The sequence below is a fragment of the Streptomyces sp. NPDC006798 genome, assembly GCF_040635975.1.
Lineage (GTDB): Bacteria > Actinomycetota > Actinomycetes > Streptomycetales > Streptomycetaceae > Streptomyces.
On the sequence record NZ_JBEYIS010000019.1, the window covers coordinates 1 to 56,461 of the forward strand.

Below are 56,461 nucleotides of genomic sequence, written 5' to 3' on the forward strand. Positions count from 1 at the left end.
GCCCCCGCCACCCCCCCCCCGCGCCCCGCGGCCCCCCCCCCCGCCTCGCGCGCTCGCGGGGAGGCGGCGCGAGGCCGCCCCCGGGACGGCGTCATACGTCGGCGGGTGCCCGTACCCCCAGTTCGGCGCCTTGCGGCAGCTGTCGCTGCAACCGGTCGAGCGCGTCCTCGAAGTCGCCCCCGGCGACTCCGGCCTCGAAGGCCGCCCCGCCGTAGAGGAGCGTCAGATTCAGATCGGCCCGGTCGAGCGCCCCGTCCGGCCGGGGCTCGCCGAGCGTCAGCAGACAGCTCAGCGTGGCCCGGTGGACCACTCCGTCCGCGTGGACGGGAAGCGGCATGTCCCATTCCAGTACACAGGACGAGAGCAATCCCCCGGTCCCCGCGGCCTCCAGGGCGGCGAAGGCCGCCCCCTCGTACTCAACACCCCTGATGCGCGTACACAGTTGCCGTCCGCGCGCCGCGATCGTGACCGCTTCCGCGCCCCGCCGATCGCGGTACCAGCCCGCCCAGACCTCAGTCGACTCCGATGACATGGCGCGGACTGTAGCGCTACGCGGGCCGGGGGCGTACATCCGGGATACCTCTTCGGCCCCTTCGGACCGCTACGACCTGCGAAAGCGGGTCGTATCAGGGGGCGCGAACGACGCTCGCGCCCCCGCTGTCACAAGGGTTCAGCCGGTACCGACGGCCGGGGCGTCCGCGGGGCCGTCCGCGGCCGTCTCCTCGGGCCCGGCGTAGTCGGCGCACTCCCGGTTGTGGCACGGCCCGGGACCCCACAGGGGCACGAAAGTGCCCATGGTCTTGTGCCGTCGCATCTCCGTGGCCACCGGTTCACCGCAGGCCGGGCAGCGGAACTCCGCCTGCGGGCTGTGGACGGTGCCTCGTCCTGTAGTGCCCATGCGTCCAGCATAGGCCGGTGGCCCCGGGGCGGCACGGTTCGGCGGTACGAGGACGCGGCGGTACGGGGACCACGGCACGGCGGTACGGCACGTTCGGGCGCCGGGGCGCCGGTACCCAGCCGGTCCGTGCCGGTAGCCGGCGGGTACGAAGCCGGTACCGCCTCTCCGCCGGAGGCCCGGCCGCCCGCCGCCCTCTGCCCTCCGCTCACCGGGACCTTCGGGTCACGAACTCCGCCAGTGCCAGCAGATCCCCCGCCGCCGCCAGATCCGGTACGGCCCGCGACAGCTCGTGCACGGCCCGCGCCATCCGCTCCGACGCCTGGAGCTGCGCCCAGTCCCGGCCGCCCGCCCGGTCCACGGCGTCGGCGGCCAGCGCCACCGCCGACGGTGACATATGCCCCCGGTAGAGCCGGGCCAGCTCGGCCGCCGCCGGGGTCCCGGACGTCAGGGCCGCCACGACCGGCAGGCTCTTCTTGTGCGCGACGAGATCGGCGCCCGCGGGCTTCCCGGTCCGCCCCGGATCCCCCCAGATCCCGATCAGATCGTCGATCAGCTGGAACGCGAGACCGGCCTCCCGCCCGAAGGAGTCCAGGGCGTCGGTCTCCTCGGCCCCGGCGCCCGCGTACAGCGCCCCCACGGCGCAGGCGCAGCCCAGCAGCGCCCCGGTCTTGGCGGTCGCCATCGCGACGCACTCGTCCAGGGAGACATCCTCCGGCGCGCGCTCCTCGAAGGCGCAGTCGGCCTGCTGGCCGCCGCACAGCTCGATCACGCAGTTCGCGATCCGTTCGGCGGCGGCCCCGGCCGCCGGATGGCCGTCCTCGGCGAGGAGGCGGTAGGCGAGGGCCAGCATGGCGTCCCCGACGATGATCGCGTCGGGGGTGCCGAAGACGGTCCACGCGGTGGGGCGGTGTCTGCGGGTGGGATCCTCGTCGATCACGTCGTCGTGGAGCAGGGTGAAGTTGTGCACCAGCTCGATCGCGGCGGCGGCGGCGACCGCGCGCTCCGGGGCGGCGCCGAACGCCTCGGCGGCGGCCAGGACGAGCCCCGGCCGGATCGCCTTGCCCGGGGACCCGGCGGCCGGGCTGCCGTCGGCGTTCTCCCAGCCGAAGTGGTAGAGGGCGACCCGGCTCATGGGCCCCGGCAGCGACCCGAGGGCCGCGCGCAGCCGGGGGTCGACGACCGCCCGGGTCCGTTCGAGCAGGTCGAGGGCCTCACGGCCTTCGACGGTCTCGGAAATGCTCACGTACGGGGTCCTTTCCACGGGGACGGTGATCCGGCGGCGCCGGCCGGGTCTCGGGGGCACGTCCGGGACACGGGTCGTACCCGGTACGGCCCGGGGGCGGTATGCGGCGTTACGGCCCCGGAGGGGGCGTGCGGGGTGCGGGGTGACGGCGCGGGCGGGCCGCCGCCGAGGGGCGGCCGGAGTACGGCTCCGGGGGCGGCGTTACGGGGGTACGGCGCCGGGGCCGGGGCGGGCGCGCCGGGGGCGGCCGGCGGGCGGTCGGCGGCGGCCGGGGCGGCGTACGGCGTACCGGTTACCCCGGGGCGGCCGGGCCGACGGCGTCCCGCAGACCAACCGGACCAACCGGACCAACCGACATCGATGCTTCCTCTCGTCACCGCGTGCGGCCCTCGGACCGGCGCATGGCGATACCCGCCGGAACCGTCCGGTCCGCACGGCAAAAAGCTTCCAGCGGGTGAAGTCGCAACGCCATTACACGAATTGATGGGACTAATTCCACGGACCCTGGGCACACGCCGGGGAAAAGGGCAATCCGCCAGGTGGGGCGATCGTGGATGACCGATTCGGATCGCACACGATCCGAACGGCGGCGCCCTGTCCGGTGACCCGGTCAAGTAGGCTGATACGGAATTCGACGTACCCGATCTCCGTCCCGGCGGGCCGTTCCGGCGCATCTCTTCCGACGCGGCCCTTCCGGCGCGCCCCTTCCCCCGGACCCGCCGCGGGCTCCGGTCTCCGCGAGGGCCCGGGGGCGTTGTCCACAGGCCGGTGCCGGGGTCGCCGGCGCCGGTCACAATGGGGTCATGTCCCCGGAAGCGCTCGACCCCGCCGCCCTGCGGCCCCGGCTGCCCTCGCCGCTGGTGGCCGTCGAGGACGAGCGCTTCTCGCGGTACGGGGTCCGGCTGCTGCTCAAGCGGGACGATCTGATCCACCCCGACCTGCCGGGCAACAAATGGCGCAAGCTCGCACCGAACCTGCGGGCCGCCGCCGGACGCCCCCTGCTGACCTTCGGCGGGGCTTACTCCAACCATCTGCGGGCGACGGCCGCCGCCGGACGGCTGCTCGGGGTGGCGACGATCGGTGTGGTCCGGGGCGACGAGCTGGCCGACCGCCCGCTGAATCCGTCGCTCGCCCGGTGCGCCGCCGACGGGATGCGGCTGGTCTTCGCCGACCGGGGGACGTACCGCGCGAAGGACGATCCCGCCGTGCTCACCGGCATCGTCGCCGAAGCGACCCGGGACGCGCCGTCCGGCGCCGCTCCGGCCGGGGTCTGCGTCATACCGGAAGGCGGGAGCAACGCGCTCGCCGCCCGGGGCTGCGCGGAGCTGGGACGCGAACTACGGGGCGCGACCGACGTGGTCGCGGTCCCCTGCGGCACGGGCGGCACCCTCGCGGGCCTGGCGGCCGGGCTCGGCCCCGGCCAGCGGGCCCTGGGTATCCCGGTGCTCAAGGGCGGTTTCCTCGGGGCGGAGGTGGAGCGCCTCCAGCGCGCGGCGTTCGGCGGGCGGCGCGGCGAGTGGTCGCTGGACGACCGCTTCCACTGCGGCGGCTACGCCCGTACGCCACCCGAACTCCTCGCCTTCGCCACCGATTTCGAGGCCCGCCACGGCCTCCCCGTGGAGCGGCTGTACGTCGCGAAGGCGCTGCTGGCCCTGACGACCCTCACATCGGAGGGAGCGTTCCCCCGGGGCACGACCCTCACCGCGATCATCACAGGCCCCCCGGAGTAGCCTCCCCGCCCCGCACCGGGCCGCGCCCGGCGACCTGGCGTAGTCGGCGGCCCGCGGACCGCCCGTGGCTGATCGCGCAGTTCCCCGCGCCCCTAAAGACTCTCCCCGCACCGCCCCTGAAAAAAGGGGGCCCTCCCCTCGACGAGGCCGGTCAGGAGGGCAACCGGGGGCGCGGGGAACTGCGCGGCAAGCCACAGACCGCGCGCGGTCGCCCGACAAGCCAGCCCCGCTGGACGGACGGCGCGGGCCCCACCCGGAGGGCCAAGGCGCCGGGGCCGACGGGAACCCCCACGGCGCCCGCCCGCCAAAGATCAATCGTCGTCCTCGCGGTACGCGGCGGCCTCCTCCAGATCCAGGCGGAAGAGCAGCGTCCGCATCATCTCGTCGTCGATCCGGCGCTCGTCGCGGAGCCGGACGAAGACCGCGCGTTCGGCGCCGATCATCTCCCGGGCCAGCCGCCGGTACGTCTCGTCCGCGGACTCGCCGGTCCGTTCGTTGACCGAGCCGAGCCGTTCCCAGACGGAGTTGCGCCGCCGTTCCATCACCGTCCGCAGCCGGTCCTCCAGCGGGCCGGGGAGGGCGTTGCGTTCGTCGGTGAGCAGGACGTCGAGCCGCCGGTCCGCCGCCTCGGACGCCTGGTTCTGGGCCTCGGCCTCGGCGAGGGTCTGGGCGTAGGCGTCGGGGCGCGGCAGCCGGAGCGCCCGGATCAGGGCGGGCAGGGTGAGCCCCTGGACCACCAGTGTGCCGATCACGGTGGTGAAGGTCAGGAAGAGGACCAGGTTCCGGGACGGGAAGGGTTCCCCGGACGCGGTGGTCAGCGGGATGGAGAAGGCGATCGCCAGGGAGACCACGCCCCGCATTCCGGCCCAGCCGACGATCAGGGGCGCCTTCCAGGTCACCCCCGGTTCGCGGGCCCGGATCCGGGCCGAGAGCCGCCGGGGCAGGAAGGTCGCGGGGAAGACCCAGAGGAACCGTACGGCGACCACGAGGACGAAGATCCCGACCGCGTACGCGAGCGCCTGCGCCACTCCGTAGTCGCCGAGGCCCCGCAGGACGTAGGGGAGTTGCAGTCCGATCAGGGCGAAGACCACGGATTCCAGGAGGAAGGCGACCATCTTCCAGACGGCGGCCTCCTGGAGCCGGGTGGCGAAGTCGACCTGCCAGGCGCGGTGGCCGAGGTAGAGCGCGACCACGACGACGGCGAGCACCCCGGAGGCGTGGACCTGTTCGGCCGCCGCGTAGGCCGCGAACGGGATCAGCAGCGAGAGGGTGTTCTGGAGCAGGGGTTCCTTGAGCCGGGTCCGCAGCCAGTGGATGGGCACCATCAGCAGCAGCCCCACGGCGACCCCGCCGAGGGCCGCGACGGCGAACTCCCCGAGGCCGCCGAGCCAGCTGGCGCCCTCGCCGACGGCGGCCGCGACGGCGACCCGGTAGGCGGTGATCGCGGTGGCGTCGTTGATCAGGGATTCGCCCTGGAGGATGGTGGTGATCCGGTGCGGCAGCCCCAGCTTGCGGGCGATCGCGGTGGCGGCGACCGCGTCGGGGGGCGCGATCACGGCTCCCAGGACCAGGGCCGCCGTCAGCGGGATACCCGGGATCAGCAGATAGGCCAGCCAGCCCACGGCGAGAGTGGCGAAGAGGGTGTAGCCGAAGGAGAGCAGCGCGACCGGCCGGATGTTGGCCCGCAGATCGAGGTAGGAGCTTTCGAGGGCGGCCGTGTGCAGCAGTGGCGGCAGGATCAGCGGCAGCACGACATGCGGGTCGAGGGCGTACTCGGGCACTCCGGGGACGTAGGCGGCCAGGAGTCCGGCCGTGACCAGCAGCAGCGGCGCCGGTACGGGGGTACGGCGGGCCGCCCCGGCCACCGCAGCACTCGCCGCGACCAGCCCCACCAGGGACAATGCCTCCATGCCCGGTTCTCCGTCCGTCGTCCGTCCGGTCGGGACCGGCGGTCATCGGTCGGACCGCTCGACGGGAAACCCCGGCCCCGGCGCCGTAATCTGGCCATCATGAGTGAGTGTCCGCATACCGCGGCGCTGCCCCGCCCGGAGCCCGCCGCCCAGTCCGAAACGTGCCCGGAATGCGTGATCGCGGGCGTGCAGCCGGTCCATCTGCGGCTCTGTCTGGAGTGCGGCAGTGTCGGCTGCTGCGACTCCTCGCCGCTGCGGCACGCGACGGCCCACTTCCGGGAGACCGGTCATCCCGTGATGCGCAGTTTCGAGCCGGGCGAGGAGTGGCGCTGGTGCTTCGTGGACGGCGCCCTCGTCTGAGCGGGGCCCGTACCGCCCCGGTCCAGGGGATTCACCAGTTCGAACGGTGGGTACGTCAACCCTCCCCCCGGTACCTGGAATTGCGCACCGCAGACCTCTAGCCACTGTGCGTACTCATGTGCCTACCATGAGTGACAGTAACTCCGGGGGGCCCTGCGACAGGGCACCATGGATCGCGATAGCGTCGCCGGGCCGGTACCCGGCCGCGCGCTCGTCGCGTGAGCCCCCGTCGTACCGGAGCGCGTACCGACGGCCCCGGGATCCGCCCCGCGGGCCCCGATAGAGCATGTGTCACCTTGGAGGTGAGGGTGTCCCAGATCGCAGGCGAGCCCGGGACCCAGGACTTCGTCGAAGTCCGGCTGCCCGCTGCGGGTGCCTATCTGTCCGTGCTGCGTACGGCCACCGCCGGCCTCGCGGCGCGCTTGGACTTCACCCTCGACGAGATCGAGGATCTGCGGATCGCGGTCGACGAGGCGTGCGCGATCCTGTTGCAGCAGGCGGTCCCCGGTTCGGTCCTGAGCTGCGTGTTCCGGCTCATCGACGATTCACTGGAGGTCACGGTCTCCGCCCCGACCACCGACGGCCGGGCCCCCGAGCGCGACACCTTCGCCTGGACGGTGCTCTCAGCGCTGGCCGGAAAGGTGGAGTCGTCGGTCGCCGACGACCGCACGGTCTGTATCAGCCTGTACAAACAGCGCGGCGCGGGACCCGGGCCGGCGTGAGGAGCGGGAACGGTCCGGTACGGGACGGCGAGCGGGACGGGCAGCCCGCCGCGCCACCCGACATCCCGGAGCAGCAGGCCCACGGACTCGACGGATTCCACGGACTCGACGGCGACGTACTCGGCGGCCGACCGGCCGCGGCTGAGCAGGCGGGGGCTGCCACTGCGGCGGAGCCCGGGGCGAGGGCGGACCAGATGACCGAGAACGACCACGAGAACGCGAACGACCACGATCCCGTCGGCGCCCGGCCGGGCGCCGGAGCGGGCCATGGCACGGCGACCGCGACGGCACCGGCGCAAGCGGGCGCGGGCGCCCGGGGTGAGGGCCCCGGCAACCACCCCGCCCCCGCCCCGGCACCGGACGGCGGCACCGGTGGCGATCCGGCCGGGACCGGCTCGGCGGCCGGTCCGGAAGCCGCCTCGGAAGCCGGTCCGGAGGCCGGTTCCGAGGCCGGTGGGAACGGTGTCGCGGAGGGGCGGCAGGAATCCACCGACCGCAGCGGCGCCCGGGCCATGTTCGTGGAGCTGCGCAAGCTGCCGGACGGCTCTCCCGAGCGGGCGGAGCTGCGTAATCAGCTCGTCCGGATGCATCTGCCGCTGGTGGAGCATCTGGCCCGGCGGTTCCGCAACCGGGGCGAGCCGCTGGACGATCTCACCCAGGTCGCGACGATCGGTCTGATCAAGTCCGTGGACCGGTTCGACCCGGAGCGGGGGGTGGAGTTCTCGACCTACGCCACGCCGACCGTCGTGGGCGAGATCAAGCGCCACTTCCGGGACAAGGGCTGGGCGGTCCGCGTCCCCCGCAGACTCCAGGAGCTGCGGCTCTCCCTCACGACGGCGACAGCCGAGCTGTCGCAGCTGCACGGCCGCTCCCCCACGGTCCACGAGCTGGCCGAACGGCTCGGGATCTCGGAGGAGGAGGTCCTGGAGGGGCTGGAGTCGGCCAACGCGTACTCCACCCTCTCCCTCGACGTCCCCGACACCGACGACGAGTCGCCCGCGGTCGCCGACACCCTCGGCGCGGAGGACGAGGCCCTGGAGGGCGTGGAGTACCGCGAGTCCCTCAAGCCGCTGCTGGAGGATCTCCCGCCGCGCGAGAAGCGGATCCTGCTGCTGCGGTTCTTCGGCAATATGACCCAGTCGCAGATCGCGCAGGAGGTCGGCATCTCCCAGATGCATGTGTCCCGGCTGCTGGCCAGGACGCTGGCCCAGCTCCGCGACAAGCTCCTGGTCGAGGAGTAGGACGGGCACCGGCCCCCGTCCCGGCCCGGTCCGGGGCGCGGGCCGCCGGAAACACCGCGGGGGCGGCCGTACGAGACCAGGCCGTACGGATCTCGGCCGTACGGAACCACAGCGGTACGAGGCAACGGCGGTACGGAATCGCGGCGGCACGCGCCGCCGGAGCGGGCGACCCGGCGGATCGGCCGGGCCGGTCGCCGCTCGGATCAGTCGCCGCTCGGGGGCCGGATCCCCAGCGCCCGGGTGGTCTCCGAGCTGATCAGCAGGGTCAGACCGGTGACGGCGACCACGCCCACCACGATCCCCACCGGGATCAGCGCCGACGACGGCGACCGCAGCAGCGACCAGGCCGGGATCAGCGCCATCAGATGCGTGATCAGCGCCGGCCCCCGGGCCCAGGACCGGCAGAGCAGCAGTCCGCGCGCCGCGACCAGCGGGAACGCGCCGAGGGCGATCAGGGTCAGTCCGCCCATCTCGGCCTGGGTCGGGCTCTCCGGCCGTCCCAGCAGGCCCATCACCAGCAGATAGACGCCGTATCCGACCAGGGCGACGCCCTCCAGACCGGACACCGCGGCGGCGGCGGTCAGACGGCTGGGGCGGGGGGTCGGGTCAGCACTCACCCCAGCAGGGTAGTCCGTACGGGCCCGCCGCCGGACGCCGCCTCCCCGGCCCCTGCCCGGCCGCCGTCACCGGACCGCCGTCACCGGACGCGGACGGCCGCCACCGCCGGGCCGGGGGCGGTGCCGCCGCCCGGACGCCCGGACGGCCGTCGGTCCCGACCCCGCGCCCGCCCCCGCACCAGCCGCCGGGCCCGGCATTACCGCCCCCGGCGCGGGCTGGGTACGCTGCACCTCATGCGCGCACTTCTCGTGGTCAATCCGGCAGCAACCACCACCAGTGCCCGCACCCGGGACGTACTGATCCACGCCCTCGCCAGTGAGATGAAACTGGAGGCCGTGACGACCGAGTACCGCGGCCACGGCCGCGACCTGGCCCGCCGGGCGGCCGACTCGGGCGAGATCGATCTGGTCGTGGCCCTCGGCGGCGACGGCACCGTCAACGAGGTCGTCAACGGACTGCTGCACGCGGGACCCGACCCGGAGGGGCTGCCGAAGCTGGCCGTCGTCCCCGGCGGTTCGACCAATGTCTTCGCCCGCGCGCTCGGGCTGCCGAACGACGCCGTCGAGGCGACCGGCGCGATTCTGGACGCCCTGGCCTCCCGGAGCGAGCGGACCGTCGGTCTCGGCCTCGCGGCCGGTACGCCCGGCACCCCGGACGAGGGAGTTCCCGGACGCTGGTTCACGTTCTGCGCCGGTTACGGATTCGACGCCAGCGTGATCGGCCGGGTCGAACAGCAGCGCGAACTCGGAAAGCGTTCGACGCACCCCCTCTACGTCCGGCAGGTCGTACGCCAGTTCCTCCAGTACCCCCACCGGCATCACGGCACGATCGCCCTCGAACGCCCCGGCGCCGACCCGGTCACCGATCTCGTGGTGGCGATAGTCGCCAACACCTCCCCCTGGACCTACCTCGGCAATCGTCCGATATACGTCTCCCCCGACGCGTCCTTCGACACCGGCCTCGATCTGCTGGGGCTCTCCCGGCTGTCGACCCCCGCGGTGGCCCGCTACGCGACCCAGCTACTGCGTTCGACGCCCGAACGGGGACCGCACGGCAAGCACGCGGTGACGGTGCACGACATGGATGACTTCACCTTGAATTCAAAGGTTCCGCTCCCCTTTCAGATGGACGGCGACCATCTCGGACTGCGGACGAGCGTGACGTTCACAGGCGTACGCCATGCACTGCGTGTGATTGTGTGAGTAGAAGGGCCGCGCCGCCTTCATCTCGAACGTACGGACCAGTATCCACCCCATGGAAGTACGGCTGTGACCTAGTCGACACCGAGGAATCAAAAAAAACTTTCCAGAAGGGGTTGTATCCGCCGCCGAGGTTTGCGAGTCTCTTCATGGCGATCGGGACGGCCCGCTAAACCTCGGCCCCGCAGATCGCCGGAACCCCTCCTCAAACACCAGGACCACGCCGATGTGATGTCGGTGGTCGGCCCTTCCGTTGTGGGGGGATTCGTGAAAGCGTTCACATTCACAAGCAATCCGCATGTCACACAAGGAGAGGTAGCAGCCATGGACTGGCGTCACAACGCCGTTTGCCGCGAGGAAGACCCGGAGCTCTTCTTCCCCATCGGCAACACCGGTCCTGCGCTGCTGCAGATCGAGGAAGCCAAGGCCGTCTGCCGTCGCTGCCCCGTTATGGAGCAGTGCCTGCAGTGGGCGCTCGAGTCCGGCCAGGACTCCGGCGTCTGGGGTGGCCTGAGCGAGGACGAGCGCCGCGCGATGAAGCGCCGCGCCGCTCGCAACCGGGCGCGTAACGCCAGCGCCTGATCGCCCCCGCGATACGCCGAAGCGACCGGCGGCGCGTACGGAGCGTACGCAATCACCGCCACCGAGCCGCAGCGCGCAGCAGTACAACCCACAGCGTTCGAGCCCCGGAAGCCCCAGGCTTCCGGGGCTCGCTGCCGTTCGGACGCGGTGGGCGCGCGGGCACTCCGGCGCGCGGCGGGTTCCCGGGGCGCCGGGCTCCCGGCAGGCGGCCGGGCGCCGGGGCGCGCGGTCCCGGACCCCGGCGACCGCGACCCCGTTCGCGCTACTTCTGGGACCGGACGGGGATGTCGAGGACGACCCGGGTACCACGCCCCGGCTCCGGGACCGGGAGCATGTCGAAGCCGCCGCCCAGCTCGCCCTCGACCAGGGTCCGGACGATCTGGAGCCCCAGATTCCCGGCCGTCTGGGCGTCGAAGCCCTCGGGCAGCCCGGAGCCGTCGTCCTGGACGGTGATCAGCAGCCTGCTGTCGGGCCGCTGGGGGCCGCGTACCGCGGAGACCTCGACCGAACCCCGCTCCCCCGCCGGGAAGGCGTGCTCCAGGGCGTTCTGGAGGACCTCGGTCAGCACCATCGACAGCGGGGTGGCGACCTCGGCGTCGAGAATGCCGAACCGGCCGATCCGGCGGCAGTCGACCTTGCCCGGTGAGATCTCCGCCACCATCGCGATGACCCGGTCCGCGATCTCGTCGAACTCCACGCGCTCGTCGAGGTTCTGGGAGAGGGTCTCGTGGACGATGGCGATCGACCCGACCCGCCGTACGGCCTCGTTCAGGGCCTCGCGGCCGCCGACCGAGTCCATCCGGCGGGCCTGTAGCCGCAGCAGCGCCGCGACGGTCTGGAGGTTGTTCTTCACCCGGTGGTGGATCTCCCGGATGGTGGCGTCCTTGGTGATCAACTCGCGTTCGCGCCGCCGCAGTTCGGTGACGTCCCGGAGCAGGACCAGGGACCCGATCCGGGTGCCCTTGGGGCGGAGCGGAATCGTCCGGAGCTGGATCACCCCGCCGTTGCCCTCGACCTCGGTCTCCCGGGGCGCGTAGCCGCTGGCCAGCTTGACCAGCGCCTCGTCCACCGGGCCCCGGGAGGGCGCCAGCTCGGCGGTGACCTGGCCCAGATGGTGGCCGACGAGGTCGGAGGCGAGGCCGAGGCGGTGATAGGCGGAGAGCGCGTTGGGGCTGGCGTACTGCACCACGCCGTCGGCGTCCAGCCGGATCAGCCCGTCGCCGACCCGCGGCGAGGCGTCCATGTCGACCTGCTGCCCCGGGAACGGGAAGGACCCGGCGGCGATCATCTGGGCCAGGTCGGACGCGGACTGGAGATAGGTCAGCTCCAGCCGGGACGGGGTCCGCACGGTCAGCAGATTGGTGTTACGGGCGATCACGCCCAGCACCCGGCCCTCGCGCCGGACCGGGATGGACTCGACGCGTACGGGAACCTCCTCCCGCCACTCCGGATCGCCCTCGCGCACGATCCGCCCCTCGTCCAGGGCGGCGTCCAGCAGCGGCCGGCGGCCCCTGGGCACCAGATGTCCGACCATGTCGTCCTGGTAGGACGTGGGGCCGGTATTGGGGCGCATCTGGGCGACGGAGACATAGCGCGTCCCGTCCCGGGTCGGGACCCAGAGCACGAGATCGGCGAAGGAGAGATCGGAGAGCAGTTGCCACTCCGAGACCAGCAGATGAAGCCACTCGAGGTCCGAGTCGCCGAGGGCGGTGTGCTGGCGTACGAGGTCGTTCATGGAGGGCACAGACGCGAGCGTACCCGCGGTCGATGAGGAAGATGAGAGCCCGGATGAGACTTCGAACTGTTCGGCGCCGACACATGGACATCCATGAATGGTCTAGTCCACAATGAAGTCATCGAGAACTTCCGCCCTCCCCGCACAGGTGGGCGGATGAGGGACGCGTGCTCTCTGCCCTGACTGCGACGCGCCCCTCCCCATCGGCCGCGCGGGCCCGCACACTCGCCCGGCCGGAGCACTCCGGGCTGCGGTGCCGGGCGGGTTGAGGGTCCCGCCAGGCGCCGCGGCCCGCGGGTTTTCCCGGGCACGCGCCCGAATCGCGGCGGCTACGGCCCGTGCCGCTCCTCCCGCCTCTGCGGCCAGGATCCCAGGGCCAGCTCCACCACCGACTCCAGCTCCGTACGCCCGGCACCGTCCCGGGCCTGGATCGACATGCCCTGCACGACGGCGCCGACGAAGCGCGCGAGGGCGGCGGAGTCGGTGTCCGGAGGCAGCAGACCCGCGTCGACATCGTCTTGCACCCGCCGCTCGAAGGCCGCGGCACTCGCCTGCCTACGGGCCCGCAGATCGGCGACGACTTCGGCGTCGGCGCAGTTCAGCGCGGCGTTGATGACCAGGCAGCCGGGCGGGTGAGCGGGATCCGTGTAGTCGGCCGCCAGCGATCTCAGCAGCCCTTCGAAGGCGGCGCGGGCGGTCGGGGCGGCGTCCAGACCGAGCGGACGGGCCGCCTGATAGACGTCGACCGCCTCGGCGAACAGGGCCCGCTTGTCACCGAAGGCCGCGTAGAGGCTCGGCGGTCCGATTCCCATCGCCCGGGTCAGATCGGCGATGGACGCCGCCTCGTAGCCGTGCTCGAAGAAGACCCGCGTCGCCTGACGCAGGGCTTCGTCCCGGTCGAAGGACCGGGGCCGGCCGCGCTTCCTCGTCTCCATCCACGGATTCTACAGGCTTTCTATAGCGACCACTAGAGAAACGGGGGCGGGCACGGGATCGCTCGACGGGAAGACGGCGCTGGTCACCGGAGCCGGCCGGGGTATCGGCCGGGCCATCGCGGAGCGGCCGGCCCGGGACGGCGCCCGGGTCGCCGCCCATTACGGGACGAACGCGACGGCGGCCGCGGATACCGCCGCCGGGAGCTGGGCGCGGCGGGGGCCGTGGACGCGCTCTGGGCGGAGTTCGACCGCCGTACCGGAGCGGCGGGCCTGGACATCCTGGTGAACAACGCGGGCATCGGCACCTCGGGGGCCTATCCGGAGCTGGCGGCCGAGGAGTACGAGACACTGTTCGCGGTCAATGTGAAGGCGCCGTTCTTCCTGGTCCAGCAGGGGCTCGGGCGGCTTCGCGACGGCGGCCGGATCTTCAGCATCTCCTCCGGTCCGGCCCGCTCGGCGGTGCTGCCGGAACTGATCGCCTACGCCATGACCAAGGGCGCGCTCGATGTCTTCACCCGCGACCTCTCCAAGCTGCTGGGCTCCCGCGGGATAACGGTCAATTCGGTGGCGCCGGGCATCATCGGTACGGATGTGGACTCGGGCCGGCTCCATTCGAGCGACGAGTCGTGGCAGGAGGCGGCGGCGCTGTCGGCGCTGGGCCGGGTGGGCCGCCCGGACGACGTGGCGGATGTGGTCGCCTTCCTCGCCTCCCCCGACGCCCGCCGGCTCACCGGCGCCTGGCTGGACACAACAGGAGGCAGCCTCCCCTAGCCCTGGCGCCGGGCCCCATTGCCGAAGGCAATCAGGGGCGCGGGGAACTGCGCGACCAGCCACGGACGGCGCGCGGTCGCCCGACAATCCCCGCCCGGCTGGGCGCACGGCGCGGGACCCGTCTGCCGAAGAGCCAAGGCGGTGGGTCGAACCGCGACCGCGGGTTGCCTGGAGGGCGGTCAGGAGGCCAACCAGGGGCGCGGGGAACTGCGCGAGCAACCACAGGGAGGCCGCGGCCCGAAACGCGCCGGCGTCGGCAGACGCGACCGTCCCCGCCTGACGCCGGGGGCGGCACGGGCCCGAGGACCCTGCTACCTCGGCGAGAGGCGCCCCGGCAGCCGGGCCCGGAGAGCGCTAGCGGGTCTCCGTCACCTTGGCGAGAGCCCTCGGCGCGTCCGGGTCCTGGCCCCGCGCCAGGGTGACCTCGTACGCGAGGAGCTGGAGCGGCAGGATCTCCAGGACGGGCTGGAGGTTCTCGGGGAGGCCGTCCGTCAGCAGGACGAAGCCCGCGGACGCCGCCGCGACCTGCCGTGCGGGCCCGACGACGACGAGGTCGGCGCCCCGGCCCCGGAGCCGGTCGAGTACGGGCTGGAGCGCTTCGCCGCCGCGCCCGTCGGTGACAACCGCGATCACCGGGGAGATGTTGTCGACCATGGCGAGGGGCCCGTGGAGCAGGTCGGCGCCGGAGTAGGAGAGTGCCGGGATGTAGCTGGTCTCCATCAGCTTGAGGGCGGCTTCCTTGGCGGTGGGGTACCCGTATCCCCGGGATGTGATGACCATCCGTTCGGCGAACCGGTAGCGCCCGGCCAGCCGGCGGACCTCGTCGCCCCGGTCCAGGATCCGTTCCGCGAGGCCGGGGAGTTCGGCGGCGGCCGTCCCGTCGGCGCCTTTGAGCCCCTGGACGAGGAGGTAGAGCGCGAGCAGGGTCGCGGTGTACGTCTTCGTCGCGGGCAGCGCCTTCTCGGGGCCCGCGAGGACGTCGATATGGAATTCGGAGACCGCGGCGAGCGGTGAGTCGGGGTTGTTGGTGACGGCGAGCGTCACCGCGCCCGCTTCCCGGGCGGCCCGGGTGGAGGCGACGAGGTCGGGTGAGCCGCCGGACTGGCTGACGGTGATCACGAGGACGTCCCGCAGATCGGGCTTGGCCCCGTACGCCGTGGTGGTGGACATGGAGGTGAGTCCGCAGGGCAGTCCCAGCTCGATCTCCAGCAGGTACTTCGCGTAGAGGGCGGCGTTGTCGGAGGTGCCCCGGGCGGTGAGCAGGACGAAGCGGGGCGCGCGGGCGGCGACGGCGGCCGCGGTCTCCCGGATCGTGGGGGCGCCGTCCCGGAGGATGCGCCGGAGCACGGCGGGCTGTTCCGCGGTCTCGGCGGCCATCAGACGGCCGGGGCGTTCGCGGTCTTCGTCGTCGTGGGGTGCCGGGTGCGTCGCAGCCATCTCCGTTGCCTCCAGCGGGCGTCGGTGCGCCGAGGGGGCCACCGGCGGCTTTCGCCGCCGGTGGCACCCCGGCACAGCACACGGTCCGTCGGGTCAGTCGCCCGCGCTCTTCGCGCCGGTGATGACCTCGGCGGCGGCCCGTCCGCAGACGCGGGCGGCGCCGTGGGTGGCGATATGCAGCGCGCCCTTGGGTTCGGCCCGGTTGAGGCCCATCTCCACCACGACCGTGTCGGGCCGGGCGGCGAGGACCGCGTCGAGGGCCGTCGCCATCCAGGGGTGGCGGTGGACATCGCGTACCACTGCGACGATCCTACGGTCTGCCGCCGCCGCCAGCACCTCACCGGCGAGGTCGCCGGCGGCTTCGGCGGGTACGTCGGCGTGGGTCGCGGTGAGCGTCCCGGGCACCAGGTCCTTCAGCTCTCCGGCGACGCCCCACGGGGTCTCGTCACCGACGGCGATATTCGCCTCGGGCGAGAAGGTGACGACGTACGGCGGCTCGGTGACCGGCTCGTACGGCTCCTCACCGGGGGTGACCTGGACGGCCCGCCGGGCGGCGACCAGGCCGACATCGGCGGTGACTCCGGCACCGGCGCGGACGCCGGGCGCGGTCCCCTCCTGCACTTCCGCGCCCGGCTCCGCGTCGGCAGCTCGTGCCCGGCGGGTCCAGTCGGCGAGGGCGCGTACCCGCGCCGCCGCGTCGGCCAGCCGCTCCTCGGGCAGGTCGCCGTCCCGGACCGCGGCGACAATGGCGTCCCGCAGCCCGAGTACGGTCGCCTCGTCGGCGAGTCCTCCGCCGACGCAGATGGCGTCGGCGCCCGCGGCGAGCGCGAGGACGGAACCGCGTTCGATCCCGTACACCGCCGCGATGGCCTGCATCTCCATACCGTCGGTGACGATCAGCCCGTCGAAGCCCAGCTCCTCGCGGAGGAGCCCGGTGAGGATCCGGGGGCTGAGGGTCGCCGGACGGTCGGCGTCGAGTACGGGCACCAGGATGTGCGCGCTCATGACCGCCTTGGCGCCGGCCGCGATGGACTCGCGGAACGGCAGCAGGTCGCGGGCGTGCAGGGTGTCGAGTCCGACGTCGATCCGGGGCATCGCGTGGTGGGAGTCGACGTTGGTGTCCCCGTGGCCGGGGAAGTGCTTCACGCAGGCGGCGACTCCGGCGGCCTGGAGGCCGTGGACGTACGCGACCGTGTGCCGGGCGGTCAGCCCGGCGTCGGCGCCGAAGGACCGGACCCCGATGACGGGGTTGTCCGGGTTGGCGTTGACGTCGGCGGACGGCGCCCAGTTGAGGTCGACGCCGCAGGCGGCGAGCCGCCGGCCGAGGGCGTGGGCGACGTCCCGGGTGAGCCCGGTGTCGTCGACGGTGCCGAGGGCGTAGTTGCCCGGGAAGGAGGAGCCTTCGACCACCTCCAGGCGGGTGACGTCGCCGCTCTCCTCGTCGATGGCGACGAGGAGGTCGTCGCGTTCGGCCCGGAGCTGGGCGTTGAGCGCCGTGAGCTGCTCGGGGGTGGTGATGTTCCGGCCGAAGAGGCCTACGGCGCCGAGGCCGTCGGCGATCTGGCGGAGCAGCCAGTCGGGGGCGGTGGTGCCCTCGAAGCCGGGCTGGAGGACGGTGAGGGCGTCACGGCTGAGCTGGCCGGTCGCCCGCAGGTCGTTGGTCATGGAAGTCACCGCGGATTATCCCTTCACCGCACCGTCGGAGAGCCCGCTTACGGCTCCGCGCTGGAGGTAGAGGAAGAGGAGCAGTACCGGAATGGCGAAGAGGGACGACGCCGCCATGGTGGCGCCCCAGTCGTTGCCGAAGACGGACTGGAATCCGGAGAGCCAGAGCGGCAGGGTCTGGTACTCGACCTGCTTGTTGAGGACCAGCACCATCGGGAACTCGTTCCAGGCGGTGATGAAGCCGAACATCGAGGTCGACATCAGACCGGGGGCGAGCAGCGGGAAGATCACCTTGATGAACGCCTGGCGGCGGGAACAGCCGTCGACCATGGCGGCCTCCTCCAGCTCCCTGGGCACGGCGGCGACGAAGCCGCGGAGCGTCAGGAGGGTGAAGGGGAGGATCATCACCATGTAGAAGATCGTCAGCGGGATCAGGCTGTTCAGCATGTCGGCGTCGCGGACGATGAAGTAGATGGAGATGACCATCACTTCCCAGGGCGCCATCTGGGCGATCATGAAGCCGATGATGAAGCCGCGCCGTCCCTTGAACTTCATCCGGGCCAGGGCGAAGGACGCCGCGAGGGCGATCATCAGGGAGAAGATCACCGCGAGGAGTGTCACGGTGAACGAGTTGGCGACGAACGTCCAGAAGTTGTCCGCGTCGAATGCCGACTTGAAGTGCTGCGTCGTCGGTTCCAGCGGGATCCACACCGGGGTGTCGGCGACGATGTCCGGCGTCTTCTTGAATGCCGTGGCGAACATCCAGTAGACGGGGAAGGCGAAGAAGGCGACCAGGAGTACGGCGGTCGCGTTGGGCCAGAAGCGGCCGAACAGGGAACGCTTCATCGCACGTCCTCCTCTTGCTTGAGCACGATCCGGAGGTAGTAGGACGTCAGGAACAGCATGATCACGATGGTGAGCATCGCGATGGCCGCGCCCATGCCGTAGTGCTGGTTGCCCATGCCCTCGATGTAGGCGTAGACGGGGAGGATCTCCGTGAGCCGGTCCGGACCGCCACGGTTGATGTTGAGCACCTGGACCAGGGCCTTGAAGACCCAGATGATCTCCAGGAAGGTGGTGGCGTAGAGGAAGGGCCGCAGGAACGGCATGGTCACCGAGGTGAACTGACGCCAGCCGTTGGCGCCGTCCAGGGCGGCGGCCTCGTACAGCTCCTTCGGGATGGTGGTCGTCGCGGCGTAGAGGGAGAGGGCGACGAACGGGATCGACTGCCAGACGATCAGCAGGGTGATCACGAAGAAGGTCGACATCTGGGTGCCGAACCAGTTGTGCTCGGCCATCCCGTCGAAGCCGAGCTGTACCAGGACCCAGTTGACGACACCGAAACGCTGGGCGAAGAGCCACTGGTAGACGGTGGTGGAGGCGACGACGGGCATGGCCCAGGCGAGCACGAGCCCGATCATCAGGGCGAAGCGCATCTTCTTGCCGAGGCGGGCGAGCAGCAGACCTACGAGGGTACCCAGAACCATGATCAGCAGAACGTTGACGCCGGTGAAGGCGATCGAGCGTCCGGTGACCCGCCAGAATTCCTCGCCGGTGAGGATCTCCCGGTAGTTGTCGATGCCGTTCCACTCGGTGAGACGCTGGATCAGCTGTCTCATATTGAGGTTCTGGAACGACAGAACTCCGTTGTTCACCAGGGGCCACCCCAGGAAGACCAGGGTGACGGCTACCGCGGGAAGCAGCAGCAGATAAGGAACGAAATCGCCGGCTCTACGCGGCGCTTTGGGCCTGCCCTTGCCCTTGACCGGAGGGGTGGGTACCTCCGCGGGGCCGGAAGGCGCCCGTTCGGTCTGCACGGTCATGCTCGCCATCTCTTCACTAGGCGCTCGGGGGACAGCAGTCGGCGGCCGGGGCAGGGCCGTGAGACCCCCGCCCCGGCCGCCGGATTCGGTTACTGCTTCTGCGACAGGCGCTTGTTGAAGTCGCCCTCGACCTGCTTGGCGGCGTCCGCCGGGGACTTACCGCTCACCACGGCGGTGAGGTAGGCCTTGATCGGGTTGGGCTCGTTCTCGACCGAGGCCCACTCGGCGATCAGCGGGGTGGTGCCACCGAACTTGGCGGACGGCGCGGCGGCCTCGGCGACCGGGTTGCCCGTCAGGTTGGAGTTCAGGGACTCCTTGTTCGGGATGACGCCGCTGGCCTTGGCCAGACCGCCCTCGTACTTGTCGGAGAGCAGCAGCTTCAGGAACTCCTTGGCGAGCGCCTTGTTCTTGCTGCCCTCGGCCACGGCGACGTTGGAGCCGCCGAGGAAGACACCCTCGGGCTTGTCCGCGGTCTCACCGGGGATGGTGAAGTAGCCGAGGTCCTTCTCGATGGCCGGGTTCGCCTTGATGGCGGTGGCGCCCTCCCAGCCCATGCCGATGAAGGCACCGACGTTGCCCTTGGCGAAGACGTCGGCCTGCTGCGGGGTGGCCTCGTCCTTGTCCTTGGGCGCCTTGGAGTACGCCTGCATCTTCTTGTATTCCTCGGCGGCGGCCTGGACCTTCGGGTCAGCCAGGTTGGAGACCCACTTGTCGCCGTCCTTCTTGACCAGCTCGCCACCCTGGCCGATGACCAGACCGACGAAGTGGTACCAGTTCTGGCCGGGCAGGTAGATCGGCTCCTTGCCCTTCGCCTTGATCTTGTCGAGCGCGGCGTAGAACTCGGCGCGGGTCTTCGGCGGCGCGGCGATGCCGGCCTCGGCGAAGACCTTCTTGTTGTAGACGACGACGCGGTTGGCGAAGTACCAGGGGGCGGCGTACTGCTTGCCCTCGAAGACGGACGCCTTGTTCAGGGTCTCGGACCAGTCGGCGCCGATCGCGGACTTCACGTCACCCAGGTCGGCCAGACCGCCGGTCTTGGCGTACGCGGGGGTCTGGGTGTTGCCGATCTCGAAGACGTCCGGCGGGTTCTCCTCGGAGAGGGCGGTCGTCAGCTTCTGCTGAATACCGTTCCACGCCTGCTTCTCGTACTTCAGCTTGGCGCCGGTCTTGGCCTCGAACTCCTTGGTGAGGTCGGCCAGCCACTGGTCCGGCGTGGAGCCGTCCATGGCCCAGAAGGTCAGCGTCTGACCCTTGTAGCTGCCGTCCTTACCGGGGCCGCCCTCATCCTTCTTCTTGTCGTCCGAGCCACATGCGGCAACACTGACCAACATGCCCGCGACACCGATCGCCGCGATGAGCTTGCGCTTCACGCCACCCTCCTAAGGGATGCCTGCCACCCCGCCCACCACGAAGCGATACGGGAAAAGTACTGCCTGGGGCTGGGACCTGGTCTTTAATGGTTTAGACCAGTACCGGGAGCTTGGCCTAGACCTTTGAGGCTGTCAAGGCTCGATAAACCTGCCTGTCCAGTCCGTTATCGGACCGACATCTGGGCACGATCCGGGCAGTCTTGAGGGCCCTACTTGGACTAGACCAACCCTAGTCCCCTCGGTGTATAAGAAGCAGTGGTGTCCACCTGGAGACAGAAACCAGGAGGGAGAGGGTCACTCCCCGGGACCGGCCCGTGCCACGATGTGATCCGCTACAGACGGAGGAGCCGGTGACGGCAGCGCAGCAGTCGGGAACGGGAAGGCGGGCCATGACGACGGACGGGGTGGTTGCGGAGACCGAGGCGGGAGCACCGACCCGGACCGCGCGCGTACCCAAGTACTACCGCCTCAAGCGGCATCTGCTGGATATGACGGAGACCCTTCCGCCCGGTACGCCCGTACCGCCGGAACGCACCCTCGCGGCCGAGTTCGACACCTCCCGCACCACGGTCCGCCAGGCGCTCCAGGAACTGGTCGTCGAAGGCCGGCTCGAACGGATCCAGGGCAAGGGCACGTTCGTCGCCAAGCCCAAGGTGTCCCAGGCGCTCCAACTGACCTCGTACACCGAGGACATGAAGGCACAGGGCCTCGAACCCACCTCCCAGCTCCTCGACATCGGGTACGTCACCGCGGACGACACCCTCGCCGGACTGCTCGACATCTCCACCGGCGGCCGGGTCCTGCGGATCGAACGGCTCCGGCTGGCCAGCGGCGAGCCGATGGCGATCGAGACGACGCATCTGTCCGCGAAGCGCTTCCCGGCGCTGCGGCGCAGCCTCGTCAAGTACACGTCCCTCTACACCGCCCTCGCCGAGGTGTACGACGTCCACCTCGCCGAAGCCGAGGAGACCATCGAGACGTCTCTGGCGACACCGCGGGAAGCCGGGCTGCTCGGGACGGACGTGGGCCTGCCGATGCTGATGCTCTCGCGGCATTCGCTGGACGCGCAGGGGGAGCCGGTGGAGTGGGTCCGCTCGGTGTACCGCGGCGACCGCTACAAGTTCGTCGCCCGCCTCCGCCGCCCCCACGACTGACGCCGCCTTCTTACGGCACCCGCGCCCCTGAAGCCTCCCTTCAGGGGCGCGCGCCTTTCCCCGCCCCGGGCCCCGCGCCAGGCGCGCCTTCGGCGGTGGGAGCGCAGCCCCGTCTCGTGCTCCACCCGGGCCGCGCCCGGCGACCGAGGCCTTGTCCGCGGTCTGCGGACCGCCTGTGGCTTGTCTCGCAGTTCCCCGAGCCCCTCGACGCTCTCCTGAGCACCGCCCTTGTGGAGAGGAGGGCCCTCCTCTCCACAAGGGCGTTCAGGAGGGCAACCCAGGGGCGCGGGGGAACTGCGCGAACGGCCACGACGGCGCCGCGCCCGGCAAACGCCGCCCGCCCCGCCGGGCAGTGTCCATGGGCGGCCTCACGCCGCCGTGGGCGCCTCGCGCAGTTCCCCCGCGCCACCTGAAAGCACCTCCCCGCAGGGGAACGGCAAGCGGCGCAAGGGACCCGCACCGCATCGCCGCCCGCAGGGGACCCGCGGCGCGCGACACAACATGTGGGGGCTACGCCGAGGGCCCGCCCCCACATGTATGCTCATCTCGCTGTCGTCGCAGAGGAATCCGGTGCGAATCCGGAACTGTCCCGCAACGGTGATCTTCGGCATGCTTTGTCATGCCGCAAGCGAGTCCGGCCGTCTGCCGACAGTGCACCCGGTCGTCCGACCCGGTGCCCAGACGTCCGGGCCTCGTGGTTGGGCCGGTGGACGCCGTCGCGTGTCGCCCGCCGGACGAGGCCGGGACCGCTCCGGCCTGCCGCCGTGCCTCTCGCCACCGGTCCGTGAGCCGAGCGAGGGAGAGCTCCACGTGACCATCGCGCCTGCCGATCCGGCTTCAGGCATCGCCGCCCCGGCGGTGTCCGCGCCCGAGGACGGCCCGGGGACCGCGTTGCTGCGGACCCTGACCGATCTCACCGCCGATCTGCCGGACACCGACCCCGGCAGGGTCGCCGCCGCCGCGCTCCGCGGCCGGCACCCCGGTTCGGACGCGGCGGAGCTGCGGCAGCTGGCCACGGACGCCGCCGCCGGGCTGATCTCGGAGGACCCGGCGTACTCCCGGCTGGCGGCCCGGCTGCTGACCCGGACGATCGCGGACGAGGCCGCCGGTCAGGGCGCGGTCTCGTTCTCCGCCTCGGTGGCGGTGGGCCACACGGAGGGCCTGATCGCGGACCGTACGGCCGCTTTCGTGGCCCGTTACGCGGACCGGCTGGACGCCGTGATCGACCCGGCGGGTGACGACCGGTTCGGCTACTTCGGGCTGCGTACCCTCTACAGCCGGTATCTGCTGCGCCATCCGATCACCCGGCAGGTCGTGGAGACCCCGCAGCACTTCATGCTGCGGGTCGCGTCGGGGCTGGCCGAGGACGACAGCGTCCGCGCCCTGGACGAGGTCGTGGCGCTGTACGGGCTGATGAGCCGGCTGGACTACCTGCCCTCCTCCCCGACTCTCTTCAATTCGGGCACCCGGCATCCGCAGATGTCGTCCTGCTATCTGCTGGACTCGCCGCTGGACGAGCTGGACTCCATCTACGACCGGTATCACCAGGTCGCCCGGCTGTCGAAGCACGCGGGCGGGATCGGGCTCTCGTACTCCCGGATCCGGGCCCGCGGCTCCCTGATCCGGGGCACGAACGGCCACTCCAACGGCATCGTGCCGTTTCTGAAGACCCTCGACGCCTCGGTCGCGGCGGTGAACCAGGGCGGTCGGCGCAAGGGCGCGGCCGCCGTCTATCTGGAGACCTGGCACGCGGATATCGAGGAGTTCCTGGAGCTGCGGGACAACACGGGCGAGGACGCCCGCCGCACCCACAACCTCAATCTGGCGCACTGGATCCCGGACGAGTTCATGCGCCGGGTCGACGCGGACGCCGACTGGTCGCTCTTCTCCCCGGCCGACGCCCCCGAGCTGGTCGATCTGTGGGGCGACGAGTTCGACGCCGCGTACCGGGCGGCGGAGGCGAAGGGCCTGGCACGCAAGACGATGCCCGCCCGGGAGCTGTACGGGCGGATGATGCGGACCCTGGCCCAGACCGGCAACGGCTGGATGACCTTCAAGGACGCCGCGAACCGGACCGCGAACCAGACCGCCGAGCCGGGCCACACGGTCCACTCGTCGAATCTGTGCACCGAGATCCTGGAGGTCACGGACGACGGGGAGACCGCGGTCTGCAATCTGGGCTCGGTCAATCTGGGTGCCTTCGTCGCCGGTGACGACCTCGACTGGGAGCGGCTGGACGCCACGGTCCGGACGGCCGTGACCTTCCTCGACCGGGTCGTGGACATCAACTTCTACCCGACCGAGCAGGCGGGCCGCTCCAATGCCCGCTGGCGGCCGGTGGGCCTGGGCGCGATGGGTCTCCAGGACGTCTTCTTCAAGCTGCGGCTGCCGTTCGACTCGCCGCGGGCCCGGGCGCTGTCGACCCGGATCGCCGAGCGGATCATGCTGGCCGCGTACGAGGCGTCCGCCGAGCTGGCCGAGCGGCACGGCACGTTCCCGGCGTGGGAGAAGACCCGGGCGGCCCGGGGCGTCTTCCACCCGGACCACTACGGTGTCGAGTCGGCCTGGCCGGAGCGGTGGGCGGCGCTGCGCGAGCGGATCGCGGTCACCGGGATGCGCAACTCGCTGCTGCTGGCGATCGCGCCGACCGCGACGATCGCCTCCATCGCGGGGGTCTACGAGTGCATCGAGCCCCAGGTCTCCAATCTCTTCAAGCGGGAGACGCTGTCGGGTGAGTTCCTTCAGGTGAACTCGTATCTGGTGGCGGATCTGAAGGAGCTGGGCGTCTGGGACGCCCAGACCCGGGAGGCGCTGCGCGACGCCAGCGGCTCGGTCCAGGGCTTCTCCTGGGTCCCGGCGGAGATCCGGGAGCTGTACCGGACGGCGTGGGAGATCCCGCAGCGGGGGCTGATCGACATGGCGGCGGACCGTACGCCCTATCTCGACCAGTCGCAGTCGCTGAACCTGTTCCTGGAGACGCCGACCATCGGGAAGCTCAGCTCGATGTACGCGTACGCCTGGAAGCGGGGTCTGAAGACCACGTACTACCTGCGGTCCCGGCCCGCGACCCGGATCGCCCGCGCGGCGACGGGCTCGACCGCCGCCACCGCTCCCGTCCCCTCCCCCGCTTCCTCCCCTTCCTCCGTACCGGCGCAGGTCACGCCCGAAGAGGCGCTCGCCTGCTCCCTGGAGAACCCCGAGTCCTGCGAGGCCTGCCAGTAATGTCCGAGACCACCACCACCGGAACCGCCGCCGCGACGTCCACCGCCGCCGCGACCACCCGCCGTACCCAGAATCTGCTGGACCCGGGGTTCGAGCTGACCCTGCGGCCGATGCGCTACCCCGACTTCTACGAGCGGTACCGCGACGCGATCAAGAACACCTGGACCGTCGAGGAGGTCGACCTCCACTCCGACGTCGCCGACCTGGCCAAGCTCACCCCCGGTGAGCAGCATCTGATCGGCCGCCTGGTGGCGTTCTTCGCCACCGGTGACTCGATCGTCGCCAACAACCTGGTGCTCACCCTCTACAAGCACATCAATTCCCCGGAGGCGCGGCTGTATCTGAGCCGTCAGCTCTTCGAGGAGGCGGTGCACGTCCAGTTCTATCTGACCCTGCTGGACACCTATCTCCCCGACCCGGAGGACCGCACGGCGGCCTTCGCGGCGGTCGAGAACATCCCCTCCATCCGGGAGAAGGCGCAGTTCTGCTTCCGCTGGATGGACCAGGTCGAGAAGCTGGACCAGCTGGAGACGAAGGCCGACCGCCGCCGCTTCCTGCTCAACCTGATCTGCTTCGCGGCCTGTATCGAGGGCCTGTTCTTCTACGGGGCCTTCGCCTACGTCTACTGGTTCCGCTCGCGCGGTCTGCTGCACGGTCTGGCGACCGGCACCAACTGGGTGTTCCGTGACGAGACCATGCATATGAACTTCGCCTTCGAGGTCGTGGACACGGTCCGCAAGGAGGAGCCGGAGCTCTTCGACGACGAGCTGCGGCAGCAGGTCACGGACATGCTGAAGGAGGCCGTGGAGGCCGAGCTGCAGTTCGGCCGCGACCTGTGCGGCGACGGTCTGCCGGGGATGAACACCGAGTCGATGCGCGAGTACCTCCAGTGCGTCGCCGACCAGCGGCTGGTCCGGCTGGGCTTCGCGCCGGTGTACGGCTCGGAGAACCCGTTCTCCTTCATGGAGCTCCAGGGCGTCCAGGAGCTGACCAACTTCTTCGAGCGCCGCCCGTCGGCGTACCAGGTCGCGGTGGAGGGCTCGGTCGGCTTCGACGACGACTTCTGAGCCGTACAGCCCCACCTAAGGTTGAAGGCGGAAAAAACCCTCCCCGGCATCGCGCCGGGGAGGGTTTTTTCAGCCGGGAGCCAGCCATTCCGCCGAACGGAACCGGCCAGGCATCAAGTGATACTCGGCCTTCGACCGGCCTTTCCCTAGGTTGATCATCAAGAACTCCACATCCCTGGAGGGTTGATGAATTCACGTACCACCGTTCTGCGTACGGGTGTCACCGTCGCGGCGATCTCCACCGCATTGGTCGCCGCCACGATCGCTCCCGCAGGCGCTCAGCCGACACCTGCCCCACCCGGCGCGAGAGCCGCTCTTTCGGCTACCGAGACGGCCGAGGTCAAACTTATCGCGGAGAATTACCTGCATACCCGGGCCACCATGGTGACGACGGCGAATCCCCCCGCCGCCCGTACCGCGAGGGCGCTGAACGCGGTTTCCGCGCCCATGGCGAGCCGGATCAGTTCGGAATTCGACGCGCTGCGGCAGAAGTCGGCCCGCTATGTGGCCGCGGACGGCGGCTACACCGGGGCGGAGGTGGCGGTCGCGGTCACCGGGACCGCCACGGACGGTGTCACGGCGACCGTCGACATCGACGAGTCCACCAGGCTCAGGAACGCGGTCACCCCGGCCGAGATCGCCGAGGGCGCTCCCGAGTTCGAGGAGTTCGTCCTTCCGCACACCCTGACCTATCACCGGACGGCGGACGGCTCCTGGGCGCTGGCCTCGGATGTCGCCCATCCCGGGGACGGTCCCACGCCCAGCACCCTGGTGACGGCGCAGCCCGTGGACGCCGTCCCGGCGAACCCGGACGACTGGGGCCCGTCGGAGGAGCCCGAGGCGCCCAAGGACGCGCTGTCGTCGGAGACCGCGCTGCCGCCGAACTGGGGCGTCGAGATCCTCAAGCCGAACTTCGGCGCGGCGTACGACTACGACAAGATGGTCACCTACGCCAATAAGCACTGGAAGAACTACAACGGCAGCTACCGTAAGTACAGCCAGGACTGTACCAACTTCGTTTCCCAGATCATGCGGGCCGGCGGCTGGGGCGAAACCGGCAGCATCATCAATCGCAAGAAGAACAAGGTCTGGTTCTACGGCGACTACAACTGGAGCACCAGTTACACCTGGGCCGGCGCCGAGAACTGGTACTGGTTCGCCAAGCATCATTCCAAGCGGACCAAGATTCTGGACAATATCTGGAAGATGGCCAAGGCCGATGTCCTGCAACTCGACTTCCAGGGCAACAACAAGAATATCGACCATACGATGTTCGTCACCAAGACCAACCGCGGCAAGATCTATATGACGTACCACACCACCAACACTCACAATAAGAGTCTGGCCAAGATCGTCGCCGACTATCCGCGCGCCAACTACTACGCCCACCGCACCTGAGCCGCGCCTGAGATCATCGAAGGCCCATAGTCGGCCGGACCCGGGAGAGACGATGCGACGCGGTGGAACACGATGGGCCAAGCCCCTGCTGGCCCTGACGACGGTGGCGATCGCGACCCTGACGACGGCCTGCGGGAGCGATGACGACGAGCCCCGCGCCCCCGACGAACGGGGCGCGCGGGCCGCGCTCCATACCTATGTCGACGCGCTGAACGCCCGGGACCCGGCGGCCCTGATGGAGATCGGGGGCGTACCGGCGGACCGGGAGGCCGAGCGCGAGGCCGCGCGGATCCTCAAGGAGCGCGGCGGCAAGGGCCTGACCGTCGAGCGGGTCGACATCGCCTTCGACTTCGGGCCCGATGTCGGCTCCGCCCGGCTCACCACCAAGGACCGGAGCGGGGCCACCGGCGCGGAGACGATCACCGTCAGCCGCGACGGCGGGCCGTGGCAGGTCGCGGTCTTCTTCGACCGCCCGGGCGGCAACAAGTCGGAGTCGTCGTCGGTCGAACGGCCGTAACCCGGCCCCGTACGACCGCGTACGACCGCGTACGGCTTGTGTACGTCCACCGGGCCCGGCGCCGCCGCCGGAGAGCGGGGGTGCCGGGCCCGGTTCGTCATCCCCGGGGGTCGACCGGTGTCAGTACCCCGAGCCGGTCCTCGACCGCCTGCCCGGCGGCCAGGCACAGATCCTCCCGGAACGCCCGGCCCACGAGCTGGACCCCCGTCGGCAGTCCGGCCGTGACCCCGGTGGGCACGGCGACCGCGGGCACCCCGACGAAGCTGGTCACGGCCGAGAGCCGGAGCGCCGTCGCCACCCGGTCGCGGCCCGCCCGGTCCCGGGACTCGATCCCCGGTTCGACCGGCGGTTCGGTGAAGACCGGACCCAGGAGCAGCGGATACGTATCGAGGAACTCGGCCCAGGCCCGGCGGATCGTCAGCCGCAGGCCCAGCAGCCGGACCAGTCCGGCGGAGTCGGCGGGTTCGACCCGCTCCATGGCCATACCGATATAGCGGTCGCCGCCGTCGCCGAGGAGCTGCCGTACGAGCGGCCAGGCGGGCGCGAACTCGGTGACCGTGAGCCGGTCGTACGCGTCCATCGCCTCCGCGAACAGCGGCAGTCCGGTCACCTCGTGGACGTCGTAGCCCGCGTCGCGCAGCGCGTCGGCGGCCGTCGCGATCGCCCCGGCGACCACGGGATGCACCCCGAGACCGCCGGGGTCGGTGACGACGGCGACCTTCACCGGGCCGGGGAGCGGTTCGCCGTACGGCGGTACGGGCACGGCCCGGGGATCGCGCGGGTCCGGCCCGGCCAGGGTCTCGTACGCCAGCCGCAGATCGGCGACCGAGCGGGCCAGCGGGCCGTCCGTGACCAGGACCTGCGACGCGGGCCCCGGATCGTCGGGGCCGATCACCCGGGGGTCGGCGGGGAACCGGCCGGGCGTCGGTTTCAGCCCGGTCACCCCGCAGAAGGAGGCGGGCAGCCGGACCGAGCCGCCCGCGTCGTTGCCGAGTCCGATCGCGGCCATCCCGGTGGCGACCGCCACCCCGTCGCCGCCGCTGGAACCCCCAGGCGTCCGGCCCGGGTCCCACGGGTTGACGGTGTCGCCGAAGAGGGCGCTGCGGCTGTGCATCCCGGCCAGGACCAGGGTCGGCATATTGGTATGGCCGACCGGTACGGCTCCGGCGGCGCGCAGCCGGGCCACCGGGATCGCGTCGGCGGGCGCCACGACGTCCCGGAACCGCTCGACGCCGAAGGTGGTCGGCACCCCGGCGACCGGTGTCGTCTCCTTGACCGTGAACGGCACCCCGGCCAGCGGCCCCGGGTCCTCGCCCGCCGCGATCCGGCGGTCGATCCCCGCGGCGGCCTCCCGCGCGCTCTCCGCCATGAGCTGGGTGACCGCGTTGACCCGGGGGTTGACCTCGGCGATCCGGCCGAGATGGCTCTCCGTCAGCTCCGCCGCCGTCAGTTCGCCCCGGCGCACGGCCGCCGCCTGCCGCCCGGCCGTCAGCCGCCACGGGGCGGTGTGGTCGTCGTCGTACGACACCGTTCTCGTCCTCCAGGACCTTGTTCCGATGCGCTTGCATCGGAACCGTATCCTGATACCGATGCAACCGCATCGGAATACTGCGGGAGCCCGCGACCGGGCCGATCCAGGGGGTTCGAGAAGCCATGCCGAGAACGGTCGACACCGAGGCCAGGCGGCGCCGGATCGCCGACGCGGTCCGCGCGCTCGCCGACGAACACGGCCTCGAAGGGGTGACCCTGCGGGACGTCGCGGCCCGCGCGGGTGTCTCCATGGGAGCCGTCCAGCGCTGCTTCCGCACGAAGGACGAGATGCTGAGGTTCGCCCTCACCGAGGTCGGCGAGCGGATCGGGACCCGGGTCCGGGCCGGGGCCGGCATCCCGTCCGCCCCGGGGTCGCTGACCGGCCTCGCCCGCGCGGTCACCGAGGTCGCCCTGGTCGACCCGGCCGACAGCGCCGACGCCCGGGTCTGGCTCTCGTTCGTCGCCCAGGCCGCTGTCACCGACTCCCTCGCGGCCGTACTGCGCGCCGACTACGCGGAGTTGGAGGAGCTGTTCGTCCGGCTGCTGCTCCGGGCGGCCGGACCGGACGGGGACCGGGAGGCGGAGGCCGTACGGGAGGCCCGCGCGCTGCTCGCCCTCGCGGACGGCCTCACCATGCACGTCCTGGTCGGCCATCGCACCTCGGAGGAGGCGGGAGAGGTCGTCCGGACCCAACTCGCGGCCCTGGAAAGCAGGTTCATCACCCACACGAGTGGTTCCGAGTAAACAAACCAGCGGCATCGGCGGCGAGCGTAATCTCGGAACGCATCAAGACTCACGGTAATCACTCGAGCACGTCGAGGAGTTGGTTCCGATGTCCGCCGACGACACCGAGAACACCGAGAACGTCAGCAACGCAGATGCCGAGCCCGTGGATACGCCGAGGACCCCGTACGGAACGGAGCTGCGCCGCCGCCGGCTCGCCGCGGGCCTGACCCAGCAGGTACTGGCCGACCGCGCGATCATGACACGTACGCACATCACCCATATCGAGGCGGGCCGCCGGAAGCCCTGCGTCCAAGACGCCCGCCGACTGGACGAAGTACTGGAAACAGGTGGGGTGTTCGTCAACTTCCTGCCGACGCTGAATCTGCGCAAAGTCGCTATCCACTTCGAGGCGGCCCGCCACTTCGAGCAGATGGCGAACATGATCCGGGAGTACGGCGGCCCACTGATCCCCGGCCTGCTCCAGACCGAGGGATACATGCGGGCGATCTTCGACTCGTACTTCCCCGTCAGAGATGCCGAGGAGTGCGACGAGGCGGTCACCGCCCGGATCGACCGCGCCCAGGTCTTCAGCCAGCCCCTGATGCCCAACTACATGGTCCTGCTGGACGAGGCAGCGCTACGACGAGAGATCGGCGGTCGCGCTGTGATGGCGGAGCAGCTCCGCCATATCGCCGAGCTGGCCGAGCGCAAGCGCATCCGCGTCCATGTCCTCCCGTTCGACGTGGGCTGCCACGCGTTGGTGCAGAGCAACCTGACGCTCATGTGGTTCGAAGACATGCCCCCGGTCGCTTACGTGGAGGGGCTCCACACCGGGAACTTGATCGATGAGGCTGGCCTGGTACTCCAATGCCAGACCTCCTACGATCTCGCCTTGGGGGATGCGCTGTCGCACGAGCAATCCCTGGCCCTGATCAGGACGATCGCAAAGGAACACGAGGATGATCCGCACTGACGCACCGGTCTGGCGCAAGTCCAGCTACAGCGGAGGCGCAGGAGACAACTGCGTCGAGGTCGCCGACAACGTTCCTGGTGCGGTCCCCGTCCGCGACTCCAAGACTCCCGGCGGACCCGCCCTCAGCTTCGCCGACCCCGCCTGGGCCGCCTTCATCGGGATGGTCAAGCACGACGGCTGAACCGGCACGCCGTACGACAAAGGGCCGCCCCCTGCCACGGGGGGCGGCCCTTTCGTCGCGTACGCGCGCGTACGGCTCAGTCGTTGGCGACGACCGGATAGCGCGGCGTGCCTTCCTCCATCTGCCGGAGCGCGTCCTTGCGGTCCCGCTTGGAGAGGCGGTCGATGTACAGCCGGCCGTAGACGTGGTCCGTCTCGTGCTGGAGGCAGCGGGCGAAGTAGCCCGTGCCCTCGACCCGGATCGGGTTGCCCTGCGCGTCCCGGCCGCTGACCACCGCGTAGTCCGGGCGGGCCAGGGCCGCGTACGCCGTCGGGACGGAGAGGCAGCCCTCGTTGGACTCGTCCAGGACCCGGCGGTCGGCGGGCAGTTCCTCCAGCACCGGGTTGATCACATAGCCCACGTGCCGGACGCCGTCGTCGTCCGGGCAGTCGTAGACGAAGACCTTGGCGTCCACGCCGATCTGGTTGGCGGCGAGGCCGACCCCCTCGGCGGTCCGCTGGCTGGCAAACATGTCGTCGATGAGTTGCGCCAGTTCGCCGTCGAAGGCGGTGACGTCCCGGCACTCCCGGTGGAGAACGGGGTTGCCGACGACCGTGATCGGACGGGACGTGCCCCGCTCGCGGTGCGCCAGCTCGCGCGCCTCGGCGTCCTCCGTGTCATTGATGAACTCGTCGACGAGCGACTGGTCCGTGTCCTGCTGCGACGCCATGTGTTCCTCGAAACCCCGGGTAATCGTTCGGTGACTGGCCGAGAGGCGCCGCGCGGCGGGCGCGGGCCCCTGCGCGGGCATCCGCGCACGTACAGACTACGGCCCGGGGCCGGGCCGGGGCCCGGTGATCGTGCCGGTGGCCGGATCCGGCGGGCCCGGCGGGCGGCTCAGCAGACCTCTTCGAGGTCCCGCCACTCCCGGCTGTCCGGGCTGTCGGCGACCCAGCCGTCGAGCAGCCCGCGCACCAGTCCGGCCGGGGCCGCTATGCCGCACTCGCGTTCGGGGGACCAGAGGTCGCCGGAGGTGCGGTGCCCCAGCGGGCCCGGGTGGCCCGGCTCGCTGTGGTCGTGCGGGTCGAGGTGTTCGCCCTCGCCCTCGGCGCTGGGCATGGACCCCTCGGAGCAGGTCCGGCAGAGCAGCCGTACCGACGACGACCAGTCCTCGGCGGCGTAACCGGCGTCCGACGCCAGCCGCTCCAGCGCGTCCCGGTCCTCCTCGGTCCCGGCTTCCAGCAGAACGACCCAGGTGGGGACGGGTGAGGGGGCCCACAGCTCGATCTCGTCGAAGACCGGGTAGGAGGGGCCGGCGGCCGTGGTCCGCTCCCCGTTGGGGACGCCGTCGTGCAGGACGACCTCGCCCCAGCGGCGGCCGGACGACGGCAGCGGCACGGAGAGGACCTCCATCCGGGCCGGGTCGAGCCTGCGGCCCCAGACGACTTCGGCCTCGCCCTCGGGCGAGAGCCGGACGGCCGCGCTGCCCAGCGCCATGCCGACGGGTTCGGTCGCGGGTCCGAGCGACGCGCCGCCGCCGATCCGCGCCCCGCCGCCGGGCACCTTCAGTCCGTACGCCTGCCAGGCGCGGCGGGCCAGCGGCCAGTCCTGGAGGGCCGTCGCCGCGATACCCACATTCCACCAGTCCGGGGCTCCGGTATCGCGGTCGAGCAGGGCGACCGCGCGCAGTCCCGCGGTCCTCGCCTGCTCCCAGTCGTGCCGGAACTTGTGCAGCAGCGCCAGGTTGAACCAGGACTCGGAGAGCCAGGGCTCCAGATCGGCGGCCCGGGTCAGCAGGGCGCCCGCGTCCTCGTACCGGCCGTCGCCGATCAGCGTGAACGCGCGGTCGGTGGCCTGCCGCCACGAGGCGGACGGCCGATGCCGTACCTTCCCGAAGATCTTCACGATTCCCGCCTGCCGGTCGCTCGGGACAGTTCCCCCGGACGTGCTGTCTCGTTCCGGCCCCGCCGGACGCCGCCGGGGCGTCTCCCGCGGTGCCTGTCGTACCTTTCCGTACCCGTCAGTGCCGGTCCGTACCTGTCGGTGCCGGTCCGCCGCTCCTTCCCGCTCGCGCTGCCGCTCCCCCTCTTCGCATCCAACCATGCCGCACCTGAGGCCCGCTCATTACCCGTGGGTTACCCCGGATGGTCCGGGGTAACGGGCGGGTGTTCCGCCCCCTGTCCCCGGCGGCGCGGCGAGGCCCGCAGGCCGCCGCCCCGCCCCAGGACTCCGGCCAGCGCCTCCACGACCTCGGGCTGATGGTCGCGGCCGGTGCCGAGCCGGAGCCGTTCGAGCGCGTCCAGCGGGGTCACCGGACGGCGCCCGCCCGGTCGCGGGCCGTTCTCCCTTCCGGTTCCCCCGGTCAGATCGTCGTATGCGTTGACGGTCCGGACGATACGGGCCGTGAGCGGCTGATCGCGGTACGGATCCGCCTGCCGTTCCACCACGACGGCGACGGCCGACGGCACCCCGGTCTGCCGGACCACCGCACCGCCCAGCAGGGCGATCCGGCGCTGCTCGGGCGCCGGGAGCGGGGCGGTGGCGCCGTCCGGTACCGGGTCGACGAGGGAGAGCTGGCCGATGTCGTGCATCAGGGCCGCGTACTCCAGGACGGTCAGATCGGCGCCGCCGAGCCCCAGCTCGCGCCCGACGGCGACGGCCAGATCGGCGACCCGGCGGGCATGCCCGGGCGGGGTGTATCCGGCGACCTCGGTGGCCCGGGCCAGGGACGCGATGGTCTGGCGGTAGGTCGTCTGCACGGCCTCGTACCGGCCGAGGGAGAGCTGGGTGAGCAGCAGCGGCAGACTGAACACGGGCAGCGCCCACAGTCCGGCGACGGTCACCGAGAGCGCGATCACCACACCGGTGGCGCAGACCGCGGAGCCGATGCCGGGGAGCGCGCGGAGTTCGTCGCGGAGCAGGGGCCCGTACGGGAAGCCGGTGCGCGAGCCGCGTACCGCCGCGCGCAGCACGCTGTCGCAGAGCGCCGTCAGCATCAGCAGGACCAGCATGGCCAGGGCGTACAGGGCGCCCGCGTAGTGGTCGGCGGGCGGTCCGGCGGCGTACAGGGGCTGGAAGCAAACGGCGGCGAAGGCGGCGACGAGGACCCGCCGGGCGAGATGGTCCGCCAGTTCGGCCCGGGAGGGCGCGGGGGTGCGGGCGGGGGCACGCGGACCCGGTCCCGCGCCGTGGCGGCGGAGGGGCCGGGGCCGACAGGGCAGCCGGGCCCGGCAGGGCAGGGATCCGGCGAGGGTCGCGATCAGGACCACACCGACGACCTGGAGCGTGCCGGGGGCCGTCATCCGCCCGGCGCACTCGCCGAGGAGGGCGTAGCCCAGCACTCCGGCCGCCCCCAGGGGCGCCGGGTCGCGCTCCCCCGACCCGGAGGGCTGCCGGGCGGCCTCGCCGACGGCGATCAGCAGGCCGAAGCCGAGGGCGATCGCGAGGTGGTGCACCCCGTTGACCGCGATACTCGCCAGTCCGGCGGCGCCGAGCGCCCCGGCGGCTCCGTAGACGACCGCCCCGGGCCCCGGCCGGGGCCGCCACCGCCGGGGTCGGGACCGGGCGGGGCCCGGGGTGCCTTTCCCGGGGCGGCGGCGGGGCGGCGGAACCGGGCGGAAGGCGCGGCGGGCACTCATCGGGGGCCGTTCCCGGGCGCCGGGCCCGTACCGCCACCGCCGTCCGGTGCCGGGGGTGCGGCGGACCGTTTCGGCCGAGTGGCGGGGGCCGCGTCCCGGGGCGGAGGTACCGGCTCCACCGGGCACGGCGGCAGCGGCTCGTCCGAGGTGACCGAGGTCTGCCAGCCGTACCGGGACAACGCGCCGGCCAGCGCCGTCACCATCCGTGGGTCGAACTGCGTCCCCGCGCACCGCTCCAGCTCCTTGAGGGCCACCGGCACCGGGCGGGCCCGGCTGTAGGAGCGGGTCGAGGTCATCGCGTCGAAGGCGTCGGCGACCGCGACGACCCGGGCGGACTCGGGGATCCCGTCCCCGGCGAGCCCGCACGGATAGCCCGTCCCGTCGAGCCGTTCGTGGTGGTGCAGGATCGCCTCGCGCGCCTCGCGGAGGAAGCCGATGCCCCGGGTGATCTCGTGCCCGTACTCCGGGTGCAGCTCGATGATCCGTCGCTCCTCCGGCGTCAGCGGGCCGTCCTTGCGCAGAATCCGGGTCGGGACGCCCAGCTTGCCCACGTCGTGCAGGATCCCGGCCAGCCGGATCGCCTCCCGCCGGCCCTCGTCCATCCGCAGCTCCATGGCGATCAGCGCCGCCGCGCGGCCCACCCGCTCGCCGTGCCCCCGGGTGTACCGGTCCTTGATGTCCACGGCCTGGACCAGGGCCCGGATGGTGGCCCGGTGCGCGGCGGCCTCCCGGTGGTACTGGGCGAACAGCCAGCAGGAGATGTGGATCGGCAGCAGGACGAAGACCGCCGAGCCCGGACCGTACGGGCTGCGCCACAGGACCGCCATCACCAGCCCGGCCAGTCCGTGCACCAGATACGGCAGCGCGGCCGTGCCGACCGGGCCGCCGGGCGCTCCCGGCGCCCCGGGTCCGCCCCGGCCGCCCGCCAGCCGCCAGGCCCGGCGCGGCGGCAGCCGTTCGGCGGTGAACAGGATCCCGGTCTCCAGCAGGCCCAGCACCACGCAGAAGGCCAGGGCCCCGGCCGCGGCGGCCAGCAGGGCCTGCGGAAAGTCCGGCGGGGCGCGGTCGACCCCCAGGAGGCGGTACGTCCCGGCCGCCGCCCAGGTCGCCAGGGCCAGCCGGGCCGCCGCCCAGATCCGCCGCAGCCCGACCGGACGGCGGCGGGGCCGGGCCAGCAGCGCGCCCGGTACGGGGACGAGGGCCGCCGCGGCCGGGGGGAGCAGGAACGCGGCGGCCAGCAGGACCGGGAAGAAGGACCCGGAGCGGACCGCCGCCGGGATACGGCGCCCCTTGTCCTGGGAGTCGCCGGGGTCGGGGGAGCGGCCGGGCAGCTCGCAGAGCGCGTAGAGCCCGGCGAGCAGGGCGGCCGTCGACCAGGAGATCGGTGCGAAGGGGCCCGGTGGACCGGGCAGGGCGGGCAGCGCGCAGCAGAGGGCGCCGAGCGCGACGGTCAGCACATAGGCGTGCGCCGCCGCCGGTACGGACCTCACGTCCGCCCCACCCCTTCCTCGTGCTCCGCGTGCTTCCGGTGCACCCGGGCGTCACGCTAACGAGCCGTGGAAGAGGGGGTGACGGCCGATCCGACGATTCCCGCATCCGGGTGAATCCGGGGCGGTGACCGCACGGCAGCGGCAGAAATATGGCCTCCCGCCCGGGCCGTGGCAGACGGGTGCCCGGGGCGGAAGACATCAGAAGCGGGGCGGAGAGGGGGCGCGGCACTGTGCCGCGCGGGGCGTCCTGTCCCGTACGGCGCCGAACGCCGGGCGGGCGGACCGCCGGTGGCGCTACTCGCGCGGCGCCGAACGGGGCGCGGGCTCGGGCTCGCCGACGGCGATCTCCTCGTCCGGCACCGGGTGACCGGCCCGGATCAGATCGATCCGGCCCATCACCTTGGAACGCAGGTCGGTCGGCACGTCGTCCGAACCGCAGCACCGCTTGACCAGCTTCTTCACCGCCTGCTCCAGCCCGTACATCTCCAGGCAGGGGGAGCACTCCTCGAAGTGCACCTCGAACTTGGTGCAGTCGGCGTCGGGCATCTCACCGTCGAGAAGCTCATAGAGGTGGTCCAGCACCTCGGAGCAGTCCGTCTCGTGCGGCTCTCCGCAGCTCATGAGCCCGAGCCTTTCGCTTCGTCCGACTCCCCCGCACCGGCGGGGACGAGTCCGCGCTCACGCGCGTAGTCCTCCAGCATGCCGCGCAGCTGACGGCGACCGCGGTGCAGGCGGGACATCACCGTCCCGATGGGTGTACCCATGATGTCCGCGATCTCCTTGTACGCAAAGCCCTCGACGTCCGCGAGATAGACGGCGATCCGGAACTCCTCCGGAATGGCCTGGAGGGCGGCCTTCACATCGGAGTCCGGCAGGTGGTCCAGCGCCTGCGACTCGGCCGAGCGCAGTCCGGTGGACATATGGGACTCGGCCCGCGCGAGCTGCCAGTCCTCGATCTCCTCGGCCGCGCTGCGCTGGGGTTCGCGCTGCTTCTTGCGGTACGAGTTGATGAAGGTGTTGGTGAGGATCCGGTACAGCCACGCCTTGAGGTTGGTGCCCGCACGGAACTGGTGGAAGGAGCCGTACGCCTTGGCATAGGTCTCCTGGACCAGGTCCTCCGCGTCGGCCGGGTTGCGGGTCATCCGCAGGGCCGCCGAGTACATCTGGTCGAGGAAGGCGAGGGCGTCCCGCTCGAAGCGGGCGTTCCGCTCGGCGGGCGTCTCGGGCTGTTCCTGACCGTCCCGGCCGTCCCGGGCGACCGCTCCGGCCGCGGCGGCGGTGACCGCCTTCGCGGAACCGGTCCTGCCGGTCTTCTCGGGCTGACCGCCGTCGGTCCCCGCGTCGGTCCCAGTGACCGGACCCACCTCCTCCAGCGCCGCGGCGAATCCGAACGCGGACCCGCTCGAATCGGAGGATAGTCGACCTTCACCCGAGGTCTCTCGGTGATCGACCGCGCCCTTGGGCCGGTCGGGGCCCGCGGCGGCCGCCGAGAGCACGGACCACTCCAGACCGGCGGCGTGCGGACGGCGGGGGCAGATGGTCGGTCCCATGCGTCGGACTCCCTACTCCATGCTCGGTGCCGGCCGCGTGCTGCCGTACCGCGATGACGGCGATTTCCCAGGTATCCGCCTCAACACCCCATGGGGCCCGGTCATTCCCGGAGACGGCCCAGCCATTCCCGCACCGCGCCAGTGATCATCGTCACGGTCTCCTCCTCGGTCCGGCCGGAGCGCTTGGGGACGGCGAACCCGTGGTCGGCGAAAGGCACCTCGACCAGTTCGAAATCACCGCGGGGGAACTCCTCCGGGCGGCCGAACGAGTCGTTGCCGCCCTGGACGACGAGGGTGGGCGCGCCGGAACCGAGCAGTTCGTCCGCCCGGGACTTCTCCGGACGGCCGGGCGGATGGAGCGGAAAGCTCAGGGCGAGTACGGCGCGGGCGCCGAGGGCCGGGGCCGTACGGCAGGCGACCCGGGCTCCGGCGCTGCGGCCACCGGCGACGACGGGCGGGCCCGGCCGGGTGAGGGCGGGCCAGACGCCGTGCCAGCCGGCGTCCAGGGTCTTCGGCGCCAGCGCGACCTTCTTCCCGGCCACCCGCCACGGCTGCTCCACCAGGGCGACCGTCACCCCGTCGGCGGGCAGGGCGGCGGCGAGAGCCGCCAGGTCGCGGGCGCCGGTGCCGCCGCCCGCGCCGTGGCCGAGGGCGAGCACCAGCCGGGGGCGGGCCGCCCGGTGCCAATGGATCCGGGCCGTCCCGGCGGGGGTCTCGACGTCCTCGACGGCGGGCGGCGACGACTTCTTCGGCCTGTTCGATGCGCTCGGTGTGCTCGGTGTGCTGGTCACGGGCCCATCCTGCCGCGCGCGGCTCCCCGGCGGCCGGAGGTCCGGCACGGCTCGCGCCCCGGGGCCGTTCAGAAGAGGGTGCCCTCCTCCGGGGCCTCCAGCTCGGTCAGCAGCTCGGGCCCGTTGTTGCGGACATTGCTGACGGCGGTGGAGACCGGATAGGCCCGCATCAGCCCCTCGGGCGGCGGGACGAGCAGGGACCGCAGCTCCTCGACGTCCGTCCGGGCCGGGTCCAGCCAGTCGGCCCAGCGGTCGGGGGTCAGCATCAGCGGCATCCGGGGATGGATCTCCGCCAGACTGCCCGGACCGTCGGCGGGCGCGACCCCCAGGGGGCCCTGCTCGGCCTCGGTGGTGACGACGGTGCAGGTGGACCACCACGCCTGCGGATGGTCGTCGGGCAGGGTGCGGTCCCGCCAGAACTCGTAGAGCCCGGCCATCGCGAAAACCGAACCGTCCGCGGGTGTGACGAAGTACGGCTGCTTGCGGGGGCGCTTGCGGCGGCCCTTCTCCTCCAGCTCCCGCTCGTCGGAGCCGGTGACCCACTCGAAGTAGCCGTCGGCGGGGATCAGACAGCGGCGGGTCGCGAAGGCCCGGCGGAACGACGGCTTCTCGTGCACCGTCTCCGCCCGGGCGTTGATCATCCGGGCGGCGCCCTCGGGCGACTTGGCCCAGGAGGGGACGAGCCCCCACTTCAGGATCCGCAGCTGCCGGACGGGCGCCGGATCGCCGGAGTCCTTCAGGGCCCGCTGGACTATCGCGTACACCTGCTTGGTGGGCGCCACGTTGAAATCCGGGGCCAGGGTCTCCAGCGGATCCCACTTGGCCACGTCGAAGAGCCCGACGAGATCCTTCGGCGCCCGGCTGGCCGCGTACCGTCCACACATCGTCAACCACCCCTTTGATCCGGAAGCCTACCGGCGGGCACTGACAGTCACGGCGGCTTCGCGGCCGGAGGACCGGCCGGAGGCCGGGCGGGGGACGAGCGGGGGCCGGGCGGGGGCCGGAAACCCCTGGTCGGGGCTGATCCGGACGGCCGCGGGGCCTGAGAGCGTCCGGATCCGGGGCCGTCCGGAACCGGGCCGGACAGCCGCCGGGGCCGTACGGGCCGGTGCCGTACCCCCGCGCCCTCGCGGTACCCGGGGCCGTACCCCTCGTACCGCCACGCCCCCGGCCCGTACCACCGTCCGGAACGATCCGCTCCGGCAGGGCGTCCTCCCGAGTGGGCACCTCCGGGTGCCAGACTGCGACACTCCGCCGCCCGCCCCGCCCGAGGAGCCGCCCGCCATGGACCCCACGCCGACCACCGGTCTCCTCGCCCCGGCGACCGACGCGACCACCGGCACCGTCCTGAGCACCGCGTCGGCGGCCGACCTGTGGGACCGGCTCACCGGCACCCAGCCGTCGCCCGAACAGTGGATCGTGGTCCTCGCCGGGGCCCTCGCCCTGATCGCGGTCGTACCCAACCCCATATGGCGGCTCTCCCGGACCGCCGTCACCATCGCCCACGAGGGCGGCCACGGGCTGATCGCCCTGCTCACCGGCCGCTCCCTGGAAGGCATCCGGCTGCACTCGGACACCAGCGGCCTGACGGTCAGCCGGGGCAGGCCCACCGGGATCGGCATGATCCTCACCGCCGCCGCGGGCTACACCGCCCCGCCCCTGCTCGGCCTCGGCGGCGCGGCCCTGCTCTCCACCGGGCACATCACCCTGCTGCTCTGGCTGGCGACGGCCCTGCTGCTGGCGATGCTGGTGATGATCCGGAACGCGTACGGGGCCTTCGCCGTCGTCCTGACGGGCGCCGCCTTCCTGCTGATCTCCTGGCTCGCGGAGCCCGGAGTCCAGGCCGCCTTCGCCTATACGACGGTCTGGTTCCTGCTGCTCGGCGGGGTCCGCCCGGCCTTCGAGCTCCAGTCCAAGCGGCGCCGGGGCGGCGCCCCCGACTCCGACGCCGACCAGCTCTCCCGGCTCACCCACGTACCCGCCGGGCTCTGGCTCTTCCTCTTCCACGCCGTATCGCTCAGCTCGCTCATCGGCGGCGGCCGCTGGCTGCTGGCACGCTGAACCCGGCGCCCGGAGCGGCGCGCTTCCGTACCACCTCTTGATTACGCCCCGGTTTCGGCAGATTTGATCAAGATCGGGGTGTCGGCCGAGCCACTAAAGTAATGGCCATGACCGAAGCCCCCGCGCACCACTCCCCCGCACTCTGGCCCGCCCCCTACGCGAGCGGAGCCGTCGAAGCGACGGTGACCGTGCCCGGATCGAAATCGGTCACCAACCGCGCCCTGGTCCTGGCGGCGCTCGCCGCCGAGCCCGGCTGGCTGCGCCGCCCCCTGCGCTCCCGCGACAGCCTGCTGATGGCCGAGGCGCTGCGCGCCCTCGGCGTCGGGATCGAGGAGGGCGTGGGCCCGGACGGCGAAGGCGAGGTCTGGCGGGTGATCCCGGCCGGGCTGCACGGCCCCGCCACCGTCGACGTCGGCAACGCGGGCACGGTCATGCGCTTCCTGCCGCCCGTCGCCGCCCTCGCCGACGGCCCGGTCCGCTTCGACGGCGACCCCCGCTCCTACGAGCGCCCCCTGCACGGCGTGATCGACGCCCTGCGCGTCCTCGGCGCCAGGATCGACGACGACGGCCGGGGCTCGCTCCCGATGACCGTCCACGGCGGCGGCGCCCTGGACGGCGGCCCCGTCGAGATCGACGCCTCCTCGTCGTCGCAGTTCGTCTCGGCCCTGCTGCTCTCCGCGCCCCGGTTCAACCAGGGCGTCGAGGTACGGCACATCGGCGACCGGCTCCCCTCCATGCCGCACATCCGGATGACCGTCGACATGCTCCGCTCGGTCGGCGCCCAGGTCGACGAGCCGGAGACCGGCGGCGAGCCCAACGTCTGGCGGGTCTCCCCCTCCGCGCTGCTCGGCCGGGACCTGACCATCGAGCCCGACCTGTCGAACGCCCAGCCGTTCCTCGCCGCCGCCCTGATCACCGGCGGCCGGGTCACCGTCCGCGACTGGCCCGAGCGGACCACCCAGCCCGGTGACGCGCTGCGCCGGATCTTCACCGAGATGGGCGGCTCCTGCGAGCTGACCGACCACGGACTGGTCTTCACCGGCGGCGGCCGGATCCACGGCATCGACGTCGACCTCTCCGAGGTCGGCGAGCTGACCCCCGGCATCGCCGCCGTCGCCGCCCTCGCCGACTCCCCCTCCACCCTGCGCGGCGTCGCCCATCTGCGGCTCCACGAGACGGACCGGCTGGCCGCCCTCACCCGGGAGATCAACGGCCTCGGCGGCGACGTCACCGAGACCGAGGACGGCCTCCACATCCGGCCGCGCACCCTGCACGGCGGGATCTTCCACACCTACGACGACCACCGGATGGCCACCGCGGGCGCCGTCATCGGCCTCGCGGTCAAGGACGTCGAGATCGAGAACGTGGCGACCACCGCCAAGACCCTCCCCGACTTCCCGGCGATGTGGGCCGCGCTGCTCGGCGTCCCCGATCCGGCGGGAGCGGAAAGCTGAACGGGGCCTGAGGCAATGCGGCGCTACGGCAAGAACCCCGACGAGGACGACATCCGCGTCCGGCCCAACCGCAAGGGGAACCGGCCCAGGACCAACATCCGGCCCAAGCACGAGGACGCCTCCGAAGGCATGGTGCTCACCGTGGACCGGGGGCGGCTGACCTGTCTCGTCGGGGACCGGACCGTGATCGCGATGAAGGCCCGCGAGCTGGGCCGGAAGGCGGCCGTCGTGGGCGACCGGGTCGCCCTCGTCGGGGATCTCTCCGGGGCCAAGGACACCCTCGCCCGGATCGTCCGGATCGAGCCCCGGGACTCCGTACTGCGCCGTACCGCCGACGACGACGACCCGTACGAGCGGGTCGTCGTCGCCAACGCCGACCAGCTCGCCGTCGTGACGGCCCTGGCCGACCCCGAGCCCCGGCCCCGGCTGATCGACCGCTGCCTGGTAGCCGCGTACGACGGCGGGCTCGAACCCCTGCTCGTCCTCACCAAGTCCGACCTCGCGCCCCCGGACGAACTGCTGGAGATGTACGGCGCGCTCGGTGTGCCGTACATCGTCACCACCCGCGAGGAGTTCGTGGACGGCCGGGCCGCCGACCGGGTCCTGGAACATCTCGCCGGGCGGACCACCGCCTTCGTCGGCCACTCCGGGGTCGGGAAGACGACCCTGGTCAACGCGCTGGTCCCGGAGGAGCGGCGGCGCATCACCGGCCATGTCAACGCGGTCACCGGCCGGGGACGGCACACCACCACCTCCGCGCTGGCGCTGCCGCTGGCCGTCGAGGGCGGCGGCTGGGTGATCGACACGCCGGGCGTACGGTCCTTCGGCCTCAACCACGTCGACCCGACCCGGGTCATCAACGCCTTCCCCGACCTGGTACCCGGCACCGAGGACTGCCCGCGCGCCTGCAGCCACGACGAGCCCGACTGCGCGCTCGACGCATGGGTGGAGGCGGGCCACGCGGACCCGGCCCGGCTGCTCTCGCTCCGACGACTGCTGGCGACACGGGAACGACGCGACGGGGACTAGGCCGGCGCGGGGCGCGCGGAGCCCCTCGCGCGTCGATGCCGACCGGTTGCCGTCCGTGGCTTGTCGCGCGGTTCCCCGCGCCCCTGGTTGCCCTTCTGATCGCCCTCGCAGAAAAGCCGGGTCCTCCTTCAGGGGCGGTGCCGGGGAGAGCTTTTAGGGGCGCGCGGAACTGCGCGAACGGCCACGGGCGGGCCGCAGGCCGCGAACAAGATCAGGTCGCCGGGCGCGGCCCGGTGGGCCGGGTGGCCGCAGAGGGCAGGCGCCTCGGACGGTGCCCGCCCCCGGATGATTCAGTGCGCGGAGCCGGAGAGCTGGAGGCCGATCACGCCCACGATCACCAGCGTGATCGAGATGATCTTGAGTGTGGAGACCAGATCCCCCAGGAAGATCATTCCGTAGATCGCCGTACCCGCCGCGCCGATCCCCGTCCACACCGCGTACGCCGGGCCCACGTCGAGCTTCTTCAGGGCGAGGGTCAGCAGACCGAAGCTGCCGAGCGCGAAGGCGGCGAAGGCGACCGTCGGCCAGAGCCGGGTGAAGCCGTGGGAGAGCTTCAGACAGACGGCGAACCCCGTCTCCAGGATCCCGGCGACGACCACCAGCAGCCACGCCATGTGAGTGCCTCCCCGACAGTCGGTGACTGCTTCGTCTGACTTGTTGCGATTATGCACTTACCAACATCAGTAGGCCGCAAACGTGACCGATTCACCCGACCGCGCGCCGCCCCGGGAGGCGTGACGGCGCGCCGGCCGGTCCTTCCGACCGGTCTCACTCCGCGGGCGGCGGCCGTCTGGGCGCCGCCACGGCCGCCCTGACCAGGGCCGCGACCCCTTCGCGGTCGGGGGCCACGACATAGGAGAGGGCCAGCCGGACGGTGAGTTCGCAGCGGTGGGCGAGTATCGCCGTCTCGTCCGGATGGGTGGGGCCGCCGCCCGTACGGGACCGTTCGAGGGCGGCGAGCGTACGGTCCCGTACCGCCGCCGCCACATCCGCGGGGGCCGGGGGTCCGGCGTCCGCACGGCGCTGGGCGGGCGCCCCGGCCGACGGCGAACCGCGCCCCGTGGGCCTCGGCGCGGGCAGCCGTTCGCCCCAGCAGCCGGTGAGCAGCGCCCGCAGCAGCGGCCGGGCCCGCGCCTGGGAGACGGTCCACTCGGCGAGGGCGACGAGCCGCTCCACCGCGCCGGGCCCGTTCCGCTCCGAGAAGAGCCGGTCGACACCGTACAGATAGGCATCCGCCTCGCGCCGTACCAGCGCCCGGGCCAGCCCGTCCTTGCCGCCGAACTCGTTGTAGAGGGTCTGCCGGGAAACCCCCGCCGACGCGGCGACGTCGACCATCCGCACGGCCGACCACGGCCGTTGGTCGAGGGCCCGTGAAGCGGCGTTCAGCAGGGACTCTCGCGCTGTTGGCACGGTCACCTCCAGGCCTCGGGGCTCGCAGGGCCTCCCTAGGCGTGTCCCTGCCAGAGTTGACGGGGGCCCGGACGGTGTCAAGGGGGCCTCCGGCGGCCCCGGCCCGGTGCGGCGGCGCACCGATAGGGTGAGGATCATGCCCGAATACGACGATGATCTGCGCCTCGCCCATGTCCTCGCCGACGCCGCCGACGCGGCCACCACGGCCCGGTTCCGGGCACTCGATCTGAAGGTCGAGACCAAGCCGGACATGACCCCGGTCTCGGAGGCCGACCGGGCGGCCGAGGAGCTGATCCGGGGGCAGCTCCAGCGGGCGAGGCCCAGGGACGCGATCCTGGGCGAGGAGTACGGGGTGCAGGGCACCGGACCCCGCCGCTGGGTGATCGACCCGATCGACGGCACCAAGAACTACGTGCGCGGGGTGCCGGTCTGGGCGACCCTGATCTCCCTCACCGTCCAGGACGACGAGGGCGTCTATCAGCCGGTCGTCGGGGTGGTCTCGGCGCCCGCCCTCGGGCGGCGCTGGTGGGCCGCCCAGGGCTCGGGGGCCTACACGGGCCGCTCCCTCACCTCGGCGACGCCGCTGCGGGTGTCCCGGGTGTCCCGGCTCGAGGACGCCTCGTTCGGCTACTCGTCGCTGACGGGCTGGGAGGAGCGCGGCCGTCTGGACGCCTTCCTCCAGCTCTCCCGGGACTGCTGGCGCACCCGCGCCTACGGCGACTTCTGGCCGTACATGATGGTCGCCGAGGGTTCCGTCGACATCTGCGCCGAGCCCGAGCTGTCGCTCTGGGACATGGCCGCGCTGGTCGTCGTCCTCCAGGAGGCGGGTGGCGTCTTCACCGGCCTCGACGGGCAGCCGGGCCCGCACAGCGGAAACGGCGTGGCGTCGAACGGGCTGCTCCACGAGGAGCTGCTGGCCCGGCTCGGCGACGCCTGACGGGCATCTGACGGACGGCAGGCAGCAGGCGGCGGTACGGTATCGGCGCCGTATCGCCGCACCACCCCGCGCCGCCGCCCGATTGTCATACCGGCGCACCGAACGGGACCGTCCGGTTCCGCCCGCCGCGCGCCATGGCGAGACCGGCAGCCGAATCGAACGGAACCGGACACGGAATCCGACCCTCCTACCCCCTTGATGCCGCTCCCGAGGGCTGCAACTCTGAAAGTGCCCTCGTTTGTGAACTTGTGAATCGGTTCTCGAAAGGCCGGTTCCCCAAGGAGGTGGCCCCATCCATGCTCGTCCGTGACGCCATGAGCACGGTGGTCCTCACCATCGGGCCCGCTCACACCCTCCGTCAGGCCGCCGGTCTGATGTCATCCCGTCGCGTCGGCGCGGCCGTGGTCCTCGACGGCGACGGGGAGGGCCCGGGCATCCTGACCGAGCGCGACATCCTCACCGCCGTCGGCACCGGGCAGGACCCCGACCGGGAGACCGCCGGCGCCCACACCACCACCGACGTCGTCTTCGCCGCGCCCTCCTGGACCCTGGAGGAAGCGGCGGAGGCCATGTCCCACGGCGGTTTCCGCCATCTGATCGTGCTGGACGACAACGGCCCCGTCGGCATCGTCTCCGTACGCGACATCGTCCGCTGCTGGGCCCCGGCCCGCCGCCACCGGGCGACCCTGGCCGGCTGACCCGGCCGGTCACCACCGGCCAGGTCGCGCGAACGCGCGGAGGCCGGTGCCCCGTCGTGATCCGACGGGGGCACCGGCCTCCGACTCCTCCGGCGGGCGCCGTCAGCCGCGCAGGGCCTGGACCGCGGCTTCCAGCCGCTTGCCGAAGTCTCCGTCCGCCTGACGGAAGTTGTTGATCGCCCGCTCGGCGATGTCGTCCCGCGACACCCCGGAGATGGCGCCGGCCAGGGCGTCGACCAGCCGGCCCTTCTCGTCCTCGGACATCAGCCGGTAGAGGTCGCCGGCCTGCACGAAGTCGTTGTCCTCGGCGTGGCTCGGGGCGGCGTGGTCGCCCGTGACCCCGCTGACCGCGGTGGCCGACCAGAGCGGCCGGTCCGTCTGGTGCGGGCCGCCGAAGCTGTTCGGCTCGTAGTTCTTCGCGCCCTTGTGACGGCCGTCGTACAGCAGGCCGTCGCGGGCGTTGGTACGCGCCTCGGTGGCGTGCGGCCGGTTCACCGGCAGATGGTCGGCGTTGATGCCGACGCGGTAGCGGTGGGCGTCGCCGTAGGCGAAGAGACGGCCCTGGAGCATCTTGTCCGGGGAGGGGCCGATACCGGGCACGAAGTGCGCCGGGCTGAAGATCGACTGCTCGACCTCGGCGAAGATGTTCTCCGGGTTGCGGTTCAGCTCCAGCTTGCCGATCTCGATCGGCGGGTAGTCCGCGTGCGGCCAGACCTTGGTCAGGTCGAACGGGTTGAAGCGGTAGTTCGCCGCCTCCGCCGCGGGCATGATCTGCACCTGCACGGTCCAGCTCGGGAACTCGCCCCGCTCGATGGACTCCCGCAGATCCCGCTGGTGGCTGTCGGGGTCCTTACCGGCCAGCTCGTCGGCCTCGGCGGCCGTCAGGGTCTTGATGCCCTGGTCGGTCTTGAAGTGGTACTTGACCCAGAAGACCTCGCCGGCCTCGTTGTTCCACTGGTAGGTGTGGGAGCCGTAGCCGTTCATATGACGGTACGAGGCGGGGATGCCGCGGTCTCCGTGGAGCCAGGTCACCTGATGGGTCGACTCCGGGGAGAGACCCCAGAAGTCCCATACGTTGTCCGGCTCCTGCGAACCCGTGTACGGGTCGCGCTTCTGGGTGTGGATGAAGTCCGGGAACTTGATGGCGTCCTTGACGAAGAACACCGGGGTGTTGTTGCCGACGAGGTCGTAGTTGCCCTCCTCGGTGTAGAACTTCAGGGCGAAACCGCGCGGGTCGCGCACCGCGTCGGCGGCGCCCAGATTGCCCGCGACCGTCGAGAAGCGCAGAAAGACCTCGGTCTCCTTGCCGACCGCGGAGAGGAACGCGGCCCGGGTCCACTCGCTGACGTCCCGGGTGAGGGTGAAGGTGCCGTAGGCGCCGGCGCCGCGGGCGTGGACCACGCGCTCCGGGATGCGCTCGCGGTTGAAGTGGGCGAGCTTCTCCAGGAGGAGCTGGTCCTGGACGAGGACCGGTCCGCCGACGCCCGCGGTCTCACTGTTCTGGTTGTCGGCTACCGGAGCCCCGGTTGCCGTGGTGAGCGGTCCCTGCGTCACGTGCGCCTCCTGCGTCATACCTGCGTGTCCTGTCCCATGGCGATCGTTCCGCCGAACCCGATCCTACGATGGACTTTGTCTAAGTCAAGCGCGCATCCAAAGTCACACCCGTTCGGGATCTGGTCGTACCACTGTTAAGCTGGTCCTTATGAGTGACCTGCTGGAACGACTCCGCGGACGCGGCTGGCGCATGACCGCCCAGCGGCGAGTAGTGGCTGAGGTCCTCGACGGCGAGCACGTCCATCTGACCGCCGACGAGGTGCACGCGCGCGCCGTGGAACGGCTCCCGGAGATCTCCCGGGCGACGGTCTACAACACCCTGGGCGAGCTGGTCTCCCTCGGCGAGGTGCTGGAGGTCGCCACGGACCGCCGCGCCAAGCGGTACGACCCCAACGCGCACCGCCCCCACCACCACCTGGTCTGCGCCCGCTGCGGCGCCATCAGGGACGTCCACCCCGCGGGTAACCCGCTGGCCGACCTGCCCGACTCCGAGCGCTTCGGCTTCACGGTCTCGGACGTCGAGGTGACGTACAAGGGCATCTGCCCGAACTGCGTCTGACCTCGATTCATCCCCGCACATCCCTCCCCGGCGGCAGCGTCGCCGCCGGGGCGCTCCGCGCGCCCGGGAACATGCCGAAGGCCCGGATTCCCTGAGGAATCCGGGCCTTCGGTTTCAGTAGCGGGGACAGGATTTGAACCTGCGACCTCTGGGTTATGAGCCCAGCGAGCTACCGAGCTGCTCCACCCCGCGTCGGTGAACCCAACAGTACGTGCCACCCCCGCCCAACGCAAATCCCCTCCGCGAAGGCCCCGCCACGCACGACCCGGGCGCCGGGCGTTGTTCGCGCAGTGCCGTGGCCTACGCCTTCAGCGATGGGCGAACCCCCGGCGGCTTGGCCCTCCCGGGCACCGCCCGGCGGCCTGATGTTGTCGGCGGTCCGCGGACCGCCTGTGGCTGGTCGCGCAGTTCCCGGCGCCCCTCAATGCTCTCCCCGGCACCGCCCCCGAAAGGGGCCCCGGCCCCGCTCACAAGGGGCCGGACCCTTTCCGAGGGCGGCCAGGAAGGCAGCCAGGGGCGCGGGGAACCGCGCGAACAGCCACCCACGGCCCGCGGTCGGCATACGGGGGCGAGCCCCACACACACAGACTCCGGGGTAAAGCGCTCAGCCGGAGAGCCAAGGCGCCGGGGGTCCCCCATCGCCGAAGGCATAGGGGGCGGAACCGCGCGGACAACCACGACGGTGGCGCGGACCGCGAACAGCGTCAGGTCGCCGGACGCGTCCCGAGGCCAAAGACCCCCGGAGGGTCAGGCGGTCAGTTCCTGGTGGAGCGCGTCGCGGAGGCGCGCCGCGCGTTCCGTGACCTCCGAGGGGCCCAGCTCCTCCGCCCGGGCGCACCAGCGCTTGCCCTCCGCCAGTTCCCCGCGGCGCGCCGCCAGCAGCGCGAGGCGGAGCGCGGCACGGCCGTGGCCCGCGTGGGCGGCCCGGGTCCACCAGAGGGCCGCCTCGCGCTCGTTGCCGTCGCGGGCCAGCAGCAGCCCGAGGTTGAACGCGCCGTTACGGCTGCCCGCCTCGGCCGCCTCCCGGTACCAGCGGGCCGCCGACTCCACGTCGCCGCGCCCCGCGGCCAGCATGCCGACCCGGACCTGCGCCCTGCGGTGCCCCTGCTCGGCGGCCCGCTCGTACCACTCCTCGCACTCGGTCTTCGCGGCCGTCGTCTCGCCCAGAGCGGGCGGGCCCGGCGGCGGCTGGCGGGCGTCCAGCAGGGTGGCGAGCCGGAACGCGGCCTCGGCGCTGCCGCCGCCCGCCGCGCAGCGCAGATGACGCTCGGCGGTCTGCTCGTCGCCCTCGCGCAGCCGGGCCGTGCCGACCTGGAGCGCGGCCTCGGTGTGCCCGGCGGCGGCGGCCCGCTCGTACCACTTCAGGGCCGTACGGTCGTCGTCCCGGCCGACGTAGAGGATCCCCAGATTGAACGCGGCGTCGACGCTGCCCGCCTCGGCGGCCTTGGAGAACCAGGGCTCGGCGCCGACCTGATCACCCGCCTGGAGCAGCAGGACGGCGAGCGCGTTGGCCGCTTCGCGGTGACCGGCGTACGCGGCCTGCCGGTACCACTGCTCGGCCTGCGCGGTCCGGTCCTGGGCGGTGCAGAGCAGCCCGAGGTTGTAGGCGCCGTTGACATCGCCCGCGCTCATGGCGGCGCGGTACCAGCGCTCGGCGGTCTGCGGCTCGCCCCGGGCGGCGTGCAGCGCGCCCAGCGCGTTGGCCGCGTTGCCGTCGCCCTCCTGGGCGGCCCGCAGCCACCAGACGGCGGCGCTCTCCTCGTCGCCCGCGTCCCGCAGCAGGAAGCCCAGCGCGCAGGCGGCCCGGGTCTCCCCGTCCTTGGCGGAGGTGAGGTACCACCGCCCGGCCTCCTTCAGCTCGCCCCGCTTCTCCAGGATCGCGCCCAGGTGGAGCGCGGCCCGCCGGTGGCCGCGCGCGGCGGCCTGCCGGTACCACTGGGCGGCCTCGTCGAGGCCGGAGAGCGCCCGGGCGCCGGTCCCGGTGTCGGGGCCCGCCGTACGGCCCGGGGAGGGGGACGGCGCGCCCGCGCGGGCGGTCTCGTCGGCGGCGCGCAGATCGAGCATCCGGGCCAGCCGGTACGACGCCTCGCGGTGCCCCTGCTCGGCGGCGGCCCGCAGCCACCGCTCGGCGCCCACGTCGCTGCGGTGCTCCAGCAGGTCCGCCAGGGCGTAGGCGCCCAGGGCGTGGCCCTGCTCGGCGGACTGGCGCAGCCAGTACTCGGCGGCGGTCTCGTCGCCGCGCTCGCGGAAGTGGCGGCCGAGGGCGTGCGCGGCGGCGGCGGATCCGGCGACGGCGGCGATCCGCCACCATCCGGCGGCCTCGTCGGGGTGGCCGCGCTGGTGCAGCAGTACGCCCAGGTTGTTGGCGGCGGCCCGGTCACCGGCGGCGGTGGCGCCGCGCAGATACGGCTCGGCGCCGTCGAGGTCGCCCCGGCGCAGCAGCATCGAGCCGAGCATGCTCATGGCGGCGGTATCGCCGGCGTCGGCCGCGCGGCGGTGCCGTGCCTCAGCGCCAGCCGTCTCCACAACGTCAACATTCGCACCAGCGGTATCACCAGCACCAGATGTCGTACGAGAGTCCGTACGTCCACCGATCGTGTCGCGCCCGTGGCCGTGACCGGCCGTTCCGCGGGGCGGCACGACGGCGGTGCGGCCCGGCTCGGGCTCGGCGGTGAGATCGGCGCGGCCCGTCAGGGCGGCCGGAAGCGCCGCGTTCGGCGCGCCCGCCGCCTGATCGGCATGTGGCCGTACAAACCGCCCGGTCTCCAACAGAGTCGTCCTGTCCCCCATGAATTCCATCGTCGCACCACCCGCAACCCGCTTACACCTGGTATACCGCAGCCAGTGAGGTCACTTCAGCGTTTTGTCGACATGCCCACAGAGAGATAAGTCAAACACTTATCGGCTCAACTCCCCGGGCGGCGCGCTCGGTTCCCCTCCCTCTTCCGTTCTTCCGCACCATCACGCACATCGAGGGCCCGGATCCTCAATGGATCCGGGCCCTCGATGATTCAGTAGCGGGGACAGGATTTGAACCTGCGACCTCTGGGTTATGAGCCCAGCGAGCTACCGAGCTGCTCCACCCCGCGTCGGTATGTCCAAAGACTACCAGACGCGGGATGTCCGCAGTTCAGCACGGTCCCGGCGGCTGCGCCGGGCCGCCCGCGCGCCGTCCTAGGTGGACGACGGTGGGCTCTGGGTCGACGCCGGTGGCTTCGACGCGCCCTGTGCGGGTGTCCCCTGTGCCTGGGCCAGCCGGTCCAGTGCCGCGTCCAGGGCGTCCTCGGCCCGGCCGACGGCCTCACGGTCCGTCGGGTCCTTCTTGAGGGCCGCGTCGACGTCCGCGTGTGCCTTCAGCACGTCCTCGATCGCCTCCTTCACCGCGGCGTCACCGGTGGCCGGTGGCGTCGTGGGCGGCTTGGTCGTGCCGTCGCCCGGCGGTTTGGTGCCGTCACCAGGCGGCTTGGTGGCCGGCGGTTCCTTCGAGGGCTGCTCGAAGGCCGCGTCCAGCGCCTGCGTCAGGCTGTCCTTGAAGACCGGTTTGCCGCCGCTGTAGGCCGCGGCCACCTTCTTCAGCAGCGGATAGTTGGCGGCGCCACCACGGGCGTACACCGGCTCGATGTAGAGGAATCCGCCGTCGAGCGGGATCGTCAGCAGATTGCCGTACTCGATGTCCGAGTCGGTTCCTCTGAGGTCCCGGACGAAGGTCGCGACTTCCGTGACACCGTTCAGCTCACTCTGCACCTGCGACGGTCCCTGGACCGTCTCGGTGACTCTCAGCAGCCTTATCGAGCCGTACCCGGGACTGTTGGCATCGGCGTCCACCGCCATGTACGCGCCCAGGTTGGGCCGTCCGGCGGGGGTGAACGTCGTGGTGAGCGAGAACTTCTGGGCCGTGTCGCCCGGCATCTTCAGACTCAGGTAGTACGGCGGGACCGCGCGTGCTTCCTTCTTGTTCGTCGGGTCGTCCGGCACCTGCCAGGCGTCCGAGCCGCTGTAGAACTGGTCGGGCTCGGTGACGTGGTACCGGGTCAGCAGCTCGCGCTGGACCTTGAACATGTCCTGGGGGTAGCGCAGATGCGACTTCAGCTCGGCGCTGATCTCGCTCTTCTTCTTCACCGTCCCCGGGAACGCCTTCATCCAGGTCTTCAGCACCGGGTCCTTGGTGTCCCACTGGTACAGCTTGACCGAGCCGTCGTAGGCGTCGACCGTGGCCTTGACCGAGTTCCGGATGTAGTTGACCTGGTTCTGCTGGGCCACGACCGCCCGCTGGTTGGTGGTCAGCGAGTCGGCGGTGGTGTCGCCGAGGGTGGTCCGGGAGGCGTAGGGATAGCCGTTCGTCGTGGTGTAGGCGTCGATGATCCACTGGATCCGGCCGTCGACGACCGCCGGGTAGGCGTCGCCGTCGATGGTCAGCCAGGGCGCGACGGCCTCGACGCGCTCCTTGGGCGTACGGTTGTAGAGGATCTTCGATCCCTCGCCCACGGCGCCCGAGTAGAGGATCTGCGGCTCGCTGAAGGCCAGCGCGTACGCCGCCCGGTTCAGCGTGCTGGAGAGGCTGACGCCGCCCTTGCCCTTGAAGCTGGTGTACTCGGTGTCGCCACTGGCGGCCTCGTAGTCCAGTTCCTTCTGCGGTCCGCCGACGATCGAGTACTGGGTGGTCTTCTCACCGTAGTAGACCCGCTGCTCGTACTCGCCCTTGACCAGGTTGCCCTTGGTCGGCATGCCGGACTCGGTGAACTCGGGCGCGCCGACGGTCCCCTTGTCCGGATCGGTCACGACACTGGTGCCCTTGGCGGCGATGGCGCCGTAGCCGTGGGTGTAGGTGAAGTGGTCGTTGATCCAGTTCCGCTTGGGGATGCCCTCGATGTTCAGCTCGCGCAGACCGATCACGGTGTCCTGCGGCTTGCCGTCGGCACCCGGGTAGCGGTCGACGTCGAGCGTCGTCGGGAACTGGTAGTACCGCCGCTCCTGCTGGAGCTGCTGGAACGCGGGCGACACCACATTGGAGTCGACCACGCGGTAGCTGGCGGCCGAGTTGGCGTCCTCCCGCTGCTCGGCCCGGCGCTTGGGATCCGCCCGGCCGGCGTAGTCCTCGGGCTTCGCCTGGTCGATGCCGTACGCCTTACGGGTGGCGTCGATGTTCTTCTGGATGTACGGCGCCTCCTTGGCCTGCTCGTTCGGCTGGACCTGGAACTTCTGCACGATCGCCGGGTAGAGCCCGCCGATCAGGATCGCCGACAGCACCATCAGGCCGAAGCCGATGACGGGCAGCTGCCAGGTCCGCCGCCACAGGGTGGCGAAGAAGAGCACGGCGCAGATGACGGCGATGCAGAAGAGGATGGTCTTCGCCGGGAGGTAGGCGTTGGCGTCGACGTACCGCAGTCCGGTCCAGTTGCCGGTGGCCTTGAAGTCGCTGGACTTCACCGCCAGGCCGTACCGGTCGAGCCAGTAGGCCACGGCCTTCAGCGACACGAAGACGCCGAGCAGGACGGAGAGGTGTCCGGTGGCCGCGGCGGTGGCCCGGGCGCCGGGGCTGGTGACGCGCAGCCCGCCGTAGAGGTAGTGGGTCAGGGCGGCGGCGATCAGCGACAGCACGACGGCGGCGAAGCCGAAGCCGAGCAGGAACCGGTACCAGGGCAGATCGAACGCGTAGAACGCCACGTCCAGCTTGAACTGGGGGTCCTTCTGGCCGAAGGGGACGCCGTGGACCCACTGGAGCCAGGTCTTCCACTGGCCGGTGGCGGACGCTCCGGCGATCAGCCCGACGAGTGCGGTGATCCCGAGGAGCACCCACTTCTTGTACGGGGCGATGCCCATCCGGTACCGGTCGAGGCTCTGCTGCTCCAGCGACATGGCGCTGAGCGGCGGGCGCAGCCGGTGCGCGAGCCAGATGTTCACCCCGACGACGACCGCCATCAGCAGGCCGAAGACGGCGAACAGGCCGATCTTGGTCCAGAGGGTGGTGGTGAAGACCGACGAATACTCGACGGAGCGGTACCACAGCCAGTCGGTCCAGAACCCGGCGAACATGACGAACGCCATGGCCAGCACGGCCAGCACACCCAGTGTCATCAACAGGGTGCGGACACGCCGGGACGGCCGTCCCACCCTGATCCGTGGCCCGGTCGGGGGGCCTCCGCCGCGGTCCGGCATCTGGAAAGCCAACGTGCGCACCTCGAAGTTCGCGATCGTATGACCGGCCGGACGGGTACCGGGCGGTCGTGTCAAGCGGGCCCCGCGATCGTAGAGCCCCTTGATGCAACTTACTGAGGCTTTACCTAGTTCCCGTCACGGGGTCCCGATCCGGGTGGTTCCGGTGCCGCGGCCGGGTCCGGGACGGCCGGTTCCCGGCGGGGGCCGCGGAAGAGGCAGGATATGGGCATGTCCAATGAATCCTCCCCTCCGTCCTCCGCCGCGTCCGGCCCGATCGCGGCGAGCCCGCTGACCCGGGCGGTCCTGGAGATCGACGAATACGCGGCCACCCTCGGCTGGGATCTGCCCGCCCGGCTCTTCGCCCTGGTCGACACGGCGCGGCTGCGGTCCCAGGAACCCGGCCTGGCCGAGCAGCTGGGGCTCTCCGGCGACGAGGCGGCGGCGCCGCTGACCCCGATCGAGCAGGACGAGATCCCGGCCGGTACGCCGCTGGACGAGTTCCTGGCCACGATCGCCTGGCCGGACGCGGTCGCGGGCTGTGCCCTGACCGTGGAGCGGCAGATGCTGCCCCCCACGGCGGAGGCGTCGGTTCCGGACAACCTGGACAAGGCGTCCCTCGCCCGCTGGGTGGCGAAGCACCCGGACCGCCAGGAGGTCCGGATGACGGTGGCCGTACTGCGGGACGGCGCCCGCGAGTCGGCCCTGCGGCTGCGCGAGAAGGACTCCCCCACGGACGTGCTGACCGGCCCCGACCTGGTGCCGGGGCTGGCCGATGCCCTGTCGGCGACCTTCGAGGCGTAGCCGGGGCGCGGGTGGCGGCGTCCGCGCTCGTACGCGACGCCGCGACGCCCGTGCTCTCGTACGGGGCCCTGCCCGAGCGGCGGGGCCCGTACGGCCGAGGCACGAGGCGGCCGGGCGGTCCGGAGCGGCGGGCGGCCGGGCGGGGCCGGGAGCCCGGCGGGCGGGTCCGGCGGAGCAGCCGGGTCAGCCCTTGGCGCAGGACGGCAGCCCGGCGGTGTCGCCGGACTTGATCTTCGCCAGGGACTTGGTGGCGTCGGCGATGGTGTCGACCTTGACCAGGGTCAGCCCGTCGGGGATGTCCGCGGCGGCGGCCTCGCAGTTGTCGGCGGGGGTGAGGAAGTACTCCGCCCCGGCGGACCGCGCGCCCACCAGCTTCATCGCGATGCCGCCGATCGGGCCGACCCGGCCGTCGTCGTCGATGGTGCCGGTGCCCGCCACGAACTTCCCGCCGGTCATATCGCCGGGGGTGAGCTTGTCGACGATCCCCAGGGCGAACATCAGCCCGGCGCTGGGCCCGCCGACATCGGCGAGATTGATGTCGATGGTGAACGGGAAGGTGTGGTCGGTCCCGGCCTGGATGCCGACGACGGCCCGGTCGGGCTTCCCCTCGGCCTTCGCGGTGGTGATGGTGATCCGCTCGGTGACGTCGGGCTCCCGCCCGGCCTTCTCGGCCTCGGCGGCCTCCTTCGCCGGAACGACGGTGAAGACGGTGTCCTCGCCGGGCTTGTTCCTGGTGACCAGCTTCGCCACATCGGCCGGTTCCTCGACCGGCCGGCCGTCGACGGCCTTGATCACATCGCCCGCGTGCAGCTTGCCCTCGGCGGGGGTGCCCTTGACGACGGTGGCGACCACGACCCGCGAACCGACCTCGATCTTCAGCTCCTTCAGGGCGGCGACCTTGGCGCTCTCCTGGGACTGGCTGAACTCCTCGGCGTTCTCCTGGGTGGACTGCTCCTCGGTCTGCCCGTCGGGGTAGAGCGTGTCGTGCGGTACGACGACGTTGTCGTGGGCGAGCCAGCCGTACATGGCCTCGACCAGATTCATCCGATAATCGGCGCCGGTGACGCGGACGGTGGTCATATTGAGGTTGCCCGAGGCCGGATAGGTCTTCCGCCCGGAGATCCGGAGAACCGGTTCGCCGCCCGCCTCGCCCAGGGTGTTGACCGTGGGGCCCGGCGACATCTCCGCGTACTTCACCGGGATCAGAATGCCCGCGCAGAGCAGCGCGACGGCGATCATCGAGGCGGCGAGCATCGTCGCGGTGCGGCGTGGCATGGAACGACAGTACGGGACGGGACCGTCCGTGCGCCGTCCGGGCCGGTCCGTACGGGGAGCGGCGCGACGACG

General features: G+C 71.9%; 48 protein-coding genes, 2 tRNA genes, 1 pseudogene and 1 riboswitch. Of the genes and pseudogenes, 22 read left to right on the plus strand and 29 right to left on the minus strand.

The features are described 5' to 3' along the window. Window positions 1-91: 91 nt before the first annotated feature. The 3 genes from ABZ714_RS15230 to ABZ714_RS15240 form a co-directional block, all read right to left on the minus strand. Window positions 92-532, minus strand: coding sequence for a DUF6304 family protein (locus ABZ714_RS15230; RefSeq protein WP_358825676.1), 441 nt, complete (start codon window positions 530-532; stop codon window positions 92-94). Window positions 533-670: 138 nt separating this feature from the next. Then, window positions 671-898 (minus strand): hypothetical protein, encoded by a 228-nt coding sequence (locus tag ABZ714_RS15235; protein WP_358825677.1) that lies wholly within the window; start codon window positions 896-898, stop codon window positions 671-673. A gap of 205 nt (window positions 899-1,103) precedes the next feature. After that, a complete protein-coding gene (locus tag ABZ714_RS15240) occupies window positions 1,104-2,141 on the minus strand; it encodes a family 2 encapsulin nanocompartment cargo protein polyprenyl transferase (RefSeq protein WP_358825678.1) in 1,038 nt (345 codons plus the stop codon). Window positions 2,142-2,944: 803 nt separating this feature from the next. On the opposite strand from ABZ714_RS15240, the gene ABZ714_RS15245 reads away from it, so the two are divergent. Continuing rightward, a complete protein-coding gene (locus ABZ714_RS15245; RefSeq protein WP_358825679.1) occupies window positions 2,945-3,871 on the plus strand; it encodes a pyridoxal-phosphate dependent enzyme in 927 nt (308 codons plus the stop codon). Between the two features lie 311 nt (window positions 3,872-4,182). Here the strand turns inward: ABZ714_RS15245 and ABZ714_RS15250 are convergent, their stop codons facing one another. Further along, a complete protein-coding gene (locus tag ABZ714_RS15250; RefSeq protein ID WP_358825680.1) occupies window positions 4,183-5,781 on the minus strand; it encodes a Na+/H+ antiporter in 1,599 nt (532 codons plus the stop codon). A 99-nt stretch (window positions 5,782-5,880) separates the two neighbouring features. Here ABZ714_RS15250 and ABZ714_RS15255 point away from each other — a divergent pair, with 99 nt between their 5' ends. The 3 genes from ABZ714_RS15255 to ABZ714_RS15265 all read left to right on the plus strand — a co-directional run bounded on the left by ABZ714_RS15255 (window position 5,881) and on the right by ABZ714_RS15265 (window position 8,104). After that, window positions 5,881-6,141 carry a UBP-type zinc finger domain-containing protein gene (locus ABZ714_RS15255; RefSeq protein ID WP_358825681.1) on the plus strand — a complete coding sequence of 87 codons (261 nt, stop codon included), beginning with the start codon at window positions 5,881-5,883 and terminating at the stop codon, window positions 6,139-6,141. A 308-nt stretch (window positions 6,142-6,449) separates the two neighbouring features. Continuing rightward, window positions 6,450-6,863, plus strand: coding sequence for an anti-sigma regulatory factor (locus ABZ714_RS15260; RefSeq protein WP_358825682.1), 414 nt, complete (start codon window positions 6,450-6,452; stop codon window positions 6,861-6,863). Further along, entirely contained in the window at window positions 6,860-8,104 is a 1,245-nt protein-coding gene (locus ABZ714_RS15265; protein ID WP_358825683.1) for an RNA polymerase sigma factor SigF, read from the plus strand. The genes ABZ714_RS15260 and ABZ714_RS15265 overlap by 4 nt, the downstream gene beginning before the upstream one ends. Before the next feature lie 203 nt (window positions 8,105-8,307). On the opposite strand, the gene ABZ714_RS15270 is transcribed toward ABZ714_RS15265, so the two are convergent. Next, on the minus strand, window positions 8,308-8,721 hold the full coding sequence (locus ABZ714_RS15270) for a hypothetical protein (RefSeq protein ID WP_358825684.1): 414 nt from the start codon (window positions 8,719-8,721) through the stop codon (window positions 8,308-8,310). Window positions 8,722-8,955: 234 nt separating this feature from the next. Between ABZ714_RS15270 and ABZ714_RS15275 the strand changes: the two genes are divergently transcribed. Both ABZ714_RS15275 and ABZ714_RS15280 read left to right on the plus strand, forming a co-directional pair. Further along, window positions 8,956-9,924: a diacylglycerol kinase family protein gene (locus tag ABZ714_RS15275; RefSeq protein WP_358825685.1), complete on the plus strand. Its 969-nt coding sequence runs from the start codon at window positions 8,956-8,958 to the stop codon at window positions 9,922-9,924. Between the two features lie 321 nt (window positions 9,925-10,245). Then, window positions 10,246-10,503 carry a WhiB family transcriptional regulator gene (locus tag ABZ714_RS15280; RefSeq protein ID WP_003953983.1) on the plus strand — a complete coding sequence of 86 codons (258 nt, stop codon included), beginning with the start codon at window positions 10,246-10,248 and terminating at the stop codon, window positions 10,501-10,503. Between the two features lie 262 nt (window positions 10,504-10,765). Here ABZ714_RS15280 and ABZ714_RS15285 read toward each other — a convergent pair whose 3' ends face one another. Both ABZ714_RS15285 and ABZ714_RS15290 read right to left on the minus strand, forming a co-directional pair. After that, the gene (locus tag ABZ714_RS15285; protein WP_358825774.1) at window positions 10,766-12,238 is read right to left on the minus strand and encodes a PAS domain-containing sensor histidine kinase; all 1,473 of its coding nucleotides are present in this window, start codon (window positions 12,236-12,238) and stop codon (window positions 10,766-10,768) included. A 329-nt stretch (window positions 12,239-12,567) separates the two neighbouring features. After that, on the minus strand, window positions 12,568-13,173 hold the full coding sequence (locus tag ABZ714_RS15290; RefSeq protein ID WP_358825686.1) for a TetR/AcrR family transcriptional regulator: 606 nt from the start codon (window positions 13,171-13,173) through the stop codon (window positions 12,568-12,570). Window positions 13,174-13,195: 22 nt separating this feature from the next. On the opposite strand from ABZ714_RS15290, the pseudogene ABZ714_RS15295 reads away from it, so the two are divergent. Then, a pseudogene (locus ABZ714_RS15295) lies at window positions 13,196-13,944 on the plus strand (SDR family oxidoreductase). 354 nt (window positions 13,945-14,298) lie between these two features. On the opposite strand, the gene ABZ714_RS15300 reads toward ABZ714_RS15295, so the two are convergent. From ABZ714_RS15300 to ABZ714_RS15320, 5 genes are all read right to left on the minus strand, one after another. Beyond that, window positions 14,299-15,381 carry an SIS domain-containing protein gene (locus ABZ714_RS15300; RefSeq protein ID WP_358825687.1) on the minus strand — a complete coding sequence of 361 codons (1,083 nt, stop codon included), beginning with the start codon at window positions 15,379-15,381 and terminating at the stop codon, window positions 14,299-14,301. A 93-nt stretch (window positions 15,382-15,474) separates the two neighbouring features. Beyond that, window positions 15,475-17,046 carry a glycoside hydrolase family 3 N-terminal domain-containing protein gene (locus ABZ714_RS15305; protein ID WP_358825688.1) on the minus strand — a complete coding sequence of 524 codons (1,572 nt, stop codon included), beginning with the start codon at window positions 17,044-17,046 and terminating at the stop codon, window positions 15,475-15,477. A 15-nt stretch (window positions 17,047-17,061) separates the two neighbouring features. Continuing rightward, complete coding sequence (locus tag ABZ714_RS15310) at window positions 17,062-17,892, minus strand: carbohydrate ABC transporter permease (protein WP_358825689.1); 831 nt, start codon at window positions 17,890-17,892, stop codon at window positions 17,062-17,064. Continuing rightward, entirely contained in the window at window positions 17,889-18,869 is a 981-nt protein-coding gene (locus tag ABZ714_RS15315) for a sugar ABC transporter permease (RefSeq protein ID WP_358825690.1), read from the minus strand. Before ABZ714_RS15315 ends, ABZ714_RS15310 begins: the two co-directional genes overlap by 4 nt. 89 nt (window positions 18,870-18,958) lie before the next feature. Next, window positions 18,959-20,239 (minus strand): extracellular solute-binding protein, encoded by a 1,281-nt coding sequence (locus tag ABZ714_RS15320; protein WP_358825691.1) that lies wholly within the window; start codon window positions 20,237-20,239, stop codon window positions 18,959-18,961. Window positions 20,240-20,628: 389 nt separating this feature from the next. On the opposite strand from ABZ714_RS15320, the gene ABZ714_RS15325 reads away from it, so the two are divergent. The 5 genes from ABZ714_RS15325 (at window position 20,629) to ABZ714_RS15345 (ending at window position 27,597) form a co-directional block, all read left to right on the plus strand. Next, on the plus strand, window positions 20,629-21,393 hold the full coding sequence (locus ABZ714_RS15325) for a GntR family transcriptional regulator (protein WP_358825692.1): 765 nt from the start codon (window positions 20,629-20,631) through the stop codon (window positions 21,391-21,393). Between the two features lie 566 nt (window positions 21,394-21,959). Then, window positions 21,960-22,031: riboswitch (cobalamin riboswitch) on the plus strand. A 172-nt stretch (window positions 22,032-22,203) separates the two neighbouring features. Continuing rightward, on the plus strand, window positions 22,204-24,615 hold the full coding sequence (locus ABZ714_RS15330; protein WP_358825693.1) for a ribonucleoside-diphosphate reductase subunit alpha: 2,412 nt from the start codon (window positions 22,204-22,206) through the stop codon (window positions 24,613-24,615). Window positions 24,616-24,725: 110 nt separating this feature from the next. Beyond that, window positions 24,726-25,682 carry a ribonucleotide-diphosphate reductase subunit beta gene (locus ABZ714_RS15335; protein WP_358825775.1) on the plus strand — a complete coding sequence of 319 codons (957 nt, stop codon included), beginning with the start codon at window positions 24,726-24,728 and terminating at the stop codon, window positions 25,680-25,682. 186 nt (window positions 25,683-25,868) lie between these two features. Continuing rightward, entirely contained in the window at window positions 25,869-27,080 is a 1,212-nt protein-coding gene (locus tag ABZ714_RS15340; protein ID WP_358825694.1) for an amidase domain-containing protein, read from the plus strand. A gap of 52 nt (window positions 27,081-27,132) precedes the next feature. After that, entirely contained in the window at window positions 27,133-27,597 is a 465-nt protein-coding gene (locus tag ABZ714_RS15345; RefSeq protein ID WP_358825695.1) for a hypothetical protein, read from the plus strand. 97 nt (window positions 27,598-27,694) lie between these two features. Here the strand turns inward: ABZ714_RS15345 and ABZ714_RS15350 are convergent, their stop codons facing one another. Next, entirely contained in the window at window positions 27,695-29,125 is a 1,431-nt protein-coding gene (locus tag ABZ714_RS15350; protein WP_358825696.1) for an amidase, read from the minus strand. Window positions 29,126-29,250: 125 nt separating this feature from the next. On the opposite strand from ABZ714_RS15350, the gene ABZ714_RS15355 reads away from it, so the two are divergent. The 3 genes from ABZ714_RS15355 to ABZ714_RS15365 all read left to right on the plus strand — a co-directional run bounded on the left by ABZ714_RS15355 (window position 29,251) and on the right by ABZ714_RS15365 (window position 31,007). Next, complete coding sequence (locus ABZ714_RS15355) at window positions 29,251-29,871, plus strand: TetR/AcrR family transcriptional regulator (RefSeq protein WP_358825697.1); 621 nt, start codon at window positions 29,251-29,253, stop codon at window positions 29,869-29,871. Between the two features lie 88 nt (window positions 29,872-29,959). After that, a complete protein-coding gene (locus tag ABZ714_RS15360; protein WP_358825698.1) occupies window positions 29,960-30,826 on the plus strand; it encodes a helix-turn-helix transcriptional regulator in 867 nt (288 codons plus the stop codon). Continuing rightward, the gene (locus ABZ714_RS15365) at window positions 30,813-31,007 is read left to right on the plus strand and encodes a DUF397 domain-containing protein (protein ID WP_358825699.1); all 195 of its coding nucleotides are present in this window, start codon (window positions 30,813-30,815) and stop codon (window positions 31,005-31,007) included. Before ABZ714_RS15360 ends, ABZ714_RS15365 begins: the two co-directional genes overlap by 14 nt. A gap of 76 nt (window positions 31,008-31,083) precedes the next feature. On the opposite strand, the gene def is transcribed toward ABZ714_RS15365, so the two are convergent. From def to ABZ714_RS15405, 8 genes are all read right to left on the minus strand, one after another. After that, a complete protein-coding gene (gene def, locus ABZ714_RS15370) occupies window positions 31,084-31,716 on the minus strand; it encodes a peptide deformylase (RefSeq protein WP_358825700.1) in 633 nt (210 codons plus the stop codon). A 167-nt stretch (window positions 31,717-31,883) separates the two neighbouring features. Next, the gene (locus ABZ714_RS15375; RefSeq protein WP_358825701.1) at window positions 31,884-32,891 is read right to left on the minus strand and encodes a hypothetical protein; all 1,008 of its coding nucleotides are present in this window, start codon (window positions 32,889-32,891) and stop codon (window positions 31,884-31,886) included. A 230-nt stretch (window positions 32,892-33,121) separates the two neighbouring features. Further along, entirely contained in the window at window positions 33,122-34,624 is a 1,503-nt protein-coding gene (locus ABZ714_RS15380) for an HD domain-containing protein (RefSeq protein ID WP_358825702.1), read from the minus strand. Beyond that, window positions 34,621-36,114, minus strand: a complete 1,494-nt coding sequence (locus ABZ714_RS15385; RefSeq protein ID WP_358825703.1) for an HD-GYP domain-containing protein — start codon at window positions 36,112-36,114, stop codon at window positions 34,621-34,623. The genes ABZ714_RS15380 and ABZ714_RS15385 overlap by 4 nt, the downstream gene beginning before the upstream one ends. Before the next feature lie 294 nt (window positions 36,115-36,408). Then, window positions 36,409-36,735, minus strand: coding sequence for a mycothiol system anti-sigma-R factor (gene rsrA, locus ABZ714_RS15390; protein WP_358825704.1), 327 nt, complete (start codon window positions 36,733-36,735; stop codon window positions 36,409-36,411). Then, window positions 36,732-37,478: a sigma-70 family RNA polymerase sigma factor gene (locus tag ABZ714_RS15395; RefSeq protein ID WP_358825776.1), complete on the minus strand. Its 747-nt coding sequence runs from the start codon at window positions 37,476-37,478 to the stop codon at window positions 36,732-36,734. Before ABZ714_RS15395 ends, rsrA begins: the two co-directional genes overlap by 4 nt. A 287-nt stretch (window positions 37,479-37,765) precedes the next feature. Then, window positions 37,766-38,356, minus strand: coding sequence for an alpha/beta family hydrolase (locus ABZ714_RS15400; protein ID WP_358825777.1), 591 nt, complete (start codon window positions 38,354-38,356; stop codon window positions 37,766-37,768). A 167-nt stretch (window positions 38,357-38,523) separates the two neighbouring features. Continuing rightward, a complete protein-coding gene (locus ABZ714_RS15405; protein ID WP_358825705.1) occupies window positions 38,524-39,339 on the minus strand; it encodes an SOS response-associated peptidase in 816 nt (271 codons plus the stop codon). Window positions 39,340-39,739: 400 nt separating this feature from the next. Here ABZ714_RS15405 and ABZ714_RS15410 point away from each other — a divergent pair, with 400 nt between their 5' ends. From ABZ714_RS15410 to rsgA, 3 genes are all read left to right on the plus strand, one after another. Continuing rightward, window positions 39,740-40,516: a M50 family metallopeptidase gene (locus ABZ714_RS15410; RefSeq protein ID WP_358825706.1), complete on the plus strand. Its 777-nt coding sequence runs from the start codon at window positions 39,740-39,742 to the stop codon at window positions 40,514-40,516. Window positions 40,517-40,623: 107 nt separating this feature from the next. Beyond that, the gene (gene aroA, locus ABZ714_RS15415) at window positions 40,624-41,970 is read left to right on the plus strand and encodes a 3-phosphoshikimate 1-carboxyvinyltransferase (RefSeq protein WP_358825707.1); all 1,347 of its coding nucleotides are present in this window, start codon (window positions 40,624-40,626) and stop codon (window positions 41,968-41,970) included. Between the two features lie 15 nt (window positions 41,971-41,985). Then, a complete protein-coding gene (gene rsgA / locus ABZ714_RS15420) occupies window positions 41,986-42,999 on the plus strand; it encodes a ribosome small subunit-dependent GTPase A (protein WP_358825708.1) in 1,014 nt (337 codons plus the stop codon). Window positions 43,000-43,289: 290 nt separating this feature from the next. On the opposite strand, the gene ABZ714_RS15425 is transcribed toward rsgA, so the two are convergent. Then, window positions 43,290-43,613 (minus strand): multidrug efflux SMR transporter, encoded by a 324-nt coding sequence (locus ABZ714_RS15425; protein WP_358825709.1) that lies wholly within the window; start codon window positions 43,611-43,613, stop codon window positions 43,290-43,292. A 154-nt stretch (window positions 43,614-43,767) separates the two neighbouring features. Continuing rightward, entirely contained in the window at window positions 43,768-44,409 is a 642-nt protein-coding gene (locus ABZ714_RS15430) for a helix-turn-helix domain-containing protein (protein ID WP_358825710.1), read from the minus strand. A 136-nt stretch (window positions 44,410-44,545) separates the two neighbouring features. On the opposite strand from ABZ714_RS15430, the gene hisN reads away from it, so the two are divergent. Further along, window positions 44,546-45,346: a histidinol-phosphatase gene (gene hisN, locus ABZ714_RS15435; RefSeq protein ID WP_358825711.1), complete on the plus strand. Its 801-nt coding sequence runs from the start codon at window positions 44,546-44,548 to the stop codon at window positions 45,344-45,346. 296 nt (window positions 45,347-45,642) lie between these two features. Then, window positions 45,643-46,044 carry a CBS domain-containing protein gene (locus ABZ714_RS15440; RefSeq protein ID WP_358825712.1) on the plus strand — a complete coding sequence of 134 codons (402 nt, stop codon included), beginning with the start codon at window positions 45,643-45,645 and terminating at the stop codon, window positions 46,042-46,044. A 102-nt stretch (window positions 46,045-46,146) separates the two neighbouring features. Here the strand turns inward: ABZ714_RS15440 and ABZ714_RS15445 are convergent, their stop codons facing one another. After that, complete coding sequence (locus tag ABZ714_RS15445; RefSeq protein ID WP_358825713.1) at window positions 46,147-47,598, minus strand: catalase; 1,452 nt, start codon at window positions 47,596-47,598, stop codon at window positions 46,147-46,149. A gap of 148 nt (window positions 47,599-47,746) precedes the next feature. Here ABZ714_RS15445 and ABZ714_RS15450 point away from each other — a divergent pair, with 148 nt between their 5' ends. Continuing rightward, complete coding sequence (locus ABZ714_RS15450) at window positions 47,747-48,157, plus strand: Fur family transcriptional regulator (RefSeq protein ID WP_358825714.1); 411 nt, start codon at window positions 47,747-47,749, stop codon at window positions 48,155-48,157. A 118-nt stretch (window positions 48,158-48,275) separates the two neighbouring features. Here ABZ714_RS15450 and ABZ714_RS15455 read toward each other — a convergent pair. The 4 genes from ABZ714_RS15455 to ABZ714_RS15470 all read right to left on the minus strand — a co-directional run bounded on the left by ABZ714_RS15455 (window position 48,276) and on the right by ABZ714_RS15470 (window position 54,313). After that, window positions 48,276-48,349, minus strand: a tRNA-Met gene (locus ABZ714_RS15455). A gap of 555 nt (window positions 48,350-48,904) precedes the next feature. Beyond that, window positions 48,905-50,956 carry a tetratricopeptide repeat protein gene (locus ABZ714_RS15460; protein ID WP_358825715.1) on the minus strand — a complete coding sequence of 684 codons (2,052 nt, stop codon included), beginning with the start codon at window positions 50,954-50,956 and terminating at the stop codon, window positions 48,905-48,907. A 216-nt stretch (window positions 50,957-51,172) separates the two neighbouring features. After that, window positions 51,173-51,246: transfer RNA gene (locus tag ABZ714_RS15465), tRNA-Met, on the minus strand. Between the two features lie 85 nt (window positions 51,247-51,331). Then, entirely contained in the window at window positions 51,332-54,313 is a 2,982-nt protein-coding gene (locus ABZ714_RS15470) for a UPF0182 family protein (protein ID WP_358825778.1), read from the minus strand. 228 nt (window positions 54,314-54,541) lie between these two features. On the opposite strand from ABZ714_RS15470, the gene ABZ714_RS15475 reads away from it, so the two are divergent. Further along, window positions 54,542-55,114 (plus strand): PPA1309 family protein, encoded by a 573-nt coding sequence (locus ABZ714_RS15475; protein WP_358825716.1) that lies wholly within the window; start codon window positions 54,542-54,544, stop codon window positions 55,112-55,114. Window positions 55,115-55,297: 183 nt separating this feature from the next. On the opposite strand, the gene ABZ714_RS15480 is transcribed toward ABZ714_RS15475, so the two are convergent. Next, window positions 55,298-56,389, minus strand: a complete 1,092-nt coding sequence (locus tag ABZ714_RS15480; RefSeq protein WP_358825717.1) for a PDZ domain-containing protein — start codon at window positions 56,387-56,389, stop codon at window positions 55,298-55,300. Window positions 56,390-56,461 lie beyond the last annotated feature (72 nt).

Coding starts and splice junctions, on each gene's coding strand:
- ABZ714_RS15230 (WP_358825676.1), bottom strand. CDS start 532: ATGTCATCGGAGTCGACTGAGGTCTGGGCGGGCTGGTACCGCGATCGG.
- ABZ714_RS15235 (WP_358825677.1), bottom strand. CDS start 898: ATGGGCACTACAGGACGAGGCACCGTCCACAGCCCGCAGGCGGAGTTC.
- ABZ714_RS15245 (WP_358825679.1), top strand. CDS start 2,945: ATGTCCCCGGAAGCGCTCGACCCCGCCGCCCTGCGGCCCCGGCTGCCC.
- ABZ714_RS15250 (WP_358825680.1), bottom strand. CDS start 5,781: ATGGAGGCATTGTCCCTGGTGGGGCTGGTCGCGGCGAGTGCTGCGGTG.
- ABZ714_RS15255 (WP_358825681.1), top strand. CDS start 5,881: ATGAGTGAGTGTCCGCATACCGCGGCGCTGCCCCGCCCGGAGCCCGCC.
- ABZ714_RS15275 (WP_358825685.1), top strand. CDS start 8,956: ATGCGCGCACTTCTCGTGGTCAATCCGGCAGCAACCACCACCAGTGCC.
- ABZ714_RS15280 (WP_003953983.1), top strand. CDS start 10,246: ATGGACTGGCGTCACAACGCCGTTTGCCGCGAGGAAGACCCGGAGCTC.
- ABZ714_RS15285 (WP_358825774.1), bottom strand. CDS start 12,238: ATGAACGACCTCGTACGCCAGCACACCGCCCTCGGCGACTCGGACCTC.
- ABZ714_RS15290 (WP_358825686.1), bottom strand. CDS start 13,173: ATGGAGACGAGGAAGCGCGGCCGGCCCCGGTCCTTCGACCGGGACGAA.
- ABZ714_RS15300 (WP_358825687.1), bottom strand. CDS start 15,381: ATGGCTGCGACGCACCCGGCACCCCACGACGACGAAGACCGCGAACGC.
- ABZ714_RS15305 (WP_358825688.1), bottom strand. CDS start 17,046: ATGACCAACGACCTGCGGGCGACCGGCCAGCTCAGCCGTGACGCCCTC.
- ABZ714_RS15310 (WP_358825689.1), bottom strand. CDS start 17,892: ATGAAGCGTTCCCTGTTCGGCCGCTTCTGGCCCAACGCGACCGCCGTA.
- ABZ714_RS15315 (WP_358825690.1), bottom strand. CDS start 18,869: ATGACCGTGCAGACCGAACGGGCGCCTTCCGGCCCCGCGGAGGTACCC.
- ABZ714_RS15325 (WP_358825692.1), top strand. CDS start 20,629: ATGACGACGGACGGGGTGGTTGCGGAGACCGAGGCGGGAGCACCGACC.
- ABZ714_RS15335 (WP_358825775.1), top strand. CDS start 24,726: ATGCGCTACCCCGACTTCTACGAGCGGTACCGCGACGCGATCAAGAAC.
- ABZ714_RS15340 (WP_358825694.1), top strand. CDS start 25,869: ATGAATTCACGTACCACCGTTCTGCGTACGGGTGTCACCGTCGCGGCG.
- ABZ714_RS15345 (WP_358825695.1), top strand. CDS start 27,133: ATGCGACGCGGTGGAACACGATGGGCCAAGCCCCTGCTGGCCCTGACG.
- ABZ714_RS15355 (WP_358825697.1), top strand. CDS start 29,251: ATGCCGAGAACGGTCGACACCGAGGCCAGGCGGCGCCGGATCGCCGAC.
- ABZ714_RS15360 (WP_358825698.1), top strand. CDS start 29,960: ATGTCCGCCGACGACACCGAGAACACCGAGAACGTCAGCAACGCAGAT.
- ABZ714_RS15365 (WP_358825699.1), top strand. CDS start 30,813: ATGATCCGCACTGACGCACCGGTCTGGCGCAAGTCCAGCTACAGCGGA.
- def (WP_358825700.1), bottom strand. CDS start 31,716: ATGGCGTCGCAGCAGGACACGGACCAGTCGCTCGTCGACGAGTTCATC.
- ABZ714_RS15380 (WP_358825702.1), bottom strand. CDS start 34,624: ATGAGTGCCCGCCGCGCCTTCCGCCCGGTTCCGCCGCCCCGCCGCCGC.
- rsrA (WP_358825704.1), bottom strand. CDS start 36,735: ATGAGCTGCGGAGAGCCGCACGAGACGGACTGCTCCGAGGTGCTGGAC.
- ABZ714_RS15405 (WP_358825705.1), bottom strand. CDS start 39,339: ATGTGTGGACGGTACGCGGCCAGCCGGGCGCCGAAGGATCTCGTCGGG.
- ABZ714_RS15410 (WP_358825706.1), top strand. CDS start 39,740: ATGGACCCCACGCCGACCACCGGTCTCCTCGCCCCGGCGACCGACGCG.
- aroA (WP_358825707.1), top strand. CDS start 40,624: ATGACCGAAGCCCCCGCGCACCACTCCCCCGCACTCTGGCCCGCCCCC.
- rsgA (WP_358825708.1), top strand. CDS start 41,986: ATGCGGCGCTACGGCAAGAACCCCGACGAGGACGACATCCGCGTCCGG.
- ABZ714_RS15425 (WP_358825709.1), bottom strand. CDS start 43,613: ATGGCGTGGCTGCTGGTGGTCGTCGCCGGGATCCTGGAGACGGGGTTC.
- hisN (WP_358825711.1), top strand. CDS start 44,546: ATGCCCGAATACGACGATGATCTGCGCCTCGCCCATGTCCTCGCCGAC.
- ABZ714_RS15440 (WP_358825712.1), top strand. CDS start 45,643: ATGCTCGTCCGTGACGCCATGAGCACGGTGGTCCTCACCATCGGGCCC.
- ABZ714_RS15450 (WP_358825714.1), top strand. CDS start 47,747: ATGAGTGACCTGCTGGAACGACTCCGCGGACGCGGCTGGCGCATGACC.
- ABZ714_RS15460 (WP_358825715.1), bottom strand. CDS start 50,956: ATGGAATTCATGGGGGACAGGACGACTCTGTTGGAGACCGGGCGGTTT.
- ABZ714_RS15470 (WP_358825778.1), bottom strand. CDS start 54,313: ATGCCGGACCGCGGCGGAGGCCCCCCGACCGGGCCACGGATCAGGGTG.
- ABZ714_RS15475 (WP_358825716.1), top strand. CDS start 54,542: ATGTCCAATGAATCCTCCCCTCCGTCCTCCGCCGCGTCCGGCCCGATC.
- ABZ714_RS15480 (WP_358825717.1), bottom strand. CDS start 56,389: ATGCCACGCCGCACCGCGACGATGCTCGCCGCCTCGATGATCGCCGTC.